Here is a 54,247-nt window from a genome sequence, read left to right as displayed (position 1 = left end):
CCTTGCCGAAGCCGGCGGTGATCGGGTCTGAGCTGGCCGCCTCGAAGGCCGCGGTGTTGGCCGGGGCCCGGCCGCCGACCTTATAGAGGGCGGTCTGTACCTTTTCGCTGCCGATGTAGTTGACGAGGAACTCATTCGCGGCGAGGGCGTTCTTACTCTTGGCGCTCACGACGAAGCCCTGCACGCCGACGAACGGCTGTGCCGTCTGGCCGCCGGCCGACGGGATCGGGTCGACGGCGACGGTGATGCCTGCCTTCTGGGCGTCCGGGACGTTCCACGGGCCGGTGATCAGGAAGGGCGAGGCTCCCGCGAGGAACTTCTCCTTGGCGATGTCGCTCGTGACGTTCAGGCTCAGGTTGCCTGTCGCGCCCTGGGCGCCGAGCCAGGTCGCGAAGCCCTCGCCACCGGCGTTGCCGATGGACAGGTCGTTCGCGTTGTAGCTGCCGTCGGCGTTGGTGCCGAAGACCGGGGCGCCGAAGGAGGTCTGGAACGGGTACAGGTGGTACGGGTCGGCGTCCGGGCCGAGCTGCACGAGGTACGGGAACTCGGTGCCGGCGGCCTTGCCCGCTGCGACCATGTCGTCATAGGTGGCGGGGGCGGCCGGCGCCAGCGCGGTGTTGCGGAGCAGGGCGATGTTCTCGATGGAGTACGGGACGCCGTAGGTCTTGCCCTCGACGCTCATCGCCGTGACCGCGACCTTCTGGTAGTTGGCGGCGGTGTCGCCGAGTTCGACCGGCTGGACGACGCCGTTGGCGACGAAGTTGCCGAGCCAGTCGTGGGCGGCGATCGTGATGTCCGGGCCCTTGTCGGTGGGAACCTGGGCGATGAACTCGTCCTGGATCTTGGTGAAGTCCTTCTGGACCAGCTTCACCTCGACACCGGTCTCCTGGGTGAAGGCTGCGGCGGCATCCTTGAGCACGGGTGCGCGGTCGGCGTCGACCCAGACGGTCAGGCTTCCAGAGCCGGCGGCGGCCGTGGAGCTCGCTGTCGAGGCGGCCCCTCCGCTTGAACAGCCGGTCAGGGCCAGTGTTGCGGCTGCCAGTACGGCGCCGGCGGCAAGCAGGGCTTTCTTCTTCACCATCATTGGTGTGCCTCTCGTAGAACGAACAAATAAAAGTGCAAGCGTTTACATGTTTAGTCGATCGACTGTTGATTGGCAATTCAAAGCACGATGGTATCTTAAAGTTTGTCGGAATCGTTTAAGCATAGATTTCTGCAAACGCTTTCATCTGGGATTACATGCAGTAAAGTTTTCGTCATGACAGGCTCCGAATGGTGGCGTACCGCCGTTATCTACCAGATCTATCCGCGCTCGTTTGCTGACTCGAACGGCGACGGTATGGGCGACCTCGCCGGCATTACCAGCCGGCTCCCCGCCCTGCGCGATCTCGGCATCGACGCGATCTGGCTTTCACCGTTCTATACGTCGCCCCAGCGCGACGCGGGGTACGACGTGGCCGACTACTGCGACGTCGATCCCCTCTTCGGCACCCTCGACGATTTCGCCACCCTGCAGGCGACGGCGCACGATCTCGGCATCCGGGTCATCGTCGATATCGTGCCCAACCACTCCTCGAACGATCACCCCTGGTTCCAGGCCGCCCTCGCGGCCGGCCCGGGCAGCGAGGAGCGCGGGCACTACATTTTCCGCGACGGCAAGGGTGTCAATGGCCAGCTGCCGCCGAACAACTGGGAATCCGTCTTCGGCGGTCTCGCGTGGACCCGCGTCATGGAGGCCGACGGCACTCCTGGCCAGTGGTACCTGCACCTCTTCGACTCGAGCCAGCCGGACCTCGACTGGCAGAGCCCATGGGTGCGCGCACAGTTCCGCGACGTGCTGCGCTTCTGGCTCGACCGCGGCGCCGACGGTTTCCGGGTCGACGTCGCACACGGCATGATCAAGGCCGCAGGCCTCCCTGACTACATTCCCCCCGCGGACGGCGGCAGCATGGGCGGAGCCACCGCGCTCGAGCCGGGCGTCGTCGCCGAGCCCGCCGCGACCGCCCCGTACTGGGCGCAGCCCGGAGTGCACGAGATCTACCGCGACTGGCGGCTCGTGCTCGACGAGTACCCCGGCGACCGGATCCTGGCCGCCGAGGCCTGGGTCGACCCACTCAGCCACGTCGCCGAGTGGGTTCGCCCCGACGAGATGCACCAGGCCTTCAACTTCGCCTACCTCGAGACCCTCTGGGGCGGCCCCGCCCTCCGCCGCGTCATCGACGATTCCCTCGCCGCGTTCAGCGCGGTCGGGGCGCCGAGCACCTGGGTGCTCTCCAACCACGACGTGGTCAGGCACGCCTCGCGTCTCGCGCTCACGGGCGACAACCTGCAGGGTCACGGCATCGGCCCGAAGACGGTCGGCCTTCCCGATACCGTCGTCGGCCTGCGCCGCGCGCGGGCGGCATCCGCTCTCATGCTCGCCCTGCCCGGCTCGAGCTACCTGTACCAGGGCGAGGAACTCGGCCTGCCCGAGGTCGTCGACCTGCCAGACACCGCTCGCGAGGACCCGACCTGGTTCCGCACCAACGGTGAACGCTATGGCCGGGACGGATGCCGCGTGCCGCTGCCCTGGGTCGGCTCGGCCCCGTCCTACGGTTTCGGCCCGACCGCGGCCAGCTGGTTGCCGCAGCCGGCCATCTGGGGCGAACTCGCCCGCGACGTGCAGGAAGGCGTGCCGACGTCGACCCTCGAGCTCTACAAGCTCGCCCTCCGGCTCCGCAGGGAGCACGGCCTCGGGCTCGGTTCGGTGTCCTGGCTGAACGGGCTCGGTGACGCGGTCGTGGCGTTCACGAACGGCAGCGTGACCGTCGTCGCGAACACGGGGGCGGCATCCGTCACCCTGCCCGCCGGCGAGGTGCTGCTCGCCAGTGAACCTCTCACGGGACGCACCCTGCCCGGCGACACCACGGCCTGGCTGCTCGCCTAGCTCCACCCTCCCTCAGCCGAGGTGTCGCAGATCGATGTTCGCGAACTCACGAAATGCAGGATCAGAACGCCGCTGAGACTCCCCCAGCCTCAACCCGCGCATGGTCCTGCATTTCGCGTCGGCGTCGGCCGGACGCGCGACGCGGTCCAGAGGTGCTCGTCCCTGCGGACGAGGGCGAGGATTCCGGCCTCGACGCGCTCCCGGTCATGCAGCAGCATCTTGTAGCTGATCCGCACGACAAGATACCCGAGCTGAACCAGTTCGAAGTTGCGGCGCCGGTCGTTCTCGAACTCGATTCCGGTATGGAATCCTTCACCGTCGAGTTCGAGCACCAGGCGGTGGCCCACGAGCAGGTCGACCCGGCCGACACCGCGGATCCGGACCTGGGTGCGCACGCGCATCCGCTGGCGCACGCAAAACAACCGGAGCAGCGTCTCAAGCCCGGAATCGCTGCCCCCGTCGACGAGCGCGAGCCGCTTCCGCTGGGCCGGGCTGAGGTTCGCGCGGAGTTCGGCGAGTCCGCCGGGACCGAGTTCGCGGAGGTTGAGCGCGGAGTCGACAGCGACGACCGCGGCATCGCCGGGGTCGCAGAGGAACATCTCCGTGAGGGCGCGGACGAGCGGGTCGCGCGAGCGCCCTGTTCCCGGCGACCGGCTGTAGTGCACGCACACCCGATGCCTCTCCGCCTCGAGCCGTCGAGTGGGGTCGCCGGGGTCTCGCAGCCGGCTCGCCGTCGCGGGGACACGGACGTGCAGCATCCGGTCGGGAAGCAACCAGAGCCCATGCAGCCGCGCGACGGATGCCCCGGTCAGCGTGCCTCCGACCCGCACGGCCCTGACCACATCGGTCGCAGCCTCGGGAACGGCGAACCACCCGTTCCGCACCCGGCGGAGCTCCCCCGATCGCACGGCCCCTTGGACCACAGACCTCGGCACTCCCGCCATTGCGAGGTACCCGTAACTCGCCGCTCCGCCGACCTTCCTGACTACTGCCGCCGCATCCGTCATGGCCCCAGAGTGCCGCGGTGGTGCGTCCCCGCGTCCTCGGGGTCGAGATCTGTGGACAACTCGCCCCGCGAGTCGGCTCCCTGCCGGCGGGAGCGGGTGAAACGCAGGATGAGAAAGCCGTTGAGGCTGCCCCCGCCTCAGTGCGCCTCTCATCCTGCATTCCGCAGGTGGCCCGTGCAGGAGCGACGATAGATCGGGTCCCGGAGTCCAGAACACGCCCCGCCAGGCTCGGCGGGGCGTCATCCCAGCCGACCCGCAGCCCCGAAGTGGGAGGATTGGGGGAGCGGCGCCGATCTGGCGCCTGCAGAAGGAGCACACCGTGACCGCCCCACAGACCGACAGCGTCGCCGGCATCCAGCAGAGCACGGATACCGACCTCGTCGCGCAGGAGAGCACGGATACCGACCTCGTCGTCGAGTCCGGTTCAGGGTCAGGAACCCGGTCTGGGGCTCGCAGAGAGTCACGTGCAGGAGCCTACGACGAGGCACCCGCCTGGACACACGCCGAGATTCAGGCCGAGAGCGACGCCGAGAAGGCGCGCCACCATGAGATCAAGACCGAGCTCACCCGCTTCATGATGTCCTACAAGTTCGCGACCGACGAGATGATGACGAAGATCAACATCCTCAAGGAAGAGTTCGCGTCCATCCACGACTACAGCCCGATCGAGCACGTCAGCTCCCGGATCAAATCGCCGGAGGGGATCCTGAACAAGGCTCTCCGCAAGGGCTGCCCGCTCGACCTCGAGGACATCCGCCGGCAGATCCAGGACATTGCGGGCATCCGGGTCACCTGTAGCTTCATCTCCGACACCTATCGGGTGCTCGACATGCTGACGAGCCAGGAAGACGTCACCGTCCTCGAGGTCAAGGACTACGTCGCCGCCCCCAAGTCGAACGGCTACAAGAGCCTGCATCTGATCGTGGCGATCCCGGTGTTCATGTCCGACCGGGTCGAGCCGGTCACCGTCGAGATCCAGATCCGCACCGTGGCGATGGACTTCTGGGCGAGCCTCGAACACAAGATTTTCTACAAGTACCGCGGCGTCGTGCCGGCGAACCTCGTCGCCGAGCTCAAAGAGGCGGCGGATGTCGCCAATCGCCTGGACGTCCAGATGGAACGCCTGCACAATCAGGTTGTCGCCCTCGAACCCGCGGTGCGGGCAGGGGACGACCTGCTGAGCATCGCCGGACTCACCCCGTTCGCACTGCCGACGAGCCTGCTCGAGGCCATCGATCGCGGCCGCTCGAGCGACGTCACCGACTAGCGCCATAGGGCGCGCGGCGGGCTCTAGTTCGTGTTGGCGCGGAGCCAGACGAGCGGGTCGACGTGGACACCGTCCTTGCCGCCGAGGCGGATCTCGAAGTGCAGGTGCGGGCCGGTGGACATTCCTGTGTTACCGACCTTACCGATGACCTGGCCGACCTTGACGACGTCGCCGGTCTTGAAGAGCATCGAGCCGTGGATCATGTGCGCGTAGACGCTCGAGACGACCTTGCCGTCGATGACGTGGTCGATGATCATGTGCACGCCGAGGCTGCCTTCGCCGTCTTCGGTGTAGCTCACGACGCCGTCGGCGATGGACTGGATCGGGGCGCCGATGCCAGGGTTGAAGTCCTGGCCCTGGTGGTCAGCGGAACAGCCGGCGCAGTTGCGATAACCGAATCGGTCGCCGATGTGCACGCCGACCGCGAAGGGCCACTGGATCGTGCCGTTCGGATTGTTGGTGAAGGTCGCTTCCATGCGGATGCCGCTCGCCGCGGCGACCTCGGCGATCGACTTCGATTCGAAGCCGTCGCGCGTGACGGAAATCGTGTCCGTGCCGCCGTCCATGCTGAGCGTCTGCGCCGGTTCGGCCGGTGAGGTCTGCGTGGAGAGCCGGGCGGCGGCCTGCACGTCGGCCGAGGAGAGCAGCGCTTCGGCGGGAAGCGACGTGGACACGGCCATCAGGGCGACGAAGGCCATGGCGACGACCGTGACGCCCGTTGTGGCGAGGCGGCGCAGCTTCGGTGCCGGCCGCTGGGACGGCGCCTGGACGGCGGGTCGCCGGGTCGGCTGCTTCATCGTGCCGCTGCGGAGGGCCCGTGACGCGGTCCGCGATGCGGTCCGAGACGGGCGGACCGGCTGGCCGGCGTCGTCCAGGGCCCGGATCGCCCCGGCGGCACGGGCGGAGCCGTGGGAGCCGGACTTCACGGCGCGCACCTGGGACCTGGTCGGCAGCGGGATCGATGTGGTCGGCGTCCCGGCCTCCGTCAGGAGCTGGTCGAGGTCGGTCACGGGTGCGTCGGCGGCGGCCGGGGCAGCAATCAGGCGGTCGGTGTCGTTGACCGTCACGGCGGCGAGTTCGGGTTCGGCGAGTTCATCGGCGATGGCCCGCGCAGCGTCGGCGCTGAGTTCGATCGGCCGTGCGGCGTTCGAAACGGCGGGAACGGCCAGCGCGTCGGCTGCTGCGGCGCGGTATGCAGCGGCCAGGGGTGTCGCGGCGAGGCGTTCCTGCTCGCGCAGCTCCCGGCGGGTCAGTGCGGCCGGATGCATGGGCACAGCCTGCTGGACGGGCCGCGCCGGAGCGGAAGAAGCGGTCACTGCCGGGCTTCCAGAGTCACTCGCGGCACGCGCGCGATCACGCGGTGTGGAGGAGTGAGAAGACAAAGTCGGGTGAATTCTTTCGGCGCGGCTGACAGTGGCGAGAGTGGTCGTCTTGGCCTGGCCAAAGTAACGAATCACTACAGGCTAACCCTCGAGGCCCGAATATTCCATTCCTGTGCACGTAATGACACCTCAAAACGGGGTATTTTGCCGTCACTATTGGGGGCGCTGTTTCGGCCGGATTTCCGCTGTCACCCCGGCATCGGCGTACGGCAGGTGGTCGCCGCGTCACTGTTCCTGAGAACTCATGAATTCGCTGAAGAGTGGGGCAAGTATCGGCTCGAAGTCGGCGTACAGGTCGGGTGCCCCTGCGATCAGGAGGTCGATTCCCTCCCGGTCCTCGCCGAAGGCTCCGACGCGCGCGCCGGCCTCGCGGGCGACGAGCGCGCCCGCGGCCTGGTCCCACGGGTTGAGCCCGCGCTCGTAGTAGAGGTCGAGGCGCCCGGCGGCAACGGAACAGAGGTCGAGCGCGGCCGAACCGATCCGGCGGATGTCCCGTACCCGGCCGATGAGGCCGTGCACGACGTTCGCCTGCCGCAGCCGCATGGCCGCCCGGTAGGAGAACCCGGTGCCGACCAGTGCGAGGTTGAGGGGAACGCCGGTGTTGACCTGGAGCCTGCTGCCGTTGAGGTGCGAGCCGCCGCCCGCCGAGGCCGTGAAGAGCTCGCCGAGCGCCGGGTTGAAGACGGCGCCGGCCACGGTCGTCCAGGTTGCCGGGTCGTCGCCCTCTACGACGGCGATGCTGACGCCCCAGGCGGGGATGCCGTAGAGGAAGTTGACCGTGCCGTCGATCGGGTCGACGACCCAGGTCAGGCCGGAGGTGCCGGGGGTCGCCGCGGACTCCTCACCGAAGAAGCCGTCATTCGGCCGCGCCCCGGCGAGCAAAGCCCGGATCAGATTTTCGGTCTCCCGGTCTGCGAAGGTGACGATGTCCTCCGGCGAGGACTTGGACGCGGCGACCTCGACACCCTCGGCGCGGCGCCTCGCCGCCAGCTCCCCAGCGACGAGCGCGGTGTCCTGGGCGAGGCGGAGCAGTTCGGTCGGGGCGGGAGCAGCCATGGTTCCACGGTAGAGGACGCAGGGGAAAGCCGGGATGGAGACGCAAAAACCCCCGGAAACGCAGGGTTTCCGGGGGTATTGGGTGGTGGCAAGTGAGGGATTCGAACCCCCGAAGTCTACGACGGCTGATTTACAGTCAGATCCCTTTGGCCACTTGGGTAACTTGCCATTGCGCACCCGACCATGTGAAACCACCTGACCGGAGACGCTCAGACAGAATACAAGGGAATTGCCCCCGTGCGAAATTGCCTCCAGAACCGTCGGTGACGGCTGACGGATGCGCCCGCTCGATATGATCGCTGAAGGGCCATTTCCCCCTGACTTGTGAGGAGCCGCATGGTCGGCATCGACGACGTCGCCCGCCAGGCGGGCGTGTCCACAGCGACGGTGTCTCGCGCCCTGAGCGGCAACGGGCACGTCTCCCCGGCCACCCGGCTCCGGGTCGAGACCGTTGCGGGAGAACTCGGCTACGTCGTGTCCTCGAACGCCTCGAGCCTCGCATCCGGTCGCATGAAGAATATCGGCGTCGTCGTGCCGTTCCTCGACCGCTGGTTCTTCTCCAACGTCGTCGAGGGCGCGCAAAAGGCGCTGCTCCGCGGTGGCTACGACCTCACCCTCTACAGCCTCGCCGGCGACGACGACGAACGCCGCAGCGTATTCGAGCACTTCCTGCTGCGCCAAAGAGTGGATGCCGTCATTGCGGTCTCCCTCGAACTGAGCCCGGACGAGGTGGCCCGGTTGCACGCGCTCGAGAAACCGCTCGTCGGCATCGGCGGCCCGATCCCCGGGGTGCGAACCCTCACGATCGACGATGTCGCCGTCGCCCGCCTCGCGACCGAGCACCTCTTGGCGCTCGGGCACACCCGGATCGCGCATATCGGCGGCAACCTCGAGCTCGACCTCGACTTCCACCTGCCGACGAACCGGCGGCTCGGCTACGAGCTCGCGCTGACCGGCGCGGGCATCACGCCGACGCCTGCCCTGTTCCAGGCGGCGGACTTCACGGTCCGCGGGGGGTACCAGGCCGCCAAGCAGTTGCTCGGCAACCCGCACGAGCGGCCCAGTGCGATCTTCGCCGCGTCGGACGAGATGGCGATCGGCAGCATTTTAGCCGCGCGCGACCTCGGGCTGGTCGTGCCGCGGGACGTGTCCGTGGTCGGAACGGACGACCACGACCTCGCCGACTTCTTCGGGCTGACCACGATCGCCCAGTTCCCGCAGTGGCAGGGCGAGAAGGCCGTCGAGATCCTGCTCGATGAGCTGCAGCCGGGAAAGCACCACCCCGTCGGACTAGACACCGCCATCCCGTTCGAGCTGATGGTGCGGTCGAGTACCGCCCGCCCGGCCCAGGACTGAACCGGACGGGCAGCACCCCCGGGCATCAGCCCTGGGGCGGGGTACCGCCGCTGAAGCCGCTCCCCGACGGCGGGCCGCCCTGGAAGTCCGAGCTGCTTCCGCTGCTCGAACCACCGAGGTCGGTGAGGCTCGAACTCGTGTCGGCCGCCGTGCCCGCGATCGCGGCGCTCAGGTCGGCGAGGATCACGACGTCTCCGGCAGCGAGCCCGGAGTCGATCTCGGTGAGCTCGGTGCCTACGGCGCCGACCTTGACGGCCGTCGACGTGGAGACCTCGGCGACGAGCAGGTCGACGGTGTATGCCGACCCGTCGCGGTGCACGGCCGATGTCGGCACGGTGAGCACGGCATCCGTGCTCACGATCGCCACCGTGACGTGAGCGGATGCGCCCGTCAGGATCTTCGCGTCTGTCGCGTCCACGGCGATCGTGACCGCATACTTGGGCGTCGACGAGGTGGACACGTTGAGGATCCCGATGGAGCTGACGGTTCCGGTCAGCTTGGTTCCCGTCGTGGATAGTTCGATCGTCGAGGTTTGGCCGACCTTGAGGCTCGCGACGCTCGCGAGGGACACGGTCGAGTCGACGACGTAGCCGTCGGTGCCGAGGATCGTGACCACGGCGGTGCTCGACGCCGCGGAGACGGTGTCGCCCGCGACGATCGCGACCGCAGCAACGGTTCCGGCGTACGGAGCCGTGAGGGTGGCAAGGGTGGCCTGCTTCTGGGCGATGGCGAGCTGCGCCTCTGCGGCGGCGATGTCGGCCCGGTCGGCCACGATCGTCTCGCCGGAGGCGACCGTTGTCGTCGCCGTTGACCCCGTGCCCGTGCCGGACGCAGTTCCGGTTGTTCCGGTTGTTCCGGTGGCGGACGTTGTGCCCGTCGTGGTCCCGGAGGCGGTGCCGGTGGTTGCGGCAGAGGAACCCGTTGTCGTGCCGGTCGTGCCGATGCTGGTTCCGGTTGTCCCAGCGGCCCCGGTTGAGCTGCCGGCCGTGCCGGCCGTGCCAGTCGTTGTCGCGGCGTTCGCGGCCATGACGGCGTCGGTGAGGCCGGTGACGGCGGTGTTCAGCGCGGTTACCAGGGTCAGCACGTCATGCTGGGCCGTGTCGGCGGTCTGCTGGCCGGCGAGGACTGCGGTGATCGCGGTCTGGCACGCGGCCAGGTCCGCCTTCGCGGTCGCGAGTCGCTCGGCGGTCGTCGTCGACGGGGTTGCCGAGGCCGTCGGCGTTGGTGTCGCCGTGTCGGTCGGGGTGGGCGAGGCGGTATCGGTCGGGACGGCCGTGGTCTCAGTCGAGTCGGTGGTGGTCGTGCCGGTCGTCGCGGCATCGTCGAGTGCCGCGTCGATGAACGGTTTGCAGGTCTCGTCAGTCGAGGCCATCGTCGCGTCGCTCGCGGCGAGCGCGGCCTGGGCGTCGGTATATTTCGCGAGGAGCGCGGCTTGGGCGGCGGTGACGGCGGTCACGGCCGCCGTCACCGCCGCGTTGGGAACGGTCGAGGTTGAGCCGGTCGACCCTGAGGACCCGGCCGTCGTGCCCGTTTCGGTGCCGGCGGTCGTTCCGGACGACGTTCCCGATGCCGGACCGGTCGACGCGGACCCGGCCGACCCGGTCGAAGCGGTCGAAGCGGTCGAAGCGGTCGACGACGTCGTCGTGGTCGCGGTGGCGGTCTGGGAATCGAGGTCGTCCGTGAGGGTCTGCTCAGCTGCCGTGACGGTCTCCTCCGCCTTCGTGACCGCTGCGGCCAGGTCGGTCGCGTCGAGCGTCGCGAGGGTCTGCCCTGCTGTCACGGTGGCCCCGACGGCGACATCGACCGTCGCGACTTTCCCGCCGACGGAGAAGGAGGCATCCTTCCGGCTCGTCGGCGCGACGGTTCCGGTCAGGGCGAGCGACTGGCTGACCGTCCCCATCGCGGCCTCGACAGTACGGAAGTCGCCGCTGTCGGTGCGGTTCATGGCGTACACGACACCGCCGCCCGAAGCGCACAGCACGGCAGTGACCGCGCCGAGAGCGATCAGTCGTCGGCGGCGCTTTGCGATGACCTTGGCCGACCGTACCGCTTTGAGGGATTTCTCGGTCGTTGGCGCGTCCCCGGATGCGGTCAGCGTCGCGAGAGACGTTGTCGCCGGAGCCGGCCCCTCGTTCCGGGCGTTGAGTTCGGCGCGCGCCGACGAGTTCGACAGCGCTGCGGCTGCAGCTGCAGCTGCAGCTGCGGTTGCCTCGGCGCGGGTCGCCCGGCGGGAAGCGCCGAAGGGAGTCCTACTCATTGGAGGTGCTCCCGCTCGGGCGGTTGCCCCCGCCGAAGCCCGACCGCGAGACGCAGCCGTCCGCGGTGGCGGTCGAGATCTTCAGGGCGGTCGCAGCGAAGCCGCCGCTCGTGTCCGATGCGCCGGTCGCCACGGCGCATGCGCCGACGACGAGGGCGCTCGAGTCGGAGGCGACCGTATTGAGGTACGTGGTCGTGCCCGCGACGGTGACCTCGGTCGAGGTCGTGTCCGTGCTGCCCATGCCTGCGGCGTCGATGGTGATCGAGTCAGCGGCAACGGCGGTCACGAGTCCGCTCACCGGGAAGCCGCCGTTCATCCCGCCTGGGGCTCCGGTGGATCCGTCGGTCGGCATGCCGGTCCGTGCGGTCCCGTCCGGGGCTCCGGTCGGCATCGTGCCGCCGGCTCCGCCGGTGCCGCCACCGCGGTTGCCCGTTGTGCAGGCCCCGTCCACTGCGTCGGTCACGGTGACGCTCGTCGCCGCGGTGGCCACGGTCGTTCCGCTCGCCGCAGTGGAGCCGGAGACGCTGACGCAGCGGCCGAGCGAGACATCCGTCAGGGCGCCCGTCACGGTCGCGGTGATCGTCGTCGCTGCAGTGTACGAAACCGCCGTCTGGGCGCTGGAGTCCTGCACCTGGAGGACGCCGGCTGCGACGGAGGCGATGGTGCCATTGATGCCCCCACCTCCCTGCGTCCCCGGCGACGCCGCCGGGGCTGCCGACGCGGCTGGAACCGCGGCCGTGCTCGCTCCCGCGGCACATCCAGTCAGCAGGAGCACTCCGCCGAGGGCGAGGAGAACACCGAAGTTGGTGGCGAAACGGGTGGCGGGTCGGATGCGGGTCATGTGGTCTCCAATGGCTGTGAAGCGTGGTGTGAAGCGGATGCCGGTGGCGGGGTGTGCCCGCCGGACGGGGAGTTGAGTGCGTGGGTTCGACTGCGCATGACTACTCGCTCCTGAGCGCGTCGATCGGCGCGAGCCTGGCCGCCCGGGTGGCGGGGTAGACCCCGAAGACGATGCCGATGGCGATCGCCACGCCGATGGACAGTCCTACCGCAAGCGGGGACACAACGATCGAGCTGCCGATCACGGCGGGCAGGGTCAGGGCCGCGACGACGCCGATCACGGCGCCGAGAATTCCACCGGAGAGTCCGAGGATGGCCGCCTCGATCAGGAACTGGCGCCGGATCGCCCACGGCGGGGCACCGAGCGCCTTCCGGAGGCCGATCTCCCTGGTCCGTTCGGAGACCGAGACCAGCATGATGTTCATCACGCCGATTCCCCCCACGAGGAGAGACAGCCCGGCGACCCCGGTGAGCAGGACGGTCAGGGTCTGGTAGACCGCGGTCGCCGTGCTGACCAGGGCGTCCTGGCTGCTGATCGTGAAGTCGGCATCCGCGCTCGCGGTGATCGAGTGCAGGTTCAGCAGCAGGGTGTCTGCCTCCTGATAGGCGGCTGACAACTGGGAGTCGGAGGCCGCCTGCAGGTAGATCGTGGATACCGCGTTGCTCGAGGTGCCCCCGACGAGGTCGGTCGCCGCCGTCGAGAACGGCACGATCGCGATGTCGTCGAGGTTGCTCGAAGAGTCAGATCCCGCCGTTGCCAGCACGCCGATCACCAGGAACGACCGGTCGCTGATCACGACGCTCTGGCCGACAACGTTCTGGGTGCCGAAAAGCTCCTTGGCGGTCTCCGAGCCGAGCACGACGACGGCTGCGGACGCATCCGCCTGAGCCTGGGTGAAGAAGACGCCCCTGGCGAGAGTGCGCTGGCGCACGTTCGTCCACGCGGTCGTCGTGCCCGTGACCGTCGTCGTCCAGTTGGTGCTGTTGGCAGTGAGCGACAGCGAGGTCTTGCTCTCCGGGGCCACGCCTGAGATGTCCGGTCCATTCACCGAGGAGGTGAGTGCCTCGGCGTCGGCGATGGTCAGGGTGGCGCTCGTGCCGAAGCCGCCGCGGGTTCCCGTGGTGCTCGTCGCGCTGCCAGGGGCGACGATCAGCAGGTTGCTGCCGAGCGAGCTGATCTTGGCACTGACGTCCTGCTGCGTGCCGAGCCCGAGGCCGACGGTGAGGATGACTGCGGCGATGCCGATCAGGATGCCGAGGATCGTGAGCATCGAGCGCAGTGCGTGCGTGTAGACGGCGCTCCAGCTGGTGCGGAAACTCTCCATCCAGCTCATGATGCGTTCACCTCGTCGCGGACGACGGCGCCGTCCTTCACCCAGACGATCCGGCGGGCACGTTGCGCGACCTCGAGCTCGTGAGTGATCAGCACGATCGTGCGACCGAGCGCGTTGAGCTCGTCGAAGAGGTCGAGAACGTCCCTGGTCGAGACGGAGTCCAGGTTGCCGGTCGGTTCGTCGGCGAGGATCATGGTCGGTTCCCCGACGAGGGCCCGGGCGACGGCGACGCGTTGTTGCTGGCCACCGCTCATCTCGCCCGGCTTGTTGTCGAGGCGGTCGCCGAGGCCGACACGTTCGAGCGCCCGGCTGGCCCGCTTTCTTCGTTCCTCGCGGGGTACGTGCCCATAGACGAGCGGAAGTTCCACGTTCCGCCAGGCGGCCATCGAGGAGAGCAGATTGAAGCCCTGGAACACGAACCCGATTTGTTCGTTGCGCACGGTGGCGAGTTCGATCTCGTCGAGCTCCTCGACGTCGGTGCCGCCGAGACGGTACTGGCCACGGGTCAGCGTGTCGAGGCAGCCGAGGATGTTCATGATCGTGGATTTCCCGGAGCCGGATGGCCCCATGATGGCGACGTATTCACCCTCGTGGATGGCGAGGTTGATGCCTTTCAGCGCCTCGAACTCGATGGTGCCTGACTTGTAGGTCTTGCCGGCGTCGATGAGCTCGATGACGGGACCCGCGGCATCCGCTGCGAGGACCCCAGGGCTGTCGGGGAGGGGGGCGAGTGTGCGCATCGGTGACTCAACCACCGTTCGTCCCCGTCCCTGTTCCCGGGAAGGTTCCGCCGCCGGGCGCGCCGGTCGGCCGGGTGCCGGTGCCACGTTGGGTGGTCGATCCGCTGTTGCCGGAGCCCGGCGTGAAGGTGACGACGACGACTTCGTCGCCCTCCGCGACCCCGGTGAGGATCTCGGTGACGCTGCCGACAGTTTCACCCACAGTTACGGTCTTCGCCACCGCGGCGCCCGCGGCGTCGAGGGTGGAGACGGTCGAGACGCCGTTCGCGGTCGTGACAGCGGCGCTCGGGACCGTGAGCACGTTCGTGCGGCGCTCGTAGACGATCTTGGCCGTGACGGCGACACCGTCGTAGAGGCCGGCGGGTGTGCCCGTGACGGCGACGACGACGGGGTAGGTGACCGCGCCAGAGGTCGCGGACGGCAGGATGCCGACCGACTGGACCGTGCCGAAGAATGCCGTGCCATCGGCGAGTGACAACTCGACCTGGTCGTTGATGGCGACGTTCGCAATGGACGACTCGCCGATCGCGAGGGCGAGCGACCACGAGGAGGTGCCGACGATGGTGAAGTCCGCAATGCTCGTCGTTGACGTTGACGTTGACGTTGACGATGACGCCGAGGCGGTCGAGGCAGTCGTGGCTCCCCCGGCCCCTGAACTGCCCGAGCTGCCCGAGCTGCCCGAGCTGCCCGAGGAGATCACGTCGCCGACGGCGACGTTGACCGCGGTGACGAGGCCGGCGGCGGGTGCGGTGAGGGTAGCACCGCTGACCGCGGCCTGCGCGGTCACGACGGCGGCTTCGTCGACCGCGACGGACGCCGTCTGGGCCGCGATCTGAGCGACCGCTGCGGCGGTGCCATCGCTCTCACTCACGCTCGTGGCCAGTTTCGCCTTCGCGGTCGCGAGCGTCGCTTGCGCTTCGAGCACGGCGGCATCGAGGCTGAGCGTGTCGACGGTTGCGAGCACCTCGCCAGCGGTCACGGTGGTCCCCGCGACGACCGGCACGGCCGTGACGGTACCGGACACGGCGAATCTGACCGAGTCGTTCACGGTCGGGGTCGCGGTGCCGTCGCTGTCGACGGTCTTCTGCATGGTCGTGAGGCTCGCTGCGGTGGTAATGGGCGCGGCGACCGTGGTCTTGTTACCCGCGGGAACGGCGAAATCGAACCAGTAGATGCTGCCGCCCGCGAGGGCGAGCACGATGACGCCGGCAACCACCCAGATTCGTGGGCGGATGTGCGTGAGAAACTGTGGCCGTTTCATGGTCTCCTCGATAGCTCGTGTACGGCTTCTGACTGCCGCGTCCGCAACGGTACGCAGCAGGGCTATGGCCGCGGCCTCCAGCGGCTATCAGTTCCCGATGAGCCCGGCAGGCGCGGGGCGTGAGCCGGCGTAGGGATGCCGGACGAAGCATCCGCCGATAACATTGCTGTCATGGCAGACTCAACGTTCGACATCGTCAGCAAGGTCGACCCGATGGAGGTCGACAACGCCCTCAACCAGGCCCACAAGGAAGTCGCGCAGCGCTACGACTTCAAGAATGTCGGCGCCTCGATCGAGATGAGCGGCGAGAAGGTGCTCATGAAGGCGAACTCAGAGGAGCGGGTCAAGGCGATCCTCGAGGTCTTCGAGTCCAAGCTCATCAAGCGCGGCATCTCGCTGCGCAGCCTCGACGCCGGCGACCCGTACGCCTCCGGCAAGGAATTCCGGATCGAGGCCTCGATGAAGGCCGGCATCGACCAGGAGAACGCGAAGAAGATCGGCAAGATCATCCGCGACGAGGGCCCCAAGGGTGTCAAGAGCCAGATCCAGGGCGATGAGCTGCGCGTGAGTTCGAAGAGCCGCGACGACCTGCAGGCCACGATGGCGCTACTCAAGGGCAAGGACCTCGACGTCGCGCTCCAGTTCGTCAACTTCCGGTAAGCATCCGCTCCTTGCATCAACGGATGCCGCAACTGTTGCCGATGCCGACATTCGCGCCTGTTCCACGGGCCACAGGTGTCCGTTTTGGGAACAGTTGCCGCAGCGGCGCTAGGCTCGCATCACATTACCGCCACGCGAAGGAGCGTCATGATCGATCGAGCCCGGTTAGCCGACCTGCATGCGCGTGAGCTGGCGGTGTTCGCGGAGCGGAACCCGCGCTCGGCCGCGGCATACGAGAATGCGACGCACCTGTTCGGCAAGGTCCCGATGACCTGGATGAACAAGAAGGCCGGCGGGTTCCCTCTCTACTTCGCATCCGCCCGCGGCAACCGGCTGACCGACATCGACGGCCACGAGTACCTCGACTTCGCCCTCGGCGACACCGGCGCGATGGCCGGGCACTCGCCTGCGGCGGTCGTCGACGCGATCGGGCGGCGAATCTTCGAGCAGGGCGGCCTCACCACCATGCTGCCGACCGAGGACGCCGAGTGGGTCGGCGCGGAGCTGACCCGTCGCTTCGGCGTCGACCGGTGGAGCTTCGCGCTCACCGCGACGGACGCGAACCGGTGGGCGATCCGCCTCGTGCGGGCGCTGACCGACCGGTCGAAGATCCTCTTCCACAGCTACTGCTACCACGGCAGCGTCGACGAGTCCCTGATCGTGGTGGGGCCCGATGGCGAGGGCATGAACCGACCGGGCAACGTCGGCGCGCCCGTCGACGTGACCGAGACGAGCCGGGTGGCCGAGTTCAACGACCTCGATGGCCTCGAGGAACAGTTGCGGCACGGCGACGTCGCCGCCGTGCTGATCGAACCGGCCCTGACCAATATCGGCATCGTGCTGCCGGACCCCGGTTACCATGAGGGCGTCCGGGCGCTCACCCGCCAGTACGGCGCGCTCCTCATCATCGACGAGACGCACACCTTCTCCGCGGGACCCGGCGGGGCGACGGCGGCCTGGGACCTCGACCCCGACATCGTCGTGATCGGCAAGGCCATCGGCGGCGGCGTGCCGAGCGGCGCGTACGGGCTCTCGGCCGAGCTCGCCGACCGGGCCCTCTCCCGCACCGACCTCGACCTCGTGGACATGGGCGGCGTCGGCGGCACCCTCGCCGGCAGCCCGCTCTCCGTCGCCGCGATGCGGGCGACCCTCGAGCACGTGCTCACCGAAGCCGCCTTCGAGGGCATGCTCGAGACCGCGGGCAGGTACACCGCGGGCATCCAGCGCATCCTCGACGAGAACGACCTGCCGTGGTCGATCAACCAGCTCGGCGCCCGCGCCGAGTACCGCTTCGCGAAGCCGTACCCGCGCACCGGAACCGAGTCGAACGCGGCAGCGGATGCCGAGCTCGAGGATTTCCTGCATCTCTACCTGGTCAACCGGGGCATCCTCTTGACGCCGTTCCACAACATGGCGCTGATGAGCCCGGACACCACGGCTGCGGACGTCGACGCCCACCTCGCCGTGTTCGACGAGGCGGTGCGGGAACTCCTCGCCTCCTGAGCGCTTGCCCCTGACGAATTCGACGGAGTTTTTGGGTTCTGAACCGGTTTACCCGGCTTCCCACGTGCGTTTTCGGTAAAAACTCCGTCGAATTGGTTCGGGGCTAAACGGCGACCGGAGCTGCGGGGGCTGAGGCTCGGGAGATGGCGACCATCTCGTCGCGGGGCACGAGCTTGATCCGCACCCGGCCCTCGGCCCCGCCGAGCGCTTGCTCGTGCTGGTCGAGGCGGTGCCAGCCGTCGAGGTTCGTGTACTCGACGCCGCGTTCCTCGAGGAGCGCGACGATGCTCTCCTCCGACGGGGATTCCGGCCGCCACCAGTTGCCGAGATCGTTGATCAGGTGCCGCACGGTCTCCATCGCGTCGGACTTGGTGTGCCCGATCAGGCCGACCGGCCCGCGCTTGATCCACCCGGTCGCGTACACGCCGTAGAGCTGCTGGTTGGCGCTGCCCGCACCCGACGACGGGTCGCCCTTGGAGAGCACCTGCCCCTCGCGGTTCGGGATCACGCCGTGCTTCTTGTCGAACGGCACCCCGGGCAGCGGCGAGCCGAAGTACCCGACCGCGCGGTACACGGCCTGCACCGGCAGCTCGCGGATCTCCCCCGTGCCCACAACTCCGCCCTGGCCGTCCGGCGCGGTGCGTTCGTAGCGGATGCCGCCGACCCGGCCGGTGCCGTCATCGATCAGTTCGAGGGGCTTGGCGAAGAAGTGCAGGTGCAGCCGGCGGCTCGCGCCCGCCTGCGGATCCTCGGCGAGCTTGTGGGCGCGTTCGCGCCATTTGCCAAGCACCTTGTCGATGACGAACACCTGCTTGTTGCTCGCAACGGCGGCGCGCGCGGCGTCGTCGTAGTCGAAGTCCTCGTCGTAGACGACGATGTCGACGTCGGGCAGTTCGCCGAGCTCACGCAGTTCGAGGGGCGTGAACTTCACGGATGTCGGTCCGCGGCGCCCGAAGATGTGCACGTCGGTGACGGGTGAGGCCTTGAGCCCGTCGTAGACGTTCGCCGGGATCTCGGTGGGCAGCAGGTCGTCCGCGTGCTTGGCGAGGATGCGCGCCACGTCGAGGGCCACGTTTCCGTTGCCGATCACGGCGACCTGCTTCGCCTCGAGCGGCCAGATGCGCGGGTAGTCGGGGTGACCGTCGAACCAGCTCACGAACTTGGCGGCGCCGTAGGAGCCGACGAGGTCGATGCCGGGGATCCTGAGGTCGGCGTCGCGCACGGCGCCGGTCGCGAAGATGACCGCGTTGTAGTGCTTCCTGAGGTCGTCGAGCGTGATGTCGACCCCGAAGCGCACATTGCCGAAGATGCGGATGTCGCCGCGGTCGAGCACGTCGCGCAGCGCGGTGATGATGCCCTTAATCCGGGGGTGGTCCGGCGCGACGCCGTAGCGTACGAGCCCGTACGGCGCGGGGAGGTGGTCGAACAGGTCGATCGAGACCTCGAAGTTGCGTTCCGCCTTGAGCAGGATGTCCGCGGCGTAGATGCCGGCTGGCCCTGCCCCGACGATCGCCAGGCGCAGCTTCGCGGGTTGCTGGTCGGTGGGGCGCTTCTCGGTCATGACGACCTTTCTAACTTGAACGCTCGACGATCGTGTCGGCGAATCGGGTCAGCGCCTTCTTGACGGACCCGTCGGGCAGGGGAGCGAGGGAAGCAACGGCGTCGTGTGCCCAGCCGTGGGCCTCTGACAGGGTCTGCGCGGTCACCTCGTGGTCGCGCAGCGCGGAAATTGCGGAGTCGGCCGCCTCCGACCGGGTGCCTTGGCTGCTCATGACGTCCCGCTCGAGCCGCTCGAGCAGGGCTGCGGATGCCGGCTCGTCGGCGGCGCGCTCGCGGAGCCTGAGCAGGGGCAGGGTGGCGACCCCGGCACGCAGATCGGTACCTGGCACCTTCCCGGTCGCCTCGGGTTGCGAGGACAGGTCAAGAACGTCGTCGATGAGCTGGAACGCGACGCCGATCTTCTCGCCGAAGCTCACGAGCGGCTGTTCGAATTCGTCGGGCGCATCCGAGAAGATGATGCCGGCCTGAGCCGCTGCCGCGATGAGCGAACCGGTTTTGTCCGCGAGCACCGAGATGTAGTGCTCGATCGGGTCGTCGCCCGCGTGCGGGCCGACGGTCTCGTGCAGCTGCCCCATGACGAGGCGTTCGAAGGTATCGGCCTGCAGGCGGATGGCCCGCTCGCCGAGCTTGGCCATCAGCTGGCTCGCCCTGGCGAACAATAGGTCGCCTGTGAGGATCGCGATCGAGTTTCCCCAGACCGTCTGGGCGCTCGGGACGCCGCGGCGCTGGCCGGAGTCGTCCATGACGTCGTCGTGGTAGAGCGAGGCAAGGTGGGTGATCTCGATGGCCGTCGACGCGGTCACGACGTCGGTGATCCCGCCGCTGCCGAGGTGGGCGGTGAGGAGGGCAAGCATCGGGCGAACCCGCTTGCCGCCGGCTTCGAGCAGGTACCGTGTCGTGACGCTTGCGATCTCGTCGGCGAAGACGATCTCGGCGAAGAGGCTCGCCTCGACCCGCTCGAGACCGGCGTCGATTCCGGCGGCCAGGCCCCGGTCATCCGCTGTCGAGAAAATTCGATCGCTGAGGCCGATCTGGCTCGTCACGGAGGAGCCGCGCCGGAACAGGGGAAGACTCGGTTTCACTCTGACAGCCTATCCATTGGGTGGGGGAGTTTCAGTCGGCGGGGACTGCCGCAGGGGCGGCCTTGACACCGCGGTGCAGTGCCACGATTCCGAGGGTGAGGTTCTTGTAGGCGACGGACTCGTACCCGGCTTCGCGGAGCCATCCGCTCAGCACGGGCTGGGTCGGCCACGCGGCGATCGATTCGCCGAGATAGTCGTACGCCTCGGCGTTCGAGGAGGCGAGCTTGACGACCCGGGGCATCACCTGGTTGAGGTAGGCGAAATAAGCGCTGCGGATGACCGGGTTCGGCGGGGTGGAGAACTCGCAGATGACGACCCTGCCGCCGGGCTTGGTGACGCGGAAGAACTCGGCGAGCGCCTTGCGTGGTTCCACGACGTTGCGGAGGCCGAAGGAGATCGTGACGGCGTCGAATTCGTCGTCGGCGAAGGGCAGCGCCGTGGCATCGGCCTGGACGAACTCGACGAGCGGGTTTCCGGCCTGGCGTTCCCGGCCGACCTGGATCATCCCGGCGGAGAAGTCGGCGGCGACGACGTGAGCGCCGGTGTGGGTCAGCGCGACGCTCGAGGTGCCGGTGCCCGCGGCGATGTCGAGGATGCGCTCGCCGGCCTGGGGGTTGACGGCGCGGGTCGCCTGGAGCCGCCACAAGGCGGCGTTTCCGACCGAGAGCACCGCGTTCGTGCGGTCGTAATGCGTCGACACCTGATCGAACATGGCCGCGACCTGCTCCGGCTGCTTACTGAGGTCTGCTCTGTTCACTCCAACAGTCTAGGTTGCCGTTCCCCGGTGATCCTGCGAAGCCGGTGATAGCGGCATTCTGGCGTCCGGGAAGCCGGTCGTCGTGGCGGCTGGCATAGGCTGGGCACGTGAATGTGCAGGCCCTAACGGTTGAAACCACTCCCATTGCCGACATTCGACAACTGGTCCTTCTCCTCGACGCCCAGAAGCCGCTGCTCTGGATGCGCCGCAACCAGGGCCTCGCCGGCCTCGGCTCGGCGCTGCGGCTCGAATTCTCGGGCCAGACCCGCATGACGGATGCCGCGAGCGCGTGGCGGGACGTCGTCGCCGCTGCGACGGTGACCGATCCGCTCGCGCGAACGGGCACCGGCCTGCTGGCGTTCGGAACCTTCGCCTTTGACGATGAATCCGCCGAGACGAGCGTGCTGCTCGTTCCGGAGGTCATCGTCGGACGTGAGGACGGTCTCTGCTGGGTCACCAGGATCTGGCCGACCGGCGGCACCCCTCCGGAAATTCCGGTTGCGCTGCATCCGCTGGGCACGGAGTACCGGATCTCGCTTCTCTCGGGCACGCTGCGGCCCGAGGCCTATAAGGCGGCCGTCGATGAGGCGGTCGTGCGTCTCACCGCCGGGGAGGTGAACAAGGTCGTGCTCGCCCGCGACCTCCGCGGCCACCTTCCGGCGAAGTCGGACCTGCGCCGCACGATCAGCGAACTCGCCCTCGGCTACCCGGACTGCTGGACCTACGCCGTCGACGGACTCGTCGGGTCGAGCCCCGAAACCCTGATCCGCGCCGACCACGGCGAAGTCAACGCCCGGGTGCTCGCCGGGACCGTCTCGCGCGGCGCCGACGCCGCAGCGGACCTCGAGGCCGCCGCCGCGCTCGCGACAAGCGCGAAGGACGGCGACGAACATGCCTTCGCGGTGCAGAGCGTGCTCGCCTCACTGCGCCCGCATACCTCGCACCTGCTCACGAGCGAGCTGCCGTTCACGGTCAAGCTCCCGAACCTGTGGCATCTCGCGACGGATGTCGAGGGAACCCTCTCCGACGGATCGACCTCCCTCGACCTCATCGCCGCCATGCACCCGACGGCGGCGGTCGCGGGAACGCCGACGCAGGCAGCGCTTGCGCTCATCCGCGAGCTCGAGCCCTTCGACCGCGGCCGGTATGCCGGGCCGGTCGGCTGGGTCGGCGCGGACGGCGACGGCGAATGGGCGATCGCGCTGCGCTGCGCCCAGGTGACTCCCGGCGGCGACGTCACTGCATACGCCGGCTGCGGCATCGTGCTCGGTTCAGAGCCCGACCGCGAGCTCGCCGAGACCCGGATGAAGTTCCGTCCCATCGTCGAGGCCTTCGGCTAGCTCCCGCCCCGGCCCCAGCCCCTCCCCCCAGAGCCCCTCCCCCTCCCGCGAAAGCGGGTGAATCGTCGGTTTGAACGCGGCAAACCGACGATTCACCCGCTTTCGCGGAGGCTGCAGGGGGGGTGAGGCGCGGGTCAGGTGGCGGCGAGGCGCAGCTTTTCGGCGGCGACGTCGAAGGAAGCGGGCGGCCAGTCGAGGTTCAGACGCTCGAGGGCGTCGATCAGCAGGTGCTGCACGGCGAGGCGCGCGTACCACTTCTTGCCCGCGGGAACGACGAACCACGGCGCGTCGGGTGTCGAGGTGCGTTCGAGGGCGAGCTGGTATGCCGTCTGGTAGTCGGCCCAGCGCATCCGCTCGTCGACGTCGCCCGGGTTGTACTTCCAGTGCTTGTCCGGGCGCTCGAGGCGCTCGAGCAGCCGCTCCTTCTGGTCGGCCGAGCTGATCTGCAGCATGACCTTGACGATCGTGGTTCCGTCGTCGACGAGGTCCTGCTCGAACCGGCGGATCTGCCCGTACCTGGCCTCGATCTCCTCGGCGGGGGCGAGCTCGTGGACGCGCGCGATCAGCACATCCTCGTAGTGCGAGCGGTCGAAGACCCCGATCAGGCCCCGTCCCGGCACGCGGCTCCGCACCCGCCAGAGGAAGTCGTGCGCGCGTTCTTCCGCTGTCGGTGCCTTGAACGCGGTGAGGCGCACACCCTGGGGGTCGACGGACCCGACGACGTGCCGCACGATGCCGCCCTTGCCCGCGGTGTCCATGGCCTGCAGCACGAGGAGTACCTTGCGACCACCGCCGTCGTCGGCGGAAGCCCGGCTATTGGCGTAGAGCTTCTCCTGAAGCGAATCGAGCAGACCCACGCCCGAGGCGAGCGCCTCGTCGGCCTTCTTCTTCACGACCCCGTCGAAGCCGGGCGTCGCGTCGGGGTCGACGGAGGCGAGTCGGAATCCGGGGCCGACGCGGAGCTTCTCGATCGGGTCGGAATCCCAGAACTTTCGGTTGAGTCCGCTCATGATGCACCCTTCGTCGGAAACTGCAGGAAACAGACACTCTCCACCCGGACCCGCGCGGGGCCCCGCAGAAAATCTAGCGCGTGAGCGGCACCTCGAGCAGGCTCGGTCCGAGCGGCGGCGCGGTCAGCGCCCGCTCGAGCTCGCTGCGGGTCGCCGCCCGGTCGTATTCCCAGCCGTACGCTGCGGCGAGCGCGGAGAGGTCGACACCCTGCGGCGTGTAGAGCACCCTGCTGATCAGGTCGTCGGGGGCGGATGCCGCGACCTCGAGGCCGTCGAAAATGGTTCCGCCGCCGTCGTTGCCGACGATGACCTGCAGCCGCGCCCGCGCCTCGCCCGGGACCAGGAGCATCGATCCCGCGTCGTGCAACAGGGCGAGGTCGCCGAGGAGCAGGCGGGTCGTGCCGGTCGAGCGCGGCTCGCTGTCAGCCTGGAACGCCTGGCTCGCGAGCGCGATACCCGTCGCGGTCGCGATCGTGCCGTCGATGCCCGCGAGGCCGCGGTTCGAGTGCACGGTGATCTTCTTGCCCGGCACCCGTCGGTCCGCCTCGCGGATCAACCGGGACGCACCGAGCACCAGCCGGTCGTGCGGCCAGGAGGCCCGCCAGACGGCGTCGACGAGCATGCTCCGGGTGACGGGAGCGCGGAGGGCGGCGAATTCGGCGCGCGTCATCCCGTGGGCGCCGAAGGGGACATCCGCGTCTTCGGTCGCGGCGTCGAGAACGCGCCGACTCGTCATCACCCAGCTGCCGAGCCAGGCCCGGCCGTCGCGGGTTTCCGCCTCGGACGAAGCGGATGCGCCGACACGCGCAGTGCGGGCGAACGTACGCACCCGGTGTCCCGGGTTGTACCACTCGGCGCCGGTCGGGGCCACGACGATCGTCTCGACGTCGTCCCGCTGGATGAGGGCCGGAATCTCCCGGCTCAGCGACGGATGCCCGAACACGATCACGCGCTCGACCCTGCCGCCGAAGTCCTCGGCCTGCAGCAGCTCACGGAAGGCGGCCACGAGATTCGGCCCGAAGCGGGCGTTGCTCGACACCTCCGCGAGGAGCGGCCAGCCGCCGGCCCGGGCGAACGCCTCTGCCGCGCTCCCCGAGCCTGTGCCGGCGACCACGACAGTGCGCAGCCCCCCGCCGACAACGAAAGCCGCCGGGTCACCCGTCGTCACGTCACCGCTCACCGCGAGAGCGGGTGAGCCGTCGGTCTGGCCGTGGCTCACCGGCGGCTCAGTCGCCGTCGCGGCAGGGTCGGCGGAGCGCTCAAGGGTCACGGGGGCGGAAAGGGGCTCCCGGAAGGCGAGGTTGAGCTGCACGGGACCGGGGTCGAGCGAGCGGCCTCCGGTGGCGGCATCCATCGCCCGGGCGGCGAGTTCGGCAGCGCGGACAGCGTCGGAAGGACGGACGGCCCCCGCGGCACGGGACTCGGCGGTATCGGCGGTATAGCCGGCCTGGGCGCCGTCGGCACGAGCAATCGCAGCAGCACCAGGGGCCGGTACGTCGAGGCAGAGCCGGGTCGCGACCCCGAAGAGCCCGGTCTGCACGGTCGTCTGGTTCGAGCGGATGCCGCGGAGTTCGACGGGGCGATCGGCCGTCAGCACGATGAGGGGCACCCCGGAGTGATGGGCCTCGAGCACCGCGGGGTGCAGGTTGGCGACGGCAGTGCCGGACGTGCAGATCACGAGGGCGGGCACGCCGGTCTCGACCGCGAGGCCGAGCGCGAGGAAACCGGCACCGCGTTCGTCGATGCGCACATGCAGGCGGACCAGGCCGAGGCGTTCGAGTTCCGCGGCGACCAGGGCGAGCGCCTGCGAGCGGGAACCGGGGCTCACGACGATGTCGCGGATACCGAGGCTCACGAAGGCGCCGAGGAGGGCGACGCTGAAATCCGTCGCGGGGCTGCCGGAGGCCGCTGGACTGGTGAAGGGCACGGGAGTACCGACCGGCGCCGGACTACCCACGGACACCGGCGCTGTTCCGTCCGTAGACGCCGAGGCACGCGACGGGGCAGGGCTGCCAGAGGGCACGATGCCGTCCACGGCCGCTGATTCGGTCAGGATCGAGTCAGGCATCCCGGCGGCCAGGCAGTTCGCCCTCGCCAGGGTCGGTCGTCTTCTTGGGTTCTGCGGCGGCGGGACCCTTCGCCGGGCCGGTGGACTGGCCCGTCGACGGCCCGGCGTTGCCGGCGGCCTGCCCCTTGCCGGGGCCGGAGTTCTGGCCCTGGCCCGGTCGGTCGGGCTTGTCGGTCGCGTCGGGCTTGTCGAGGTCGGCGAGCTCCTGCTCCATCTGGCGGATGCGCTCCTCCTGGAGCCGGTCACGGCCGAGGCTCTTCAGGAAGTCGGGATCGTCATCGGGGGCGAGCTGCCGCGATGCGCCGCGACCGGGCGCGGAACTCTGGTTGCTGCCACGGCCGATGAACAGCCAGAGCAGGGCGCCGACGACGGGGACCAGGACGATCACAAAGACCCAGACCCAGCGCGGCAATCCGCGGATCCGACCGCGGTCGAAGGTGACACACTCGACGAGCGCATAGACGGTCACGAGAATGACCGCAATTCCTACGACAAGCCACACCTTTACCATCCGCTCATCCTACGGCGATCACCCGAGAGATCGGTGAGTACGCACAGGTCGGCAAATCTAACGATCGGAACCACAATCTATGCTGAAAGCATGAAAGCTGTCCCGTCCTGGCTGAGCTACTCGGTCTACCGCATCCTCATGTTCGCAGTACCCCTCGCGGTACTGCTGATGCTCTCGATCGTCTGGTGGGTCTCCGCCATTGTCGCGGCCCTGATCGGGCTCTGCCTGTCGTACATCTTCCTGCAGAAGCCCAGGGAGCAGGTCGCCCTCGACCTGTACACGGCCCGGCACCCCACTGCTGAGGTCGTGCACCCCGACGCAGAGTCGGAGGACGCGGCCATCGACCGTGCCGCCGACGCCGACGCCGCAGCTTCTGCCGAGGCCGCGTCCGCTGAGACCGCGTCTGCTGAGGCCGAGGCCGCCGAGGCAGCGGATGCCGCCGGCCGGGCGACGACGCGGGCGGCGGCATCCGCTGCGCCCGTCACGACCGCTGGGTCAGGGGCGTCAGAACGCGAAGGCCGCGCCCAGTAGCAGGCCGTACAGGAGCGCGCTGAAGCTCGTGAGCTTGAGCGCCAGGATGAGCTCGGCCGCGGTCTTCGCTGTGACGGTGATCAGGCACGCCGGAAGGGCGAGCAGGAGCACGAAGAGCACGAACCAGGCGAGCGGGTAGAAGAGCGCGAAGAAGGCCGCGATCACGAACGGCACGAGCAGCAGCACGCAGAAGACGATGCGCCCGGGCAGGTTGCCGATCAGGACCGCGAGGGTGCGCTTGCCGGACGACTTGTCCGGGACGATGTCGCGCAGGTTGTTGACCATGAGCACGGCGCAGGCGATGAGCCCGATCGCGACCCCGCCGAGCCAGCTCTCGAGGTTCACCGTTCCGACCTGCACGAAGGTCGTGCCCGCGGTTGCGACGAGTCCGAAGAACACGAACACGAACAGCTCACCGAGGCCGAAGTAGCCGTACGGACGCTTGCCGCCGGTGTAGAACCAGGCGGCGACGATCGCGGCGGCGCCGACGAGCAGCAGCCACCACTGGCCGCTCAGGATCACGAGCACGAGGCCGGCGAGCCCGGCGAGCCCGAAGAACGCGAGCGCGACGGTGAGCACGGACCGCGGCCTCGCCGCTCCTCCGCCGGTCAGCCTGGCCGGGCCGACCCGGTAGGCGTCGGTGCCGCGGATGCCGTCGGAGTAGTCGTTCGCGTAGTTCACGCCGATCTGCAGGCAGAGCGCGACGATGAGCGCGAGGAGGGCCCGCACCGGGTGGAACACGCCCGGCTCGCTCGCGATGATGGCCGCGCCGGTGCCGAGGGCGACCGGTGCGATCGCGAGGGGAAGGGTTCGCAGGCGCGCGCCGGAGATCCAGTCGCCGGGCGTCGCCAGTCCGGAGCGGCCGTGCGCCTCTGGGGCGTTCCGCTTGGCCGGGTTGCCGGACCGACCGGAGTTGGCGGGCTTGCCCGCTGGCTTCCCGGCTGGCTTGCCCGCCTGCTTTCCGGACGGCTGTCCGGCGGACGCCGGCGCCCCGAGGGTCTCCGAAGGATTCAATCGCTGCATTTTGGGCCTGACCGGCCGCGCTCCCTGTGCCACGTTTTCATGTTACCGGGCGCTTGATAAGAGGATGCCGCGAGTGCACAACCGAATCCAGGGCGCCGCGTCACCGTGCTCGCGCAGGTGTGTCTCGGGCTCGGCCGGGCATCCCCCGTCTCACGGTCACCGAAGTCCAGGATTCAGGCGGGTGCCTCCCGGCACAGGCCGGTGAGCCAGAGTTCAGCTGCCCGCCTCGGCCAGCCGCTGCAGGGCGCGCCGGTCGGGCTTGCCAGAGGCGAGCACGGGGATCGCGGGCAGCAGGAGCAGACGGTCCGGCCTGGCCGACTTGCCCAGGGCGGATGCGACGGCCTCCTTCACGACGGCGAGTCGGGCCGTCGACGCGTCCGTCTTCCTCTTCGGCGAGCTGGACGGCGTTGCGGTCGGCGACGTGGGCGAGGCCTCGCCCCACGATCGGGTCGACACCGCGGCGTGCGACCCGGGGACGGCGACGACGGGCACCTGGCCCCACCGGGCATCCGCCACCCCCACGATCACCGCGTCGGCGAAACCGGGCAGGGCGCGCACCACGCGTTCGACGGCATCGAGGGAGACCTTCTCTCCGCCCGAGATGATCACGTTGTCCGCGCGGCCGAGCACGCGCACGAGGCCGGTCACGGCGTCGATCTCGCCGAGGTCGCCGGTGCGGTACCAGCGCACGCCCTTGTCTTCGGTGAAGCGGTCGTGGGTGCGCTGCGGGTCGTCGAGGTACCCGTCTGCGAGCACGGAGCCGGAAATCTGGAGCTCGCCGTCGACGACGCGCACAACCGTGTCGCCGATCGGGCGGCCGTTGTAACAGCATCCACCAGCCGTTTCAGAGGAGCCGTAGGTACGCACGACCGTGATGCCGAGCGAAGCGGCGCGGGCAAGCAGGGCCGGGGGCATGGCCTGACCGCCAACGAGGATCGCCGTGAAGCGGCGCAGGAGTGCGAGCATTTCTGCGGCCCCGTCCTGGTCCGCAGTGTTGACGGCGTCACCGTCGTGCGCCGCAGCGTGCGCCGCAGCGTCTGCAGCATCGTGCGCCGCATCGTCAGCGGCGTCGACCGCGTCGAGCAGGCGCGCGAGTTGCACCGGGACGAGGGAGGTGTAGCGCAGCGGCGCGGTCAGCCGGGTCGCCGCTTCGAAGAAGGCGGCCGGGTCGAAGTGGCCGGGTGCGAGCACGATCGGCGTCGTCCCGGCCTCAAGCGAGCGGAGGAGCACCTGGACGCCCGCGACGTAATGGGCGGGCAGCGCGAGCAGCCACTGTCCGGGCCCGCCGAGCGCCGCACTCGATGCCGCGGCGCTCGCACGGAGGGCGGGCGCGCCGAGCAGCACCCGCTTGGGCACGCCGGTCGAGCCGCTCGTCTCGATGACGACGACCGCGCCGTCCGGAACTGCGGCAGGAACCGCCGGGGGCACTGGCGAGACGGATGCCGGAACGGGGACGTGCGCGCCAGGTGCGCCGTTACGCGCCAGGCGTGCCGGGCGCGTGACGGCGGAACTGGCGCGGGAGACGGCAAGGTCAGGCGCGGGGCCAGGCACGGGCAGCAGGGCGTCCCCGCGCCCGGAGAGGGCCTCGCGGAGCATGTCGATGAGGTCGAGCGGCCGGTCGACGGAGACGACCCGGAGCATCCGTGTCACGGCGGGACTAGAACTGCCAGTCGTACGGACCCCAGTCGGGGTCGCGTTTCTCGAGGAACGCGTCGCGACCCTCGACGGCCTCGTCGGTGCCGTAGGCGAGCCGTGTCGCCTCGCCCGCGAAGACCTGCTGGCCGACGAGTCCGTCGTCGACGGCGTTGAAGGCGAACTTGAGCATGCGGATGGCGGTGGGCGACTTGGTCAGGATCGTGCGGGCCCAGTCGATGGCCTCGTTCTCGAGGTCGGCGTGCGGGACGACCGCGTTGATCGCGCCCATCTCGAGGGCGCGCTGGGCGGAGTACTCGCGGGCGAGGAAAAAGACCTCTCGCGCCGCTTTCTGCCCGACCTGACGGGCGAAGTATGCGCTGCCGTAACCGGCGTCGAAGGAGCCGACGTTGGCATCCGTCTGCTTGAACTTGGCGTGCTCGGCACTCGCGATACTGAGGTCGCAGACCACGTGCAGGGAGTGACCGCCGCCGGCGGCCCAGCCGGGAATGACGGCGATGACGACCTTGGGCATGAAGCGGATCAACCGTTGGATCTCAAGGATGTGCAGCCGGCCGCCGCGAGCCTTGTCGATGCCGGTCGCGGTGTCGCCCTCCGCATATTTGTAACCGTCACGGCCACGGATGCGCTGGTCGCCGCCCGAACAGAAGGCCCAGCCGCCGTCCCTCGGGCTCGGGCCGTTGCCAGTGAGGAGGACGACGCCGATGCGCGGGTTCAGCCGGGCGTCTTCGAGGGTGGCCTGCAGCTCGTCGACGGTGTGCGGCCGGAAGGCGTTGCGCACCTCCGGGCGGTTGAACGCGACGCGCGCGATCTGCCCGGTGAGGTCGTGGTGGTACGTCACGTCGGTGAGGGCCTCGAAGCCCGGGACGAGTGTCCACTGGCTCGGGTCGAAGATTTCAGACACCTGTTCGATCATGCTGCAAGCCTACGCGGCGGACCCCGCGCGCGGACCCGAGGGCTGCCGGGTCGGGAGTGCGCGGATGGGCGCGCTCTCACACATACTCGAGCCTGAAAACCAAGCGACACGCCGGTAAAAATGAGAAATACCCCTTTTGTGGTGGCAAAGTCAACCCCCTTGAGCGCCTCATTTTCACCATGTGTACTTGTGATCTCAGTGAGACCCGGAGGTAGTCATGAACGACCTAGACACACAGTCAAAAGCCCCGATCGACCTGCCACTCCACAACCACGTGGCAACCCGAACCCACAGCACCATCAGCATCATCAGCATCATCAGCATCATCAGCATCCGCATGACCCCGGCAAAAAACACCAGAAAACACCAGAACGCCATCGGAACGGCGGTGCGATCATGACCGTCACGATGAACACGTCGGCACCGGCCCACGACCACTTCGATTCTCCCGACTCCTACCGCGCCCCGCTCCCCTCGATGAACCCGGCCGGCTCATCCCAGCGTACGGCCGGCAGTTCGGCAGCGTCCCGCTACAGCAGGGCATCCACGGATGCCTTCGGCGACTATCTGCGCCGCATCGGCAAAGGCCCCCTCCTGAGCGCCGAGGACGAGGTCAACCTCGCCCGGCGGATCGAGGTGGGCCTGTTCGCCGCAGAGAAACTCGCGCACGGGGTCGACGACCACGAGCTTTCCCGGGAACTCTCCTGGCTCGCCCACGACGGCGGCCGGGCGAAGAACCACTTCATCGAAGCAAACCTCCGCCTCGTCGTCAGCATCGCCAAGCACTACTCCGGCCGCGGGGTGCCGATCATGGACCTCGTCCAGGACGGCAACATCGGCCTCGTCCGAGCGGTCGAGAAGTACGACTTCATGACCGGCTACAAGTTCTCCACCTACGCGACCTGGTGGATCCGCCAGGCGATTCACCGCGGAATGGCCGACAAGTCCCGGATGATCCGCATCCCCGTGCACACCGCGGAGAAGCTCAACAAGATCAAGCGCATCCGCCGCGACCTCACGAGCACTCTCGACCGCGACCCCTCGCTCAAGGAACTCTCCGAGGCGGCGCAGATCCCCATCCACGACGTCTCGCGGCTGCTGCAGTACGAGAATGAGCCGATTTCCCTGCATTCCCCGGTCGGTGACGGCGTCGGGGACATCTCGGAGCTCATCATCGACGACGACCTGCCGCAGCCGGACGAGTACGCGACGGTCACGCTGCGCGCCGCGGACATCTGCTTCTACCTCGACGCGTTGCCGCCACGGGAGCGGTCGATCCTGAAGGCCCGATTCGGGCTCGACGGCGACGAACCGCGCACCCTCGACCAGATCGCTGTCATCCAGGGCGTCACCCGGGAGCGGGTCCGCCAGATCGAGAAGCGCGCGCTGGCCCTCCTGCACGTGCCCCGGCTCGAACGGTACCTGCGCGATTAGATCCCCGCAGGCCTGGTATGTCCGTGAACGGTTGTGCGGGTGCCTGAGCACCCGCACAACCCGGTTCCGGCTTGACCCACACTTTTCCACGGCTTTCCGGGAGACCCCCCGAAATGAGCATTGGCAACGTCTCGTTTTTATAGCAACATTTCTTTATGACGCGCCAACGAGGGAATCATGGGAAAGCTCACCTATAACTCGACGGTGACGGCCGACTTTGATGATCGCATCCTGGCTCACATCCAGGTGGTCATCGGAGCCAAGCTGCGCCGGGGAGAGTGCTTCTACTTCACGTGGAGGGACGACCCGTCCGGAGGCGACGGTCGCAGTACGATCTGGCTGCATCCGGCCATCCCGCTCGCCTTCAAATACTTCGGCGGTCGCTCACCGAGCCTCAATCGCGACTGGGTGGAGGCGCTCATGCTGACCGCCAACTCCTCTGGCGGACTGCAGCTCGTCCCCGAGCCGCATCGGCCGGCATCCGTGCTCGCGACGAAGGATGAACCATGAATCGCATCGATATCGTCTATGGTGGTCAGCAATACTCCCTGGGCGGCCGGTCCGCAGAGTCGGTCCGAAATGAGATCAACGCAGCCGTTACGTCCGGGCAGCCGTACTGGCTCCCCGTCAACAGCGGCGGTGGTCGCTTCGAGGATGCCTATCTCCTGATCGCGCCCGGCATCGCGTTCGCGGTTCTCGACGTCAAACCCACCAACGCGGACGACCTCGACCTTGAGGTCGACGGCGCCTTCAACCACGACTCCCTCTAGCCTTCCGCACGTTCCGCTCCGTCGCGCGCCCACTGTGCCGTTGCGCGCCCGGCAGGCCTGGCGCGGAGCGGCGCTTCTGGCGCGCACGCCCCGACGCGCACGCCCCCACGCGTACGGTGGCACGGTCGCCCGCACCCGCGCCCGGCTGGCAGACTGGAAGCATGCTTCCCCCACTCGCAGAGTTGCTCGGAACGGCCCGCATTGTCGCGTTGCCGCTCATCACCCGATTCCGCGGAATAGACACCCGCGAGGCACTCCTCCTTGAAGGGCCGGAGGGCTGGACGGAGTTCGCACCGTTCGCCGAGTACGACGACGCAGAGTCCGTCGCCTGGCTGCGCGCCGCGATCGACTTCGGCTGGACCCCGACGCCCGCCCTCCTGCGCGAGAGCATCCCGGTCAACGCGACCGTCCCGGCAATCGACGCCGAGCTCGTGGCGGATGTCCTCGCCCGCTTTCCGGGGTGCCGCACGGCCAAGGTGAAGGTCGCCGCCCCCGGGCAAACCCTCGAGGAAGACGTCGCCCGCGTGCGCGCCGTGCGCCGTGTGCTGGGACCGGAGGGGCGCATCCGTGTGGACGCGAACGGCCTCTGGAACCTCGACGAGGCCGAGCACGCCCTGAACGCTCTCGGCGAGTTCGACCTCGAGTACGTCGAACAGCCCTGCGCGAGCATCGAGGAACTCGCCGAGATCCGCCGTCGCTCCGCCGACTACCTCGGCATCCCCGTCGCCGCCGACGAGAGCGTGCGCCGCGCGGAGGACCCGCTGCTCGTGGCGACCACGGGCTCGGCCGACATCCTCGTGATCAAGGCGGCGCCGCTCGGCGGGATTCACGTCGCACTCGACCTCGTTGCGCAGGCCGGCCTGCCCGTCGTGGTCTCGAGCGCCCTCGACACCTCGGTCGGCATCGCGATGGGCGCGCACCTCGCCGCCGCGATCCCCGGCCTCGAGTTCGACTGCGGCCTCGGCACCGCCTCGCTGCTCGCGGCCGATGTCACGCACGACCCGCTGCTGCCGGTCGACGGCCGGATCCCGGTTCGCCGCGTCGTGCCCGACGCCGACCTGCTCGACCGCTACGCGGCATCCGCCGAGCGCAGCGACTGGTGGCTCGCCCGCCTCAGCCGCTGCTACGCCCTGCTCGCCGCCGAACCCGCCATCACGGACTGACCCGCCCCGAACCAATTCGACGGAGTTTTTCAGTTCTGAACCGGTTTACCCGGCCTCCCACGCGTCAGAAACCCAAAAAATCCGTCGAATTGGGGCTCTCCTGACGTTACCGTGGGTGGTTTCCGAGCGCCTTAACGAGTGCACGCCGCTCTCCGTCTAGGTTTCTAACTGACAAAGGCAAGAAACACAGGGACGAGAAAACGGCGTGCAAAACTCAACACTATGGCGGACTCTGCTCGGAGTCGACAAAACCATCGTCGAAGCGGTCGATCTCGACGCGGATACGGGCATGCTGGTCGCGTCGGTGCGCCCAACGGCATCGATGCGGAACCGGTGCGGGGCCTGCCGGAAGCGCTGCCCGCGCTACGACGCCGGTGACGGGCGGCGCCGCTGGCGATCCCTGGACGCCGGCTCGGTGCAAATCCACTTAGAAGCTGCGGCGCCGCGGGTGAGCTGCCGGGTGCATGGCGTGACGGTCGCCGCCGTGCCGTGGGCCCGGCATCAGAGCGGGCACACTTTGTTCTTCGATGACCAGGTCGCGTGGCTGGCCACGCAAACATCCAAGTCCGCCATCACCGTGCTGATGCGCATCGCGTGGCGCACCGTGGGCGCGATCATCACCCGGGTTTGGGCAGATACGGAGAAGCAGTTCGACCAGTTCGCGGGCCTCACCCGGATCGGGATTGACGAGATCAGTTACAAGCGCGGCCACAAGTACTTGACCTGCGTCGTGGACCACGATTCTGGCCGTCTCGTCTGGGCGGCACCAGGCCAGGACAAGGCCACCCTCGAGACGTTTTTTGATGCGTTGGGGCCGGAGCGTTCGGCACTGATCACGCATGTTTCCGCGGACGGTGCGGCCTGGATCGCCAGTGTTGTCGCGGAACGAGCGCCGAACGCTGTTCGCTGCGCTGATCCGTTCCACGTCGTGAAATGGGCCACCGAGGCCCTCGATGAAGTCCGCCGGGGCGCGTGGAACGAGGCCCGCAAAGCCGCCCGGCACAACGATGCCCGACGCACTCGCGGCCGGCCCCCAGCCGACGCCCCGGCACGCCCAGACAGCGCCCGGGCGACGGGCATCAAGAACTGCCGATACGCGCTTTGGAAGAACCCGGAAAACCTGACCGAGAAGCAACAAACGAAGCTCGCCTGGATCGTGCAGACCGACCCCCGGCTGGCTCGGGCGTACTACCTGAAGGAAGGCCTCCGTGTGATCTTCAAACTGCCTCTCGAGGAAGCGACCGAAGCTCTCGACAAATGGGTTGGTTGGGCTCGCCGCTGCCGCATCCCGTCCTTCGTGAAACTGCAGAAGAGCATCGTGAAACACCGCACCGCGATCCTGGCCTCCATCGAGCACAGCCTCTCCAACGGCCGCGTCGAATCCATGAACACCAAGATCCGCCTCATGACCCGCATCGCGTTCGGCTTCAAATCACCCGAGGCCCTCATCGCCCTCGCAATGCTCAGCCTCGGCGGGCACAAACCCGTGCTTCCCGGCCGGGACTAACCCACGGAAGAGTCAGGAGAGCCCGAATTGGTTGGGGCTAGAGGCCCGAGTACGCGTGCAGTCCCTTGAAGAAGACATTCACGACGCCGAAGTTGAACATCACGGCGCTGAAACCGACGATCGCGAGCCACGCCGACCGGGAGCCACGCCAGCCGCGGGTCGCCCTGGCGTGGATGTAGCCGGCGTAGATGGTCCAGATGATGAAGGTCCAGACCTCCTTGGTGTCCCAGCCCCAGTACCGGCCCCAGGCCTTTTCTGCCCAGATCGACCCGGCCATCAGGGTGAACGTCCAGAGGATGAAGCCGATGATGTGCACCCGGTACGCCAGGTTCTCGAGCGTCGCAGCCGAGGGCAGCGTCGCGAGGAAGCGGAGGCGCACCCGGCCGGCGGTCGCGACGAGCGCCTCCCGCCGGAACTGCAGCAGTTGCACCACGGAGAGCGCGAAGCCGAGCGCGAAGAACCCGGTTCCGAGCGAGGCGACGAAGACGTGGATCACGAGCCATGCCGACTGGAGCGCCGGCGGCAGGGGGGCGACCTCGACGTAGAAGCGCAGCGCCGCGATGCCGAGCAGCACGAGCACCATGCCGGTCACGAAGGTGCCGAGGAAGCGCAGGTCCGCTCGGGTGAGCACGATCAGGAACACGGTCACAATGAGCAGGGTGCCCGTCATCGCGAACTCGTACATGTTGGCCCACGGCACCCGCCCGGCGGCGAAGCCGCGCAGCACGTCGGCCATCAGGTGGATCGCCCAGGCCAGAACGGTGAGTGAGACGCCGATCCGCAGGCTCTTCGAGCGGCCGTACGGGGTGGCGGCGTCGTTGGCGATGCGGGCGCTGATCCGGTTGATGATCGTTCCGGCGGATGCCGCGGCTCCGGCCTTGCCCGCAGGCTTCCCCGGATCGAGGGTCGCGGCCCTGCCCGCCGGTTGCACCCCGTTGACCGCGCCGACGCCGACCGGAACGGCGGCGAGTGCCGCGAGGCCCGCCGCCTCGTCCGCCGTCCTGACGGCCGCGGAGCGCTTGGCCAGGTCGAAGGCGAAGGAAATGAAGGCGAGCGCATAGACGGCCATCGCCGAATACAGGCTCAGGATCGAGAGCTCGTTGAGATTCACGTGGTCAGCCTAATTCTGTTCGGTCGCCGGGACGGCTGATGTGGAGGATACCAGCAGTCGCCCGTGGCGGTCTGCGATGTCGGTCACGGCCGCTTCGAGGGCCGGGTCCTCGCCGCGGGCGAGTCCCGCGTACTCGAGGGTCAGCGATCCGTCGCCGTGCTCGATCGCCTTGACCCAGACTCGCCGCCGCGGCACGAACAGGCTCGTGAGCAGCCCGAGCAGGGCGAGGATCGCGAAGGACAGCACCCAGACCTGCGTCGGGTCGTGGTGGATGTCGAAGGACGCGAACCGCAGCACAGAGCCGGAGAAATCGTTCGCGGCGGCGCCGGGGTGCGCGTCGTTGAATGTGACAGAGCCGAGTCCGTTCGGCAGCTGCTGGGTCTCCCCCGGCTTGAGCTCGAGCGACTTCACGCCGGTCTTGCCACCGGTGAGCCGCGTCATCTTGTCGGTGTTGAGAGAATAGACGGATGTCGGTACTCCCGCATTCAACCCGAGGTCGCCCGAGTAGATGTTCAGGGTGAGCATCGGGTATTCGAGGTCCGGGTACGAAGAGTAGAAGGCGCCCGTCGAGCTGGCGGCCTGCGTCGGGTAGAAGAAGCCGATCATGCCGAGCTGTTCGCTGAGGCCGTCCGGCACCTTGATCACGCCGAGCGAGGTGAGATTCGCGTCCTGCGGCAGGAAGGGCACCGCGTCGGTGAAGACGACGACCCCGTTGGGGTCCTTGACGGTGATCGAGGGCGCATAGCCGTTGCCGAGCAGGTACACATCGGTGCCGCCGGTGCGCATCGGGGCGTTCACCTTGACGACGCCGGCCTGGATGGCCTCGCCGCGGCGGGTGACGCTGACGGCAGCGGAGTAGTCGATCGCCTGGCCGTACGCCTTGAGGTTCTGGGTCTCGTAGGTGACGCTGAAGTCGTCGAGGGTGAGCTTGTACGGCTCGAGGCTCGAGTCGCTGAAGAACCGCCCCGGGCTGAACGAGTCGTAGGCGAGCAGGGTGTTCACGAAGGTCTGGCCCTCGACGAGCACCCGTTGGCCGCTGAACCCGAAGCCGCTGCCGAAGCCGACCGTGATCAGGATGCCGACGAGCGCGAAGTGGAACACGAGGTTTCCGGTCTCGCGCAGGTAGCCACGCTCGGCCGATGCCGAGAATTCCCGGCCGCCGCGTGCCGGCGCGCTGTCGAACAGCGCGACGCGGTAGCCGCTCTTCCTCAGGAGCGAGCGGGCGGAGTCGACCGCGGCCGCGGCATCCGTGCAGGCAGGAGCCGTGCGTTCGGTGAAGCCGGCGAGCCGCATGAGCCGCGCGGGTGTGCGCGGCGGCTGGGCCCGGAGCGCCTGGAAGTGGTGCTTCGTGCGCGGGATCACGCAGCCGATCAGCGAGATGAACAGGAGGAGGTAGATCGCCGAGAACCATGCGGAGGAGTAGACGTCGAAGGCCTGGATCTTGTCGAGCACGGGCGCCAGGTCGGGGTTGTCCGCGAAGTACTGGGTGACACCGTTCGGGTCCGAGCTGCGCTGCGGAACGAGCGAACCGGGCACGGCGGCGATCGCCAGCAGGAGCAGCAGGAACAGGGCGGTGCGCATGTTGGTGAGCTGGCGCCAGAACCAGCGCAGCCAGCCGACGAGGCCGAGCCTGGGCTGGATGACATCGTCGGACGCCGGGGCCGGCGCTGGGGAATCGTAGTGGTCAGATGGCCGGGACATAACTGCCGATCACTCCTTGCAGGTCGAGGAGCCAGGCATTCCAGACGCCGGTCACCATGAGGACGCCGATGACGACGAGGAGAACGCCCCCGAACAGATTGATCGCGCGGACGTGCCGTTTCAGGTACGACACCGCCCCTGCCGCCCAGTTGAGGCCGAGCGCGATGAGAAGGAACGGGATGCCGAGTCCGAGCGCATAGAACAGTGCGAGCAGGCCACCCTGCCACGGGGAGCCCGTGGTGAGGCTGAGCGAGTTGATCGCCGTGAGCGTCGGACCGGTGCACGGGGTCCAGCCGACCGCGAAGACCGCGCCGAGCACGGGGGCGCCCGCAAGTCCAGCGCGCGGACGCCAGTTCGTCTTGACCGTGCGCTGCAGGACGGCGAACTGGCCGACGAAGACGAGCCCCAGCAGGATCACGACGACGCCGGCGATCCGGGTGACGAGGTCACGGTACTGGTTGAGCCAGAAGCCTGCCGCGCCGAAGACGACCCCGGTCAGCACGAAGACGAGGGTGAAGCCGAGCACGAAGAGCCCGACGCCGGCCAGGAGCCGGTTCCGGCCGCGCCGGTCGCCGCGTCCGGCGGTCGACCGGCCGTCCGTGAATCCGCCGATGTATGCGAGATAGCCGGGCACGAGCGGCAGGATGCACGGGGACGCGAACGAGACGAGCCCGGCGAGTACCGCGATGGGAATCGCAAACAGGAGCTGGCCGCTGAAGACGATTTCGCCGAAGGGATTGTTCACGCCGCGGGGACCTCGGCGATCGCGTCGCGCACGATGGTCTCGAGGATCGACGGCGTCGACAGGGCGCCGAGGATGCGCGCGGCGACCCGGCCGCTCTTGTCGAGCACGAGCGTGGTCGGCACCGCATTCGGCGGGATACTGCCGCTGAAGGCGAGCTGCATGGCCCCGCCGTCGACATCCATGATCGAGGGATAGGTGATGCCGTAGCTCTGGTTGAACGCGATCGCGTTCGCGGCCTGGTCGCGCACGTTCACGCCGAGCCACTCGGCTCCCTTGCCGGAGAACTCGGCGTTGAGCTTCTGCAGGGCAGGGGCCTCGACCCGGCACGGTGCGCAACTCGCGTACCAGAAGTTGACCACGAGCACTTTTCCGGCGTAGTCGGTGTTCGACACGGCGGCGCCGGTCTCGTCGACGCCGCTCCAGGTCACGGCGGCCCCGCGGTCGGCGGCCGGGATCTCCGTGACGCTGCCGTCGCCGGCGATAAAGCCCTTGTTGCTTCCGGCGCGGTACTGGTCGGCGAGGGGGTCTGTCGAACAGCCGGTGAGCACGAGGGCGAGCGCGAGCAGCCCGGTCAGGCCGGCCAGGCCGGCGGCACGGCGCCGACGCGGGTGCGTTCCGTTCCCCGGACCGGCCTTCACACCGCTCCTACATCCGTGGCCCCGGCCTGCAGCGCGGCCGCCGGGTTCGCGTAGCTGATCTCCACGAGCCCCTCACCCCGCCAGGACAGCGTGGTGATGCTCGACAGGGCGCAGCGTCGGCCGCGCGGGTCGTGCGGGAGCCCCTCGCCGGCGAGGGCGCGGTGCACCATCCAGATCGGCAGCTGGTGGCTGACGAGCACGACGTCGCCGTCGGTCACGGAGTTATAGGCCTCGTCGATGGCCGCGAGCATCCGTGCGGAGATCGCCCGGTACGGCTCTCCCCAGCTCGGTCGCAGCGGGTTGAGCATGGCCGGCCAGTTGCGCGGGTCGCGCAGGGCGCCGTGCTCGCCGGACATCCGCTTGCCTTCGAATCTATTGGTCGGTTCGATGATGCGCTCGTCGATCTCGACGGGCAGGCTGAAGGCTGCTGCGATGGGCGCCGCGGACTCGCGGGTGCGCTGCAGGGGGGAGGCGATGACGCGGCGCACCGGCCGGCCGCGCTCGACGAGGTCGACGGCGGCGGCGGCGGCCATGGCGACGCCGAGGTTGGAAAGCCCGAATTCGGGCAGCCTGCCGTACAGCACGCGCTCAGGATTGAACACTTCACCGTGACGGACGAGATGGATCTGGCTGGCTACCACCCGCTCATTCTACGGAGGAGGTGCCCATGAATTAGCCGAGAGCCGGTGCCGCTAAACTTATCTGGTGACTTCGCGCGTATTGATCAAGAACCTGGCCGCTCTCTCCAACGGAACCGTGACGGTCTCGGGGTGGGTCGATACGGTCCGCGACCAGAAGAAGGTGCAGTTCGTCGTGCTGCGCGACGAGTCGGGTGCCGTACAGCTCGTGAACCCCCGCACGACGGATGCCGACGGTGCCGTCGTCGCCGACGAGCCGGCCTCCACGATCTCCACGCTCGCCCAGGGCAGCTTCATCACCGTGACCGGTGAGCTCAAGCACGACGAACGGGTCAAGCTCGGCGGGATCGAGATCAAGCTCGCTACGCTCGAGGTCGTCACGGCCGCCATCCCCGAGACGCCGATCGCCGCCGACTCGAGCCTCGACAAGCGCCTTGACTGGCGCTTCCTCGACCTGCGCCAGCCGAAGCAGAACCTGATCTTCCGCATCCAGACCACGTTCGAGCACGCCCTCCGCACGTACTGGATCGAACACGACTTCATCGAGTTGCACACCCCGAAGCTGATGGCGAGCGCGAGCGAGTCCCGCGCCGAACTCTTCGAGGTCGAGTACTTCGACACCAAGGCCTACCTCGCGCAGAGCCCGCAGTTCTTCAAGCAGATGGCCCAGTCGGCCGGCTTCGGCAAGGTCTTCGAGGTCGGACCGGCGTTCCGCGCCGACCCGTCGTTCACGAGCCGTCACGCGACGGAGTTCACAAGCGTCGACGCAGAGATCAGCTGGATCGACAGCCACGAAGACGTCATGCAGCTGCACGAGGAGCTCCTCGTCGCCGGCTTCACGGCCGTCAAGGCCAAGCACGGCGAGGAAGTCCTGGCCCTGTTCGGCGTCGAGGTGACGGTTCCCGCCCAGCCGTTCCCGCGCATCCCCCTCGCCGAGGCCAAGGAGATCGTCAAGAGCCGCGGCTACGAGGTGCCGCGCGACGACGACGACATGGACCCGGAGGGCGAGCGCCAGATCGCCGCGTACGTGCTGGAGACCTACGGCCACGAGTTCGTCTTCCTGACCGACTACGCCGCGAGCATCCGCCCGTTCTACCACATGCGTCCGGAGAACGACCAGACCATCACCAACAGCTACGACCTGATCTTCAACGGCACCGAGATCTCGACCGGCGCGCAGCGCGAGCACCGCATCGACGTGCTCACCGCCCAGGCAATCGAGAAGGGCCTCGACCCGGAGGAGCTCGGCGGCTACCTCGACTTCTTCCGTTACGGCGTTCCCAGCCACGGCGGCTTCGGCATGGGCCTCGCCCGGGTGCTGATGCTGATGCTGCACCAGGCCAGCATCCGCGAGGTCACCTACCTGTTCCGCGGCCCGACCCGTCTCGAGCCGTAGGTCGCTGGGGCACAACAGGCACGACGAAACGCAGGAGTTCCGGCGCTCTGAGGCTCACACAGCCTCATAAGCCCGGATCTCCTGCGTTTCGGCGTTTCCGGCCGGCTCAGAACCTCACGGGTCAGAACTGGACGTCGACGGCTGCCTTCTCGGCGGCGACGGAGCGGATGAACGCTGCAGCGACCTCGTGGGCCGGGTGCACCTGGTATCGGGCGAGCGCGCCGAGGTCCTCGTAGTCCGCGATCAGCACGACGTCCCAGTTGGGGTTCCCGACGACATCCGTCCCAACCTGCAGGGTACGGATCTCGGGGACGACGCCGACGAGGGCCTCGAGGCGCTCGACGATGGCGGCCGCATCGGCCGCACGTGCCGCTGGCTCGGTCGCGGCGAGCCGCCACGACACCACGTGCCGGATCATTTCACGGCCAGAAGGGCCGTGCGGAGGCGGTCGGGATCGATCCGCCAGTAGTTGTGCACCTTGCCGTTGATCATCAGCACGGGGATGTCCTCCAGATACAGGTCGCTCAGGGCCGCGTCGTCGAGGATCGAACGCTCCTCGATGGCCATCTCGGGCGCTCCCGGCGTGCCGTCCAGGGTCCTGACGACATCCGTGACGAGCTCACGCGCATCGTCGCACAGGTGACATCCGGGTTTCCCGATCAGGGTGAGCAGTGCAGTGGCCATGCACCTAGCCTAAGCCGGGCACGGCATGGTGACCCAACTAGACTCCAAGGGAGATGTTCCAAGCCACTCCCCCGCGCGCCATCGCGTTCTTCGATGTCGACAACACCCTGATGCGAGGGGCCAGCCTCTATCATCTGGGCGTCGCCGCGTGGCGGGGCGGGATCATCACCCGCAGGGACATCACCTCCTTCGGCTGGAAGCAGGCCCGGTTCCTCGCGGTCGGCGAGAACCGCGATCACCTCTCCACGGTGCTGCTGCGCGCCCTCGAAGTCGCCGTGGGATTCGAACAGGCCGAGCTCATCCGCTTGAGCGAGGAGATCTTCGACACGAAGCTCACCCGCCGGCTCTGGCCCGAGACGGTCGCGGTGGCCAGACGGCACCTCGAGAACAGCCACGAGGTCTGGCTGCTCACCGCGAGCGTGCAGCAGGTCGCCGACGTCATCGCCGAGCGCCTCGGCTTCACGGGCGCGCTCGGAACCGTGCTCGAGGCGGACGACGGCATCTTCACGGGTCGACTGACCGCCGGGGTCTGTCACGGCGCCCTGAAGTCCGAGGCGGCACGGGCACGCGCCGCGGCGAGCGGCGTCGACCTCGCCGACTGCTGGGCGTACTCGGACTCCCACAACGACATTCCGCTGCTCGACCTCGTCGGCCACCCGGTGGTGGTCAACCCGGACGCTGCGCTCGCGCGGTATGCGGCGGCGCGCGACTGGCCCGTGATGCGGATGAAGCGCGCAAGCATCCGCCGGGCGGCGCGCGCGAACCGGGTCGGCACAAGCAAAAAGCGCTAGGCCCGAAAGGACCTAACGCTCACGCTTGGGGACGGGCTAAGCCGTCCTACTTCTTGTTGCGACGCTGATGGCGGGTCTTACGAAGCAGCTTGCGATGCTTCTTCTTCGCCATACGCTTGCGTCGCTTCTTAATTACAGAACCCACACGGACCTCACAAGATTTGATTTCGCCGCGAGATTCGCGACAGACACGAAAGTGCCAGTCTAGCGGATAAGCGCGACGCTCGACGCTCGGTCGGCGGTTGCCGGTCGAGTACTGCTGGTTGTTCTATTCGTTCTTCCGCCATTTGCGCGGTTTAACGTCTTTGACCGCATGCGCGACCTGGAATGAGGTATCCGCGAAGACCTTGCCGATCGCGGTCGCGAACGCTCGCTGCTCTTCCTTGAGGCCCTCGGCCTCTTCGGCTTCCTCCTCCGTTGCGGCATCGAAATCGACGCTCAGGAATGGGATCAGCCAGTCTTCGATCTCCTCCAGGGGGGCATAGTCGAGATGGTAATAACGGTGCTGCCCTGCTTCACGTACGCCGACGAGTCCCGCCTCGCGCAACACCTTGAGGTGCTTGGAGACGGTCGGCTGGCTGAGGCCGAGTTGCACGACGATGTCAGACACGCTGAGCTCGCCGCCGACCGCCCCGGACTGGTTGTATCGCTCGAGGAGAATGCGTAATATTTCGCGTCGCGTCGAGTCCGCTACCACGCCGAAGATGTCTGCCATACCTTTAGGCTAGTCATTCCCGCGAAGGGATACTACGGAAGGGCCCGCAACTGCGGCCCAACCGGACAACCGTGGCCCGGGTACCGGCCCCAGATGTCCGAATCGGGAACAGATGTCCGGGACAGGGCTAGTCGGTGGCGGCGGCGAGTTCGCGCGCCCGGGCGAGTGCGGCATCCGTCGCCCGGTCGAAGAGCTCCTTGAGGCCGCCCTTCTCCAGCTCCCAGACCGCGCGCTCGGTGGTGCCGTGCGGGCTCGTGACCTGGCGGCGCAGCTCGCCGGGCGACAAAAGGCTCGCTGCGAGGAGGGTGCTCGCGCCGAGGAAGGTGCCGTTGACGAGCACGGCGGCCTCCTCCGGCGTGAAGCCCTTGTCGATGGCGGTGCGGGTGAATTCCTCGATCAGGTAGAACACGTACGCCGGGCCGGAGCCGCTGATCGTGCTCAGGGCGTCGAGCTTGTCCTCCGGGACGACGAGCACCGAACCGACCGTGCCGAACAGGGCCCTGGCGAGGTCGAGGTCGGCCGCCGTGGAGCGGCTGCCTGCGCTCAGACCGGTCACGGCCTTGCCGACGAGGGCAGGAGTGTTGGGCATCGATCGGATCACGGCGACGGATGCCGGCAACAGCACCTCGAACGTGGCGATCGTCACGCCGGCCGCGACGCTCACCACGAGGGTGCCCGGCGCGAGGGACGACGCGATCTCGCGGAGCAGGTCTGGCACCATCGCCGGCTTCACGGCGATGATGACGATGCGCGCCCCGGTGACCGCTGTGCGATTGGCGTCCGGATCGAGCGCGGTCGCCCAGGCGGTGACCCCGGGCAGGTCGCGTAACTCTGCTGCCTTCTCCGCGGTGCGGTTGGTGGCCCGGATGCCACCCTCGACCGTCACGGCGGGGGTCAGCAGCCCGGTCAGGACGGCACGCGCCATCGATCCGGCTCCGAGGAACGCGATGGTGGGCAGGACGGTGGGGGGCACCGCGGTGGCGGCAGTCTCGGTCATGCAGCCAGTCTACTTTTCCGGGCGTTTCGCAGCCTCAGGGGCCTCCTAGAATTGCTGCATGAGCGCATCCTCGGGGAACAAGGCCATCATCGCTGCACTCGGTGCGAACCTGGGCATCGCCGCGACAAAACTCATCGCCTGGGCGTTCTCCGGTTCGTCCTCGATGCTCGCGGAGGGCGTGCACTCCCTCGCCGACTCCGGCAACCAGCTCCTGTTGCTGCTCGGAGCCCGCAAGTCGCGGAAGGACGCCGACACGGAGCATCCGTTCGGCTACGGGCGCGAACGTTATGTCTACGCCTTCGTCGTCTCGATCATCCTGTTCTCCATCGGCGGCGTCTTCTCTCTCTATGAAGGGGCGCAGAAGCTGCAGGACCCGCACCACCTCGACGTACCGTGGCTGCCGATCCTCGTGCTGCTCGTGGCGATGGGCCTCGAATCGTTCTCCCTGCGCACCGCGATCAAGGAATCGAACCACACCAGGGGCGGGGAGACCTGGGTGCAGTTCATCCGGCACGCCAAGGCCCCCGAGCTGCCCGTGGTGCTGCTCGAAGACGTCGCGGCGCTCAGCGGCCTCGTGCTCGCGTTCCTCGGCGTCGGCCTCACCATCGTCACCGGCGACCCGATCTGGGACGCGATCGGGACCATCTGCATCGGTATCCTCCTCGTACTCGTCGCGATCGTGCTCGGCATCGAGACGAAGAGCCTCCTCGTCGGCGAGGGCGCCCGCCCGGCCGACACGGCGACGATCCAGCGCGCGATCCTGAACGGCCCGGAGACGCAGCGCATCATCCACATGAAGACGCTCTACCTCGGGCCGGACGAACTGCTCGTCGCCGCGAAGCTCGCGTTCGACGCCGAGCTGCGCTTCTCCGACGTCGCGGCGTCGATCGACGTTATCGAGGAACGCGTTCGGGCGGCGATGCCGAGCGCCCGCGCGATCTATCTCGAGCCCGACGTGTTCCACGACCCGAGCCAGCACGGCCCGCTCACCGACACCATCATCATCCGGGGCCGGGAATGAGCGACGCGCCCGCCGTCCCGGCCACGGATGCCGCGCCGGCCGCTCTGACGCGGACGGCACTCGTGCTGCGCCACGACGCCACCATCCATCTCGGCAACCTCGAGCCCGTGCTCCACGAGCACGGCTACACCGTGACCTACGTCGAGATCCTCAGCGACGACCTCAGCACGATCGACCCCACCTCCGCCGACCTCGTCGTCGTGCTCGGCGGTGAGATGGGTGCGTATGAGACCGACCGGTTCCCCGCGCTTGCCCAGGAGATCACGATCCTGCAGGACCGGATCGCCTCCGAGCGCCCGGTGTTCGGCGTGTGCCTCGGCGCCCAGCTGATGGCCAACGCCCTCGGTGCCAGGGTCTACCCGGGGCCGACGAACGAGATCGGTTTCCGCACGGTCGAACCGACGAGTCTCGGCGCCGCGGGACCGCTCCGTCACGTGGCCGGCGTCCCAGTGCTGCAGTGGCACAGCGACACCTTCGACCTTCCGGAGGGCGTGACGCGCCTGGCCGGTTCGCCGCAGTACGCCAACGAGGCGTTCTCCATTGGAGACTGGGCGCTCGCCGTGCAGTTCCACCCCGAAGTGACACCGGCGATGCACGAGGTCTGGCTGCGCGCATCCGCTGCGGAGGTCACCGCGGCCGGCCTCGACCCTGAGGCGCTGCGCGCGGAGCGCGAGCTCTACGCCGGGACGATGCAGGATGCTTCCCGCGCGCTGTTCAGCGAATGGCTCGACGGGCTGGATCGCTGAAGAACTCCCGGAGGAGGGCGCCGCACTCCTCGGCGTCGACCTCCGCGTAGACCTCGGCACGATGGTTGAGCCTGCGGTCGCGCAGAACGTCGTACACGGAGCCCGCGGCCCCCGCCTTCTCGTCCCAGGCGCCGAAGACGACGACCGGGATCCGCGCGGCCAGGATCGCGCCGGCGCACATCACGCACGGCTCGAGCGTGACCACCAGAGTGCAGCCGGTCAGGTGCCAGTCGCCGAGAGCGGCGGCCGCGGCCCGGATGGCGACGATCTCGGCGTGACCGGTCGGGTCCTGCCGTGCCTCCCTGTCGTTGCGGCCATGGCCGACGACGACACCGGAGGCATCGATCACGACCGCGCCGACCGGGACGTCACCCGTCCCGAGGGCCGCGCGAGCCTCCCGGAGGGCAAGCCGCATCCATTCGCGGTGCTCACGACCCTGCTCGCCCATCCGGATACCTCCCCCAGCTAGTAGATTGAGCCTATGCGAGTCCATGTAGCCGACCATCCGCTCATCACCCATAAACTGACGGTTCTGCGGGACAAACGCACCTCCTCACCGCTCTTCCGCTCCCTCGTGGAGGAGCTGATGACGCTCCTCGCCTATGAGGGGACCCGCGGGGTGCGGGTCGAAGACATTACCGTCGAAACCCCGGTCGGGCTGGCCAACGGGGTGCAGATCAGCGACCCGAAGCCACTCGTCGTGCCGATCCTGCGCGCCGGCCTCGGCATGCTCGAGGGCATGGTCAAGCTGCTGCCGACCGCAGAGGTCGGCTTCCTCGGGATGGCCCGCAACGAGGAGACCCTCCAGCCGACCACCTACGCCGAGCGCCTGCCCGACGACCTCTCCGACCGCCAGTGCTTCGTGCTCGACCCGATGCTCGCCACCGGCGGCTCGCTGATCGCGGCCATCAAGTTCCTCTTCGACCGCGGTGCCGTCGACGTGACGGCCATTTGCATCCTCGCGGCGCCAGAGGGTCTCGCTGCCGTCGAGGCGGCATTCCCCGGTCGTGAGGTGTCGATCATTCTCGGCGCCGTCGACGAACGCCTCAACGAGCTCGGCTACATCATTCCCGGACTCGGCGACGCCGGCGACCGTCTGTACGGACTCGTCTAGGGCACACTCCGCCCGTTCCGTCGGAAGAGACCACGCCGGCGGAACACGCAGGTCCTGCGACACACGAACGTTGCAGCACCAAACTTTCACGAATCTTTGATGAAGTAACTTTTCATCGAGGAATATGTGATGAAGTGCCCATCGGGCAAGGATCCTCCCGTTCGACCCGACCGGGGCGAACGTGATGCAGCAGGTTTCCCGGCTTCGTGCGTCACAAAGTTGACACATGCCGTAACAGTGGGCTTTACTCACAGTTATGACAACCTCTCACCGCCCCCTGACCTCCCTCGAGGCCCTTGGGACTGCCGGCATGATGATGCCCGGCATGCGCGCCGAGTGTTGCCGAATGTGCCGCTGAATCGCGACATCATCGCCGAGTTCCCCTCTCGCCTCCGAACCCCGTGCAGTAGCACCCAGCGGTTCTGCGTCAGTCGGTTGAACTCCCGGAGCCTTTCTGACGCTCCGCACCCGGTCGCAACGACCATTGTCGAACCCACAACCGCGCAGAGCGCCGGGTTCACCCCAGCATCATCACTCCCAAGGACTCCTGCCATGTCGCTCGCACACATTGACACCGCCCGCTCCATCCAGAACGCCCGCCCGGCACTCGCCTTGGCGCCTGCCCCCGCTGCCCCCCGCATCCGCGCCGTGCCGGAAGGCACAGAGGCCCGCGGCTTCGTCCTCTACGTCGGCATCGACGAGGCCAAGGCCGCCGCGGCCGGCACCTCGCTGCACCGCATCGTCGAGGCGCTCAAGGCCCTCACCGAGGAACTCGCCCCGAACGCGGAAACCCACGCCGCCGTGGCGCTCGCCCCGGCAGGGGCCGGCGGGCGCGACGTGGACGTCGTGCGCCTCGCCCTCCAGGACCCTGACGCCCTGGCTCGCCACCGCACGGTGGCCGACCCGGACCGCGCCGCCGGCGGCGTCGTCGTGGACATCTCCCGCAAGCGCGTCGTGCTCGACAACGAGACCGCTGCGCTGACCTACAAGGAATTCGAACTCCTGCAGTACCTCGTGCTGCGTGAGGGCCGCACCATCGAGCGTGCCGAACTCATCGAAAAGCTCTGGGATGCCGCGGATGAGGACGACGCGCCCAACGAGCGCACCATCGACGTGCACGTGCGCCGCCTGCGCGCCAAGCTCGGCCGCTACGAAGACATCGTGCGCACGGTGCGCGGCGTCGGCTACCGCTTCGACCGTCACGCGGATGTCTCCATCCGCCAGTCGACGACACCGAGCCCCGACATTTTCTAGGGTCAGTCCCCCACCCTGCACCGACTCATATCCGCATTGAGTTGCGGACAAGGCACGGTCGCCGAACGCGCAAACGTGTTTTAGCCGTACTTCAGAAAGCCTCAGATTCAGGCGCGAGCGGATGCGCCGTGCGCGACGAGCTGCGGATTCATGACGCGGACGGGGCGTTAACGTGATTGAGGGCCGGTCGTAGAGGCTTAACGACCGACCCTCTTCCCTTGCACCAAGAGTGTCCTGCAATCACATTTCGCGTCTTCCGCCACAGCAAACGGTTGACGCACAACGAATATATAACGAACCGGTAACGGAAAGCTAGCTGTGCGGCTGTATTCTTTCTGCGAATCAGCCAAGAGCCGACCTGATCGATAAGGCAAACGTCCGTTTAGGCTGATGCCAATAAAAACTACATAGACATAACTCCTCACCGAACGCAGACTTCAGTCATGACCTCGCCCCGCGTGTTGCTCGCCGGGCTCAGCGTCGTCGTGCTCTGGGCGAGCGCCTTTCCCGCCATCGGGGTAGCCGCTCCGAATCTAGGCTTGATCGGGCTTTCCTTTGTGCGACTGTGCGTGGCAGCCGCCGTGCTACTCGGCGCGGCACCATTCCTCCGGGTGCGTCGCCCGGATTCTCGGCAGTTGCGTTGCCGTGACCGGAGTGCTCGTCGTCTGCGTCGCGCGGGCAGGCATCAGCCTGAGCAGCGCCGTGTGGATCGTCGTCGCCGCGATGGCCGTGCAGGGCATCTACCACCCGCACTCGCGACTGCTGCTGTACCGGTACACCGCCATCGAGGTGGCCACGCACGCAATGGTCGCCGGCACGATCATGACCGTGCCGTTCGTGCCGTTCGGCTGGTCGGGAATGGTGACCGCGAGTCCGCAGGCGTAGGTGGCCGGTGTCTACCTCGGCGTGTTGCCGTCCGGGGTCGGGTTCGTGCTCTGGGGGTATGCCGTCGCGCGGCTGCCGGTCGTGACATCCACCTCTTTGCTCTACCTGGTGCCGGCAGTCGGCGTGCTCATCTCCTATCCCTGGCTCGGCGAGGTGCCGCTACCCAGCGAGCTCGCGCGCGGTGGAGTGATCGTGCTCGGGGTCGTGGGCATCAGCCAGGGAGATCGGTTTGTAGCGTGGTTTCGGCGCAGGCGCGGACCCGGCGAAGCACGGTTCGCAGGGTGAGATGCCTAGCGCGCGCTCGTCCCGGCGGGCAGTAGCGCTGCAGCCGACGCGATGATGGCGGCAGACACTCGCTGAAGGCCCGCGTCGGAGACCGAGGCCCGACGGGACACGAGCAGGATCGTTCGTTAGACGGGAACGTCGAAATCGACGAGGGCGACGCCGGCCGGAACCTCGGTCGCCCCGAGTTCGGGAATCAGCGCAACTTCGACCCCGGCCGCGACGAGCTCGAGTTGGACCCGGTAGTCCGTGGCTTCCGCGACCGTGCAGGGCTCGAAGCCGGCGAGGTCCGTGGCGCGGTGCACCATGTCGAAGCAGGAGCGCTCCCGGCCGGGCACAATCCAGTTGTGGTCCGCGAACTCGGCCAGGCCCACGGTCGAACCGACGGGTCCGAAGCTCCACGCCCCGGTCATCGGCGGCCGTGATCGCCGTCCACGCGGCCGGCATGATCGCTCGCGCAGCGGTCGGGAAGGCGCCGACCCGGTACACGCCGACTGCCCCCTCGCGGAGGGAGGCCGCCTCCATCTCCGCGACGGCCAGCATGTCGACGATGACGCTGCCGTGACGCGCGAGCACACGGCCGGCCGGCGTGACGACCACGCGACGCCCCTGCTTCTCGGTCAGCTTCACGCCCAGCCCCCGTTCCAGGGTCGCGAGCTGCATGGAGATGCCCGGAGTCGTCAGGTTGAGGGATCGCGCGACGGCAGCGATCGTGCCCAGCCGGTCGAGTTCGGCGAGCATGTTGAGCTTCCTGATGTCTAACCCAAAGTCCGGTTTAGCCTACGCACGGATAAAAGTAAACGGAAGACAGCGGGACGCACAAGTCGGCGTAGATTCTCTAGTCTGGGAAGACACGACTGAGGAGGACTGGTGACGGATCGAGCGGCCGCAGTATCCGCCTGGGAGTCGCTCTTCCGCGCGCAGGTGGCGATCATGCGCAGCCTAGCGAGCGATTTCCCGTCCCGCGAGATCTCCTTCAACGAGTACGACGTCCTCTTCAACCTCTCCAGGGAGCCGGACCGGCGCATCCGCTTGCGTGACCTGAACCAGCACGTGCTGCTCACCCAGCCGAGCGTGAGTCGCCTGATCGATCGCCTGGCCTCGCGGGGGTATATCCGCAAACTCACCGACCCGAACGACGGGCGTGGCGCCATCGTCGAGCTGACGGACGCCGGGTACGCGTTGTTCCGCAGTGTCGCGGTCGACCACATGGGGTCGATCTCGGCCCGCTTCGGCGATGCTCTCTCCGACGAAGAGCTCGAGCAGCTCACCGCCCTGTGCGACCGGCTCCGGATCGGGCCGGCGGGTTGCCCGCCGCCGGAGGACCTGCCCTGTTGAGAACGGCCGCCCCGGCGTAGCGTGAGCCGCAGGAGGTTCGTGACCATGCACGCAATCATCGGCGACAGGATCATCATTCGCGGCCGCACGGTCGAGACACCGGACAAGCACGGGGAGATCATCGAGGTTCGCGGGCCAGACGGCGAACCGCCATACCTCGTCCGCTTCGGCGAGGGTCACCAGAGTGTGGTCTACCCGGGCGCGGACTTCGTCATCGAGCGCTCCGACACGGACTGAAGCCCCGAACGGCCGACCGCAGGCGAGCACAACCGGTGGCAGGCTTCCGTTTCTGTACGGATACATAGTTCGTCACATCCGTCTAGGGGGTACCACGGCGGGTTTCGAGAGCTAGCGTTGAAGTACACGTTACAAACCGTGGCGGGTAAGAGGATTAGGGGACCTAACCATGCTGATCACGTGTCCGTTCTGTCATTCGCCGGCGCAGCTCACGCCGAACGCCGCGCACGCGAAGCAGGTCACCCTGCCGCTCTACGTGCTCAAGTGCTCTGGCTGCGAACGCACGAGTGTGCGGATCGAGCCGATTCACAAGCAGCACCTCACGGTCGGGGCAAACTGACCCGGCACCAGGTGTTCGAAGGTTCAGGGTCCGGGGTTCGGAGCGCACCCGAAGCGCAGTGAGCCTCCGGGAACGCCCCTGTGTCGTACGCAGTCCTTAGGCTGTCAGGGTGGATACAGCGACGGGACCTGACAACGCACCGGGGGCGGCGGACTGCTCGAGCCGGTGGCGGCCCGCCCATCCGACGAATGTCGCGCTCACTCTCTCCCGCTTGCGCCGGGGCCGGACGGACCCCACCTTCCAGGTGAGCCAGGACGGTGCCGTGTGGCGCACGACGCTCACCCGATCGGGACCCGCGACCCTGCGCCTGACCCAGTCCGGCCTGACCGAGCTTCGCTGCGAGGCGTGGGGCGAGGGCGCGAGGGAGGCTGTCGAGGGCGCACCGGAACTTCTCGGGGAGCGCGACGATCCCTCGGGGTTCGAGGCGCAGCATCCGCTCGTGCGGGACGCGCACCGGCGCTGGCCCGGCCTGCGGATCCCCCGCACCGGGCGGGTCATCGAATCGCTCATTCCCGCGATCCTCGAACAGAAGGTCATCAGCCTGCAGGCGACGGTCTCGTTCCGCACCCTCGTCCGCGCGCATGGGACACCTGCTCCCGGCCCGGCACCTGCCGGAATGCGCGTGCCGCCTTCGGCACGGGCCTGGCAGCTCATTCCCTCGTGGGAGTGGCATCGGGCCGGTGTCGACCCGCAGCGGTCCCGCACGGTGATGGTCTGCCTCGCCGTGACGCGGCAGCTGGAAGCGGCGAGCGACCTGTCGGCGGCCGAGGCGAGCGCGCGGCTGCGGGCGGTGCCGGGGATCGGCGAGTGGACGGCGGCGGAAGTCGCTCAGCGGGCGTTCGGCGACGCCGATGCGCTCTCGGTCGGGGACTACCACCTCGCCGGGGCGATCGGCCACACCCTGTTCGACGCGGACTTCGACGACGCGCTCATGGTCTCCGCGATGCGCATCTGGCAGCCGCATCGCTACCGGGTCGTCCGCCTGCTCGAGGCCTCCGGGAGCCTAGGCAAGCCCCGGCACGGGGCCCGGCTCGCCTTCGTCGACCACCGGGGGCACTGAGGCGGCCTCGGACGGTGTCAGTGCGGGCGTTGGACTCGCGTCGGGCTCCGCGGGCGCCAAGGGCGTCGCGGGCTCGGTGACCGCTGCCGGCACCGGGCCTGTCGCGGGCGACTTCCGCCTGCCGCACACGAAGTAGGCGATCGGCCCGATGAAGTTCATTCCGATGATGGCGGCCCACAGGAGCTTCGGACCGTTGACGAGCGCGGCGGGCCGCTTCGCAAGTTCCGCCCACGCTGTCGCGGCGAGCGCGAGCTGCACCGATCCGGCGACGAGGACCCCGGTCTGTTCACGAGGGCTGAGGTCGTTCCAGCCCCGCTTCCGTGCCGATCTCTTCGCGATCTTGTTCCTGGCCTGTGTCATGAGATTCTCCCCGGTGGCACCCTCTGCGGTAGCCGACGAGCACAGCGTACGCCCGGTCCACTGGCCCCGCAGGTGCCCCCGGCCTCCCCGGGCTGGTACGCCCCGGCATCCGGCGCCCGGGCCGAAGCGTAGCCTTGGTCCATGAGCTTGCCGCAGCTCCACTCTGCCGATTCCGCTGACCCCGCCGCGTCGATCTATCGGGAAACGGCTGATGAGGTACTCAGTGCATTCGGGAGCTCCCGCTCCGGGCTGACGACCGGCTCGGCGGACGAGCGGCGGATCCGCGCGGGCAGCAACGCGATCGTCGCCCTCAAGAAGGAATCCACACTGAGGCGCTACCTGCGCCAATTCGCCGACTGGATGATCGTGTTGCTCCTCGCGAGCGCCGCCATCACGGGGTTCCTCGGCGACCTCGGCACCGCCGGCGTCCTCGTCGCACTCGTCGGATTCAACACCCTGATCGGTTTCGTGCAGGAGAACCGCGCGGAGAAGACCATGGAGGCGCTCGAAAGGCTCGTCGACCCGACCACCCAGGTCTATCGGGACGGCGTCCTGACCGATATCGAATCCCGGGCGCTCGTGCCAGGGGACGTGGTGCGACTCACCGAAGGCGCCTCCGTGCCCGCCGACGTTCGACTGGTCGACACCACCGCCTTCTCCACCAACGACTTCGCCCTGACCGGGGAGAGCGACCCGACCCGGAAGTACGCGCGGCCGATCCCCCACGAGGTGCCGCTCGCGGACCGGCACAACCTGGCGTTCGCGGGCACGAGCGTCGCCACCGGTGAGGCGCTCGGACTCGTCACCGCGACCGGGATGCACACCGAGCTCGGCCGAATCGCTCGGCTCAGCCAGTCGGCCCCGCAGATCCGCAGCCCACTGCAGGTGGAGACGGGCAAGATCGCGAAGTACGTCAGCTATGGCGTCGCCGTGGTGTCGCTCGTCGTGCTGGTCATCGCCGTGCAGTCCGAACTTCCGCTCCGAGAGGCGATGCTCTTCGCCGTCGGATTCGCCTGCGCCCTCATCCCGCAGGGGCTGCCCGCCGAGGTCAACACCGCGCTCGCCGCCGCGGCCGGCACCCTCGCCCGGCAGAACGCCCTGGTCAAGAAGCTCAGCTCAGTCGAGACGCTCGGGGCGACGCACGTGATCTGCACCGACAAGACCGGCACGCTCACCAAGAACGAGATGACGGTCAGCGAACTCGTCGTCGGCGGCGCCGACTACCGGGTCACCGGGATCGGCTACGCGCCCGTTGGCGTCTTCGAGCCGGAATCGCGGAG

Annotated in this window: 58 protein-coding genes, 1 tRNA gene and 1 pseudogene (2 of these 60 running past the window's edge); 27 read left to right on the top strand and 33 right to left on the bottom strand. The window is 68.3% G+C overall.

What is annotated here, in order from left to right; translation table 11 throughout:
• Positions 1–1,084 carry the 5' portion of an extracellular solute-binding protein gene (locus RCH22_RS17945; RefSeq protein ID WP_327015002.1) on the bottom strand. Its footprint begins 155 nt before the window's first position, so 1,084 of the gene's 1,239 nt are visible here — the first part of the coding sequence; the start codon lies at positions 1,082–1,084; its stop codon lies beyond the left edge, outside the window.
• Positions 1,085–1,258: 174 nt separating this feature from the next.
• Between RCH22_RS17945 and RCH22_RS17940 the strand changes: the two genes are divergently transcribed.
• The gene (locus RCH22_RS17940; protein WP_327015001.1) at positions 1,259–2,926 is read left to right on the top strand and encodes a glycoside hydrolase family 13 protein; all 1,668 of its coding nucleotides are present in this window, start codon (positions 1,259–1,261) and stop codon (positions 2,924–2,926) included.
• A gap of 89 nt (positions 2,927–3,015) precedes the next feature.
• Here the strand turns inward: RCH22_RS17940 and RCH22_RS17935 are convergent, their stop codons facing one another.
• Positions 3,016–3,933 carry a DUF559 domain-containing protein gene (locus RCH22_RS17935; RefSeq protein WP_327015000.1) on the bottom strand — a complete coding sequence of 306 codons (918 nt, stop codon included), beginning with the start codon at positions 3,931–3,933 and terminating at the stop codon, positions 3,016–3,018.
• A 319-nt stretch (positions 3,934–4,252) separates the two neighbouring features.
• Between RCH22_RS17935 and RCH22_RS17930 the strand changes: the two genes are divergently transcribed.
• On the top strand, positions 4,253–5,200 hold the full coding sequence (locus tag RCH22_RS17930) for a GTP pyrophosphokinase family protein (protein WP_327014999.1): 948 nt from the start codon (positions 4,253–4,255) through the stop codon (positions 5,198–5,200).
• Between the two features lie 23 nt (positions 5,201–5,223).
• On the opposite strand, the gene RCH22_RS17925 is transcribed toward RCH22_RS17930, so the two are convergent.
• The 3 genes from RCH22_RS17925 to RCH22_RS17915 all read right to left on the bottom strand — a co-directional run bounded on the left by RCH22_RS17925 (position 5,224) and on the right by RCH22_RS17915 (position 7,806).
• The gene (locus tag RCH22_RS17925) at positions 5,224–6,468 is read right to left on the bottom strand and encodes a M23 family metallopeptidase (protein WP_327014998.1); all 1,245 of its coding nucleotides are present in this window, start codon (positions 6,466–6,468) and stop codon (positions 5,224–5,226) included.
• Positions 6,469–6,807: 339 nt separating this feature from the next.
• The gene (locus RCH22_RS17920; protein ID WP_327014997.1) at positions 6,808–7,638 is read right to left on the bottom strand and encodes an inositol monophosphatase family protein; all 831 of its coding nucleotides are present in this window, start codon (positions 7,636–7,638) and stop codon (positions 6,808–6,810) included.
• A gap of 83 nt (positions 7,639–7,721) precedes the next feature.
• Positions 7,722–7,806, bottom strand: a tRNA-Tyr gene (locus RCH22_RS17915).
• Positions 7,807–7,974: 168 nt separating this feature from the next.
• On the opposite strand from RCH22_RS17915, the gene RCH22_RS17910 reads away from it, so the two are divergent.
• Positions 7,975–8,994, top strand: coding sequence for a LacI family DNA-binding transcriptional regulator (locus RCH22_RS17910; protein ID WP_327014996.1), 1,020 nt, complete (start codon positions 7,975–7,977; stop codon positions 8,992–8,994).
• 25 nt (positions 8,995–9,019) lie between these two features.
• Here the strand turns inward: RCH22_RS17910 and RCH22_RS17905 are convergent, their stop codons facing one another.
• The 5 genes from RCH22_RS17905 to RCH22_RS17885 form a co-directional block, all read right to left on the bottom strand.
• Positions 9,020–11,251, bottom strand: coding sequence for an HlyD family efflux transporter periplasmic adaptor subunit (locus RCH22_RS17905; RefSeq protein WP_327014995.1), 2,232 nt, complete (start codon positions 11,249–11,251; stop codon positions 9,020–9,022).
• Complete coding sequence (locus RCH22_RS17900) at positions 11,244–12,092, bottom strand: hypothetical protein (RefSeq protein ID WP_327014994.1); 849 nt, start codon at positions 12,090–12,092, stop codon at positions 11,244–11,246. The genes RCH22_RS17905 and RCH22_RS17900 overlap by 8 nt, the downstream gene beginning before the upstream one ends.
• 100 nt (positions 12,093–12,192) lie before the next feature.
• On the bottom strand, positions 12,193–13,425 hold the full coding sequence (locus RCH22_RS17895; RefSeq protein ID WP_327014993.1) for an ABC transporter permease: 1,233 nt from the start codon (positions 13,423–13,425) through the stop codon (positions 12,193–12,195).
• Positions 13,422–14,165 carry an ABC transporter ATP-binding protein gene (locus tag RCH22_RS17890; protein ID WP_327014992.1) on the bottom strand — a complete coding sequence of 248 codons (744 nt, stop codon included), beginning with the start codon at positions 14,163–14,165 and terminating at the stop codon, positions 13,422–13,424. The genes RCH22_RS17895 and RCH22_RS17890 overlap by 4 nt, the downstream gene beginning before the upstream one ends.
• Positions 14,166–14,172: 7 nt before the next feature.
• On the bottom strand, positions 14,173–15,426 hold the full coding sequence (locus tag RCH22_RS17885) for a biotin/lipoyl-binding protein (RefSeq protein ID WP_327014991.1): 1,254 nt from the start codon (positions 15,424–15,426) through the stop codon (positions 14,173–14,175).
• A gap of 171 nt (positions 15,427–15,597) precedes the next feature.
• Here RCH22_RS17885 and RCH22_RS17880 point away from each other — a divergent pair, with 171 nt between their 5' ends.
• Both RCH22_RS17880 and RCH22_RS17875 read left to right on the top strand, forming a co-directional pair.
• Positions 15,598–16,086: a YajQ family cyclic di-GMP-binding protein gene (locus RCH22_RS17880; RefSeq protein WP_134448794.1), complete on the top strand. Its 489-nt coding sequence runs from the start codon at positions 15,598–15,600 to the stop codon at positions 16,084–16,086.
• Positions 16,087–16,233: 147 nt separating this feature from the next.
• Positions 16,234–17,589, top strand: a complete 1,356-nt coding sequence (locus RCH22_RS17875; RefSeq protein WP_327014990.1) for a transaminase — start codon at positions 16,234–16,236, stop codon at positions 17,587–17,589.
• Positions 17,590–17,692: 103 nt separating this feature from the next.
• Here the strand turns inward: RCH22_RS17875 and RCH22_RS17870 are convergent, their stop codons facing one another.
• From RCH22_RS17870 to ubiE, 3 genes are read right to left on the bottom strand one after another with little or no spacing between them, the layout of a single operon-like run.
• Entirely contained in the window at positions 17,693–19,150 is a 1,458-nt protein-coding gene (locus tag RCH22_RS17870; protein ID WP_327014989.1) for an FAD-dependent oxidoreductase, read from the bottom strand.
• Between the two features lie 10 nt (positions 19,151–19,160).
• Complete coding sequence (locus RCH22_RS17865; protein ID WP_327014988.1) at positions 19,161–20,231, bottom strand: polyprenyl synthetase family protein; 1,071 nt, start codon at positions 20,229–20,231, stop codon at positions 19,161–19,163.
• Between the two features lie 31 nt (positions 20,232–20,262).
• Positions 20,263–20,988 (bottom strand): bifunctional demethylmenaquinone methyltransferase/2-methoxy-6-polyprenyl-1,4-benzoquinol methylase UbiE, encoded by a 726-nt coding sequence (gene ubiE, locus RCH22_RS17860; protein ID WP_327014987.1) that lies wholly within the window; start codon positions 20,986–20,988, stop codon positions 20,263–20,265.
• Positions 20,989–21,095: 107 nt separating this feature from the next.
• Here ubiE and RCH22_RS17855 point away from each other — a divergent pair, with 107 nt between their 5' ends.
• Positions 21,096–22,328 (top strand): isochorismate synthase, encoded by a 1,233-nt coding sequence (locus RCH22_RS17855; protein WP_327014986.1) that lies wholly within the window; start codon positions 21,096–21,098, stop codon positions 22,326–22,328.
• A gap of 134 nt (positions 22,329–22,462) precedes the next feature.
• On the opposite strand, the gene RCH22_RS17850 is transcribed toward RCH22_RS17855, so the two are convergent.
• The 3 genes from RCH22_RS17850 to RCH22_RS17840 form a co-directional block, all read right to left on the bottom strand.
• The gene (locus tag RCH22_RS17850) at positions 22,463–23,338 is read right to left on the bottom strand and encodes a polyphosphate kinase 2 family protein (protein ID WP_327014985.1); all 876 of its coding nucleotides are present in this window, start codon (positions 23,336–23,338) and stop codon (positions 22,463–22,465) included.
• Positions 23,339–23,411: 73 nt separating this feature from the next.
• Positions 23,412–25,406: a thiamine pyrophosphate-binding protein gene (locus RCH22_RS17845; protein ID WP_327014984.1), complete on the bottom strand. Its 1,995-nt coding sequence runs from the start codon at positions 25,404–25,406 to the stop codon at positions 23,412–23,414.
• Positions 25,399–25,917 (bottom strand): PLDc N-terminal domain-containing protein, encoded by a 519-nt coding sequence (locus RCH22_RS17840; RefSeq protein WP_327014983.1) that lies wholly within the window; start codon positions 25,915–25,917, stop codon positions 25,399–25,401. The genes RCH22_RS17845 and RCH22_RS17840 overlap by 8 nt, the downstream gene beginning before the upstream one ends.
• Positions 25,918–26,007: 90 nt before the next feature.
• Here RCH22_RS17840 and RCH22_RS17835 point away from each other — a divergent pair, with 90 nt between their 5' ends.
• Entirely contained in the window at positions 26,008–26,448 is a 441-nt protein-coding gene (locus RCH22_RS17835; RefSeq protein WP_327014982.1) for a DUF4229 domain-containing protein, read from the top strand.
• On the opposite strand, the gene RCH22_RS17830 is transcribed toward RCH22_RS17835, so the two are convergent.
• From RCH22_RS17830 to RCH22_RS17820, 3 genes are all read right to left on the bottom strand, one after another.
• Complete coding sequence (locus RCH22_RS17830) at positions 26,422–27,471, bottom strand: 1,4-dihydroxy-2-naphthoate polyprenyltransferase (RefSeq protein WP_327014981.1); 1,050 nt, start codon at positions 27,469–27,471, stop codon at positions 26,422–26,424. The two genes, RCH22_RS17835 and RCH22_RS17830, sit on opposite strands and share 27 nt — an antisense overlap.
• A 213-nt stretch (positions 27,472–27,684) precedes the next feature.
• Positions 27,685–29,112 (bottom strand): AMP-binding protein, encoded by a 1,428-nt coding sequence (locus RCH22_RS17825; RefSeq protein ID WP_327015564.1) that lies wholly within the window; start codon positions 29,110–29,112, stop codon positions 27,685–27,687.
• 16 nt (positions 29,113–29,128) lie between these two features.
• Positions 29,129–30,040 carry a 1,4-dihydroxy-2-naphthoyl-CoA synthase gene (locus RCH22_RS17820; protein ID WP_327014980.1) on the bottom strand — a complete coding sequence of 304 codons (912 nt, stop codon included), beginning with the start codon at positions 30,038–30,040 and terminating at the stop codon, positions 29,129–29,131.
• A gap of 217 nt (positions 30,041–30,257) precedes the next feature.
• Here RCH22_RS17820 and RCH22_RS17815 point away from each other — a divergent pair, with 217 nt between their 5' ends.
• The 6 genes from RCH22_RS17815 to RCH22_RS17790 all read left to right on the top strand — a co-directional run bounded on the left by RCH22_RS17815 (position 30,258) and on the right by RCH22_RS17790 (position 34,914).
• Complete coding sequence (locus RCH22_RS17815) at positions 30,258–30,440, top strand: hypothetical protein (RefSeq protein ID WP_327014979.1); 183 nt, start codon at positions 30,258–30,260, stop codon at positions 30,438–30,440.
• Positions 30,437–31,474 (top strand): sigma-70 family RNA polymerase sigma factor, encoded by a 1,038-nt coding sequence (locus RCH22_RS17810; RefSeq protein WP_327014978.1) that lies wholly within the window; start codon positions 30,437–30,439, stop codon positions 31,472–31,474. Before RCH22_RS17815 ends, RCH22_RS17810 begins: the two co-directional genes overlap by 4 nt.
• A gap of 177 nt (positions 31,475–31,651) precedes the next feature.
• On the top strand, positions 31,652–31,984 hold the full coding sequence (locus RCH22_RS17805; RefSeq protein ID WP_134448786.1) for an ATP-dependent DNA ligase: 333 nt from the start codon (positions 31,652–31,654) through the stop codon (positions 31,982–31,984).
• On the top strand, positions 31,981–32,244 hold the full coding sequence (locus RCH22_RS17800; protein ID WP_327014977.1) for a hypothetical protein: 264 nt from the start codon (positions 31,981–31,983) through the stop codon (positions 32,242–32,244). The genes RCH22_RS17805 and RCH22_RS17800 overlap by 4 nt, the downstream gene beginning before the upstream one ends.
• 161 nt (positions 32,245–32,405) lie before the next feature.
• Entirely contained in the window at positions 32,406–33,407 is a 1,002-nt protein-coding gene (locus RCH22_RS17795) for an o-succinylbenzoate synthase (protein WP_327014976.1), read from the top strand.
• 205 nt (positions 33,408–33,612) lie between these two features.
• On the top strand, positions 33,613–34,914 hold the full coding sequence (locus RCH22_RS17790) for an ISL3 family transposase (protein WP_322135197.1): 1,302 nt from the start codon (positions 33,613–33,615) through the stop codon (positions 34,912–34,914).
• A gap of 37 nt (positions 34,915–34,951) precedes the next feature.
• Here RCH22_RS17790 and ccsB read toward each other — a convergent pair whose 3' ends face one another.
• The 5 genes from ccsB to RCH22_RS17765 are packed head-to-tail and all read right to left on the bottom strand — an operon-like array spanning position 34,952 to position 39,750.
• Positions 34,952–35,983, bottom strand: a complete 1,032-nt coding sequence (gene ccsB, locus RCH22_RS17785) for a c-type cytochrome biogenesis protein CcsB (protein ID WP_327015563.1) — start codon at positions 35,981–35,983, stop codon at positions 34,952–34,954.
• Positions 35,984–36,034: 51 nt separating this feature from the next.
• Positions 36,035–37,726: a cytochrome c biogenesis protein ResB gene (locus RCH22_RS17780; RefSeq protein ID WP_327014975.1), complete on the bottom strand. Its 1,692-nt coding sequence runs from the start codon at positions 37,724–37,726 to the stop codon at positions 36,035–36,037.
• Positions 37,710–38,471: a cytochrome c biogenesis protein CcdA gene (locus tag RCH22_RS17775; protein ID WP_327014974.1), complete on the bottom strand. Its 762-nt coding sequence runs from the start codon at positions 38,469–38,471 to the stop codon at positions 37,710–37,712. The genes RCH22_RS17780 and RCH22_RS17775 overlap by 17 nt, the downstream gene beginning before the upstream one ends.
• On the bottom strand, positions 38,468–39,109 hold the full coding sequence (locus RCH22_RS17770; protein ID WP_327014973.1) for a TlpA disulfide reductase family protein: 642 nt from the start codon (positions 39,107–39,109) through the stop codon (positions 38,468–38,470). Before RCH22_RS17770 ends, RCH22_RS17775 begins: the two co-directional genes overlap by 4 nt.
• Entirely contained in the window at positions 39,106–39,750 is a 645-nt protein-coding gene (locus RCH22_RS17765) for a histidine phosphatase family protein (RefSeq protein ID WP_327014972.1), read from the bottom strand. The genes RCH22_RS17770 and RCH22_RS17765 overlap by 4 nt, the downstream gene beginning before the upstream one ends.
• A gap of 64 nt (positions 39,751–39,814) precedes the next feature.
• On the opposite strand from RCH22_RS17765, the gene aspS reads away from it, so the two are divergent.
• Positions 39,815–41,143, top strand: coding sequence for an aspartate--tRNA(Asn) ligase (aspS, locus tag RCH22_RS17760; RefSeq protein ID WP_327014971.1), 1,329 nt, complete (start codon positions 39,815–39,817; stop codon positions 41,141–41,143).
• Between the two features lie 121 nt (positions 41,144–41,264).
• On the opposite strand, the gene RCH22_RS17755 is transcribed toward aspS, so the two are convergent.
• Together RCH22_RS17755 and RCH22_RS17750 are read right to left on the bottom strand one after the other, a co-directional pair.
• Complete coding sequence (locus RCH22_RS17755; RefSeq protein ID WP_327014970.1) at positions 41,265–41,561, bottom strand: Dabb family protein; 297 nt, start codon at positions 41,559–41,561, stop codon at positions 41,265–41,267.
• Complete coding sequence (locus tag RCH22_RS17750; RefSeq protein ID WP_327014969.1) at positions 41,558–41,827, bottom strand: glutaredoxin family protein; 270 nt, start codon at positions 41,825–41,827, stop codon at positions 41,558–41,560. Before RCH22_RS17750 ends, RCH22_RS17755 begins: the two co-directional genes overlap by 4 nt.
• 53 nt (positions 41,828–41,880) lie before the next feature.
• Here RCH22_RS17750 and RCH22_RS17745 point away from each other — a divergent pair, with 53 nt between their 5' ends.
• Positions 41,881–42,618 carry an HAD-IB family hydrolase gene (locus tag RCH22_RS17745; protein ID WP_327014968.1) on the top strand — a complete coding sequence of 246 codons (738 nt, stop codon included), beginning with the start codon at positions 41,881–41,883 and terminating at the stop codon, positions 42,616–42,618.
• Between the two features lie 46 nt (positions 42,619–42,664).
• Here RCH22_RS17745 and RCH22_RS17740 read toward each other — a convergent pair whose 3' ends face one another.
• The 3 genes from RCH22_RS17740 to proC form a co-directional block, all read right to left on the bottom strand.
• Positions 42,665–42,763 (bottom strand): AURKAIP1/COX24 domain-containing protein, encoded by a 99-nt coding sequence (locus RCH22_RS17740; protein ID WP_003792170.1) that lies wholly within the window; start codon positions 42,761–42,763, stop codon positions 42,665–42,667.
• A 123-nt stretch (positions 42,764–42,886) separates the two neighbouring features.
• Positions 42,887–43,333 carry a helix-turn-helix transcriptional regulator gene (locus tag RCH22_RS17735; RefSeq protein ID WP_134558651.1) on the bottom strand — a complete coding sequence of 149 codons (447 nt, stop codon included), beginning with the start codon at positions 43,331–43,333 and terminating at the stop codon, positions 42,887–42,889.
• A 127-nt stretch (positions 43,334–43,460) separates the two neighbouring features.
• Complete coding sequence (gene proC / locus RCH22_RS17730) at positions 43,461–44,330, bottom strand: pyrroline-5-carboxylate reductase (protein ID WP_327014967.1); 870 nt, start codon at positions 44,328–44,330, stop codon at positions 43,461–43,463.
• Positions 44,331–44,388: 58 nt separating this feature from the next.
• Between proC and RCH22_RS17725 the strand changes: the two genes are divergently transcribed.
• Both RCH22_RS17725 and RCH22_RS17720 read left to right on the top strand, forming a co-directional pair.
• Positions 44,389–45,351 carry a cation diffusion facilitator family transporter gene (locus RCH22_RS17725; protein ID WP_327014966.1) on the top strand — a complete coding sequence of 321 codons (963 nt, stop codon included), beginning with the start codon at positions 44,389–44,391 and terminating at the stop codon, positions 45,349–45,351.
• On the top strand, positions 45,348–46,097 hold the full coding sequence (locus tag RCH22_RS17720) for a glutamine amidotransferase (protein ID WP_327014965.1): 750 nt from the start codon (positions 45,348–45,350) through the stop codon (positions 46,095–46,097). The genes RCH22_RS17725 and RCH22_RS17720 overlap by 4 nt, the downstream gene beginning before the upstream one ends.
• On the opposite strand, the gene tadA is transcribed toward RCH22_RS17720, so the two are convergent.
• On the bottom strand, positions 46,066–46,545 hold the full coding sequence (gene tadA, locus RCH22_RS17715; RefSeq protein WP_327014964.1) for a tRNA adenosine(34) deaminase TadA: 480 nt from the start codon (positions 46,543–46,545) through the stop codon (positions 46,066–46,068). The genes RCH22_RS17720 and tadA overlap by 32 nt on opposite strands.
• Positions 46,546–46,578: 33 nt before the next feature.
• On the opposite strand from tadA, the gene upp reads away from it, so the two are divergent.
• The 4 genes from upp to RCH22_RS17695 all read left to right on the top strand — a co-directional run bounded on the left by upp (position 46,579) and on the right by RCH22_RS17695 (position 49,635).
• Positions 46,579–47,211 (top strand): uracil phosphoribosyltransferase, encoded by a 633-nt coding sequence (upp, locus tag RCH22_RS17710; protein ID WP_327014963.1) that lies wholly within the window; start codon positions 46,579–46,581, stop codon positions 47,209–47,211.
• 552 nt (positions 47,212–47,763) lie between these two features.
• The gene (locus RCH22_RS17705) at positions 47,764–48,465 is read left to right on the top strand and encodes a winged helix-turn-helix domain-containing protein (RefSeq protein ID WP_327014962.1); all 702 of its coding nucleotides are present in this window, start codon (positions 47,764–47,766) and stop codon (positions 48,463–48,465) included.
• Positions 48,466–49,110: 645 nt separating this feature from the next.
• Positions 49,111–49,350, top strand: coding sequence for a hypothetical protein (locus RCH22_RS17700; RefSeq protein ID WP_327014961.1), 240 nt, complete (start codon positions 49,111–49,113; stop codon positions 49,348–49,350).
• The gene (locus RCH22_RS17695; protein ID WP_327014960.1) at positions 49,351–49,635 is read left to right on the top strand and encodes an EamA family transporter; all 285 of its coding nucleotides are present in this window, start codon (positions 49,351–49,353) and stop codon (positions 49,633–49,635) included.
• A 125-nt stretch (positions 49,636–49,760) separates the two neighbouring features.
• On the opposite strand, the gene RCH22_RS17690 is transcribed toward RCH22_RS17695, so the two are convergent.
• Positions 49,761–50,045, bottom strand: a complete 285-nt coding sequence (locus RCH22_RS17690; RefSeq protein WP_327014959.1) for a LysR substrate-binding domain-containing protein — start codon at positions 50,043–50,045, stop codon at positions 49,761–49,763.
• Positions 50,046–50,053: 8 nt separating this feature from the next.
• Between RCH22_RS17690 and RCH22_RS17685 the strand changes: the two genes are divergently transcribed.
• A complete protein-coding gene (locus tag RCH22_RS17685; RefSeq protein WP_327014958.1) occupies positions 50,054–50,197 on the top strand; it encodes a hypothetical protein in 144 nt (47 codons plus the stop codon).
• A gap of 71 nt (positions 50,198–50,268) precedes the next feature.
• Here the strand turns inward: RCH22_RS17685 and RCH22_RS21240 are convergent.
• A pseudogene (locus RCH22_RS21240) lies at positions 50,269–50,373 on the bottom strand (LysR family transcriptional regulator); the annotation flags it as partial.
• 129 nt (positions 50,374–50,502) lie between these two features.
• On the opposite strand from RCH22_RS21240, the gene RCH22_RS17680 reads away from it, so the two are divergent.
• From RCH22_RS17680 to RCH22_RS17665, 4 genes are all read left to right on the top strand, one after another.
• On the top strand, positions 50,503–50,970 hold the full coding sequence (locus RCH22_RS17680; RefSeq protein WP_327014957.1) for a MarR family transcriptional regulator: 468 nt from the start codon (positions 50,503–50,505) through the stop codon (positions 50,968–50,970).
• Positions 50,971–51,015: 45 nt separating this feature from the next.
• Entirely contained in the window at positions 51,016–51,207 is a 192-nt protein-coding gene (locus RCH22_RS17675; RefSeq protein ID WP_327015562.1) for a DUF1918 domain-containing protein, read from the top strand.
• Between the two features lie 169 nt (positions 51,208–51,376).
• Entirely contained in the window at positions 51,377–51,547 is a 171-nt protein-coding gene (locus RCH22_RS17670; RefSeq protein ID WP_327014956.1) for a hypothetical protein, read from the top strand.
• 109 nt (positions 51,548–51,656) lie between these two features.
• Positions 51,657–52,607, top strand: coding sequence for a DNA-3-methyladenine glycosylase 2 family protein (locus tag RCH22_RS17665; RefSeq protein WP_327014955.1), 951 nt, complete (start codon positions 51,657–51,659; stop codon positions 52,605–52,607).
• Here the strand turns inward: RCH22_RS17665 and RCH22_RS17660 are convergent.
• Positions 52,551–52,967 (bottom strand): PLDc N-terminal domain-containing protein, encoded by a 417-nt coding sequence (locus tag RCH22_RS17660; RefSeq protein ID WP_327014954.1) that lies wholly within the window; start codon positions 52,965–52,967, stop codon positions 52,551–52,553. The genes RCH22_RS17665 and RCH22_RS17660 overlap by 57 nt on opposite strands.
• Before the next feature lie 141 nt (positions 52,968–53,108).
• Here RCH22_RS17660 and RCH22_RS17655 point away from each other — a divergent pair, with 141 nt between their 5' ends.
• Positions 53,109–54,247, top strand: partial view of a cation-transporting P-type ATPase gene (locus RCH22_RS17655; RefSeq protein ID WP_327014953.1) — the start only. The gene runs 1,654 nt beyond the window's last position; the window shows 1,139 of its 2,793 coding nt (coding positions 1–1,139); the start codon lies at positions 53,109–53,111; the stop codon falls past the right edge of the window.

Source organism: Cryobacterium sp. GrIS_2_6, from assembly GCF_035984545.1.
Lineage (GTDB): Bacteria > Actinomycetota > Actinomycetes > Actinomycetales > Microbacteriaceae > Cryobacterium.
Note: the sequence above shows the minus strand (reverse complement) of the source record. Positions and strands in the feature narration are given on the sequence as shown.

What these genes read in the sequence shown, in the direction of transcription:
- RCH22_RS17940 (WP_327015001.1), top strand. Translation starts at nt 1,259, where the DNA reads ATGACAGGCTCCGAATGGTGGCGTACCGCCGTTATCTACCAGATCTAT.
- RCH22_RS17935 (WP_327015000.1), bottom strand. Translation starts at nt 3,933, where the DNA reads ATGACGGATGCGGCGGCAGTAGTCAGGAAGGTCGGCGGAGCGGCGAGT.
- RCH22_RS17925 (WP_327014998.1), bottom strand. Translation starts at nt 6,468, where the DNA reads ATGCATCCGGCCGCACTGACCCGCCGGGAGCTGCGCGAGCAGGAACGC.
- RCH22_RS17920 (WP_327014997.1), bottom strand. Translation starts at nt 7,638, where the DNA reads ATGGCTGCTCCCGCCCCGACCGAACTGCTCCGCCTCGCCCAGGACACC.
- RCH22_RS17910 (WP_327014996.1), top strand. Translation starts at nt 7,975, where the DNA reads ATGGTCGGCATCGACGACGTCGCCCGCCAGGCGGGCGTGTCCACAGCG.
- RCH22_RS17905 (WP_327014995.1), bottom strand. Translation starts at nt 11,251, where the DNA reads ATGAGTAGGACTCCCTTCGGCGCTTCCCGCCGGGCGACCCGCGCCGAG.
- RCH22_RS17900 (WP_327014994.1), bottom strand. Translation starts at nt 12,092, where the DNA reads ATGACCCGCATCCGACCCGCCACCCGTTTCGCCACCAACTTCGGTGTT.
- RCH22_RS17895 (WP_327014993.1), bottom strand. Translation starts at nt 13,425, where the DNA reads ATGAGCTGGATGGAGAGTTTCCGCACCAGCTGGAGCGCCGTCTACACG.
- RCH22_RS17890 (WP_327014992.1), bottom strand. Translation starts at nt 14,165, where the DNA reads ATGCGCACACTCGCCCCCCTCCCCGACAGCCCTGGGGTCCTCGCAGCG.
- RCH22_RS17885 (WP_327014991.1), bottom strand. Translation starts at nt 15,426, where the DNA reads ATGAAACGGCCACAGTTTCTCACGCACATCCGCCCACGAATCTGGGTG.
- RCH22_RS17880 (WP_134448794.1), top strand. Translation starts at nt 15,598, where the DNA reads ATGGCAGACTCAACGTTCGACATCGTCAGCAAGGTCGACCCGATGGAG.
- RCH22_RS17875 (WP_327014990.1), top strand. Translation starts at nt 16,234, where the DNA reads ATGATCGATCGAGCCCGGTTAGCCGACCTGCATGCGCGTGAGCTGGCG.
- RCH22_RS17870 (WP_327014989.1), bottom strand. Translation starts at nt 19,150, where the DNA reads ATGACCGAGAAGCGCCCCACCGACCAGCAACCCGCGAAGCTGCGCCTG.
- RCH22_RS17850 (WP_327014985.1), bottom strand. Translation starts at nt 23,338, where the DNA reads ATGAGCGGACTCAACCGAAAGTTCTGGGATTCCGACCCGATCGAGAAG.
- RCH22_RS17845 (WP_327014984.1), bottom strand. Translation starts at nt 25,406, where the DNA reads ATGCCTGACTCGATCCTGACCGAATCAGCGGCCGTGGACGGCATCGTG.
- RCH22_RS17840 (WP_327014983.1), bottom strand. Translation starts at nt 25,917, where the DNA reads ATGGTAAAGGTGTGGCTTGTCGTAGGAATTGCGGTCATTCTCGTGACC.
- RCH22_RS17835 (WP_327014982.1), top strand. Translation starts at nt 26,008, where the DNA reads ATGAAAGCTGTCCCGTCCTGGCTGAGCTACTCGGTCTACCGCATCCTC.
- RCH22_RS17830 (WP_327014981.1), bottom strand. Translation starts at nt 27,471, where the DNA reads ATGCAGCGATTGAATCCTTCGGAGACCCTCGGGGCGCCGGCGTCCGCC.
- RCH22_RS17825 (WP_327015564.1), bottom strand. Translation starts at nt 29,112, where the DNA reads ATGCTCCGGGTCGTCTCCGTCGACCGGCCGCTCGACCTCATCGACATG.
- RCH22_RS17820 (WP_327014980.1), bottom strand. Translation starts at nt 30,040, where the DNA reads ATGATCGAACAGGTGTCTGAAATCTTCGACCCGAGCCAGTGGACACTC.
- RCH22_RS17815 (WP_327014979.1), top strand. Translation starts at nt 30,258, where the DNA reads ATGAACGACCTAGACACACAGTCAAAAGCCCCGATCGACCTGCCACTC.
- RCH22_RS17810 (WP_327014978.1), top strand. Translation starts at nt 30,437, where the DNA reads ATGACCGTCACGATGAACACGTCGGCACCGGCCCACGACCACTTCGAT.
- RCH22_RS17805 (WP_134448786.1), top strand. Translation starts at nt 31,652, where the DNA reads ATGGGAAAGCTCACCTATAACTCGACGGTGACGGCCGACTTTGATGAT.
- RCH22_RS17800 (WP_327014977.1), top strand. Translation starts at nt 31,981, where the DNA reads ATGAATCGCATCGATATCGTCTATGGTGGTCAGCAATACTCCCTGGGC.
- RCH22_RS17795 (WP_327014976.1), top strand. Translation starts at nt 32,406, where the DNA reads ATGCTTCCCCCACTCGCAGAGTTGCTCGGAACGGCCCGCATTGTCGCG.
- ccsB (WP_327015563.1), bottom strand. Translation starts at nt 35,983, where the DNA reads ATGGCCGTCTATGCGCTCGCCTTCATTTCCTTCGCCTTCGACCTGGCC.
- RCH22_RS17780 (WP_327014975.1), bottom strand. Translation starts at nt 37,726, where the DNA reads ATGTCCCGGCCATCTGACCACTACGATTCCCCAGCGCCGGCCCCGGCG.
- RCH22_RS17755 (WP_327014970.1), bottom strand. Translation starts at nt 41,561, where the DNA reads ATGATCCGGCACGTGGTGTCGTGGCGGCTCGCCGCGACCGAGCCAGCG.
- RCH22_RS17750 (WP_327014969.1), bottom strand. Translation starts at nt 41,827, where the DNA reads ATGGCCACTGCACTGCTCACCCTGATCGGGAAACCCGGATGTCACCTG.
- RCH22_RS17745 (WP_327014968.1), top strand. Translation starts at nt 41,881, where the DNA reads ATGTTCCAAGCCACTCCCCCGCGCGCCATCGCGTTCTTCGATGTCGAC.
- RCH22_RS17735 (WP_134558651.1), bottom strand. Translation starts at nt 43,333, where the DNA reads ATGGCAGACATCTTCGGCGTGGTAGCGGACTCGACGCGACGCGAAATA.
- proC (WP_327014967.1), bottom strand. Translation starts at nt 44,330, where the DNA reads ATGACCGAGACTGCCGCCACCGCGGTGCCCCCCACCGTCCTGCCCACC.
- RCH22_RS17725 (WP_327014966.1), top strand. Translation starts at nt 44,389, where the DNA reads ATGAGCGCATCCTCGGGGAACAAGGCCATCATCGCTGCACTCGGTGCG.
- RCH22_RS17720 (WP_327014965.1), top strand. Translation starts at nt 45,348, where the DNA reads ATGAGCGACGCGCCCGCCGTCCCGGCCACGGATGCCGCGCCGGCCGCT.
- tadA (WP_327014964.1), bottom strand. Translation starts at nt 46,545, where the DNA reads ATGGGCGAGCAGGGTCGTGAGCACCGCGAATGGATGCGGCTTGCCCTC.
- upp (WP_327014963.1), top strand. Translation starts at nt 46,579, where the DNA reads ATGCGAGTCCATGTAGCCGACCATCCGCTCATCACCCATAAACTGACG.
- RCH22_RS17705 (WP_327014962.1), top strand. Translation starts at nt 47,764, where the DNA reads ATGTCGCTCGCACACATTGACACCGCCCGCTCCATCCAGAACGCCCGC.
- RCH22_RS17690 (WP_327014959.1), bottom strand. Translation starts at nt 50,045, where the DNA reads ATGACCGGGGCGTGGAGCTTCGGACCCGTCGGTTCGACCGTGGGCCTG.
- RCH22_RS17675 (WP_327015562.1), top strand. Translation starts at nt 51,016, where the DNA reads ATGCACGCAATCATCGGCGACAGGATCATCATTCGCGGCCGCACGGTC.
- RCH22_RS17670 (WP_327014956.1), top strand. Translation starts at nt 51,377, where the DNA reads ATGCTGATCACGTGTCCGTTCTGTCATTCGCCGGCGCAGCTCACGCCG.
- RCH22_RS17660 (WP_327014954.1), bottom strand. Translation starts at nt 52,967, where the DNA reads ATGACACAGGCCAGGAACAAGATCGCGAAGAGATCGGCACGGAAGCGG.